This window comes from Candidatus Nitrotoga arctica (assembly GCF_918378365.1).
Lineage (GTDB): Bacteria > Pseudomonadota > Gammaproteobacteria > Burkholderiales > Gallionellaceae > Nitrotoga > Nitrotoga arctica.
In genome coordinates, this window is sequence record NZ_OU912926.1 from 632,761 (window position 1) to 690,431 (window position 57,671).

The 57,671-nt window shown below is 50.9% G+C and carries 40 protein-coding genes, 1 pseudogene and 1 riboswitch (2 of these 42 only partly in view); of the genes and pseudogenes, 18 read left to right on the plus strand and 23 right to left on the minus strand.

Annotated features, from left to right (window positions below; all coding sequences use genetic code 11):
- From MKZ32_RS03010 to MKZ32_RS03025, 4 genes are all read left to right on the plus strand, one after another.
- A protein-coding gene (locus tag MKZ32_RS03010; protein ID WP_239795911.1) for a glycosyltransferase family 2 protein crosses the window boundary here: on the plus strand, nucleotides 1-364 show its end. It extends 587 nt beyond the left edge of the window; the window shows 364 of its 951 coding nt (coding positions 588-951); the start codon falls outside the window, past its left edge; the stop codon is at nucleotides 362-364.
- A gap of 38 nt (nucleotides 365-402) precedes the next feature.
- On the plus strand, nucleotides 403-2,109 hold the full coding sequence (locus MKZ32_RS03015) for a hypothetical protein (protein WP_239795912.1): 1,707 nt from the start codon (nucleotides 403-405) through the stop codon (nucleotides 2,107-2,109).
- A gap of 66 nt (nucleotides 2,110-2,175) precedes the next feature.
- Entirely contained in the window at nucleotides 2,176-4,557 is a 2,382-nt protein-coding gene (locus MKZ32_RS03020; RefSeq protein WP_239795913.1) for a hypothetical protein, read from the plus strand.
- Nucleotides 4,558-4,718: 161 nt separating this feature from the next.
- Nucleotides 4,719-5,816, plus strand: a complete 1,098-nt coding sequence (locus tag MKZ32_RS03025; RefSeq protein ID WP_239795914.1) for an acyltransferase family protein — start codon at nucleotides 4,719-4,721, stop codon at nucleotides 5,814-5,816.
- A 386-nt stretch (nucleotides 5,817-6,202) separates the two neighbouring features.
- Here MKZ32_RS03025 and MKZ32_RS03030 read toward each other — a convergent pair whose 3' ends face one another.
- From MKZ32_RS03030 to MKZ32_RS03050, 5 genes are all read right to left on the minus strand, one after another.
- Nucleotides 6,203-7,600: an FAD-binding oxidoreductase gene (locus MKZ32_RS03030; protein WP_239795915.1), complete on the minus strand. Its 1,398-nt coding sequence runs from the start codon at nucleotides 7,598-7,600 to the stop codon at nucleotides 6,203-6,205.
- A gap of 47 nt (nucleotides 7,601-7,647) precedes the next feature.
- Nucleotides 7,648-9,825, minus strand: a complete 2,178-nt coding sequence (locus MKZ32_RS03035) for a primosomal protein N' (RefSeq protein WP_239795916.1) — start codon at nucleotides 9,823-9,825, stop codon at nucleotides 7,648-7,650.
- A 291-nt stretch (nucleotides 9,826-10,116) separates the two neighbouring features.
- Complete coding sequence (gene hemE / locus MKZ32_RS03040; protein ID WP_239795917.1) at nucleotides 10,117-11,181, minus strand: uroporphyrinogen decarboxylase; 1,065 nt, start codon at nucleotides 11,179-11,181, stop codon at nucleotides 10,117-10,119.
- 405 nt (nucleotides 11,182-11,586) lie between these two features.
- Nucleotides 11,587-13,014 (minus strand): glutamate synthase subunit beta, encoded by a 1,428-nt coding sequence (locus MKZ32_RS03045; RefSeq protein ID WP_239795918.1) that lies wholly within the window; start codon nucleotides 13,012-13,014, stop codon nucleotides 11,587-11,589.
- Complete coding sequence (locus MKZ32_RS03050; protein WP_275584244.1) at nucleotides 13,015-17,688, minus strand: glutamate synthase-related protein; 4,674 nt, start codon at nucleotides 17,686-17,688, stop codon at nucleotides 13,015-13,017.
- A 476-nt stretch (nucleotides 17,689-18,164) separates the two neighbouring features.
- On the opposite strand from MKZ32_RS03050, the gene MKZ32_RS03055 reads away from it, so the two are divergent.
- The 9 genes from MKZ32_RS03055 to MKZ32_RS03095 all read left to right on the plus strand — a co-directional run bounded on the left by MKZ32_RS03055 (nucleotide 18,165) and on the right by MKZ32_RS03095 (nucleotide 26,401).
- Nucleotides 18,165-19,118 (plus strand): HipA domain-containing protein, encoded by a 954-nt coding sequence (locus tag MKZ32_RS03055; RefSeq protein WP_239795919.1) that lies wholly within the window; start codon nucleotides 18,165-18,167, stop codon nucleotides 19,116-19,118.
- A complete protein-coding gene (locus MKZ32_RS03060) occupies nucleotides 19,115-19,819 on the plus strand; it encodes an HIRAN domain-containing protein (RefSeq protein ID WP_239795920.1) in 705 nt (234 codons plus the stop codon). Before MKZ32_RS03055 ends, MKZ32_RS03060 begins: the two co-directional genes overlap by 4 nt.
- Before the next feature lie 260 nt (nucleotides 19,820-20,079).
- A complete protein-coding gene (gmk, locus tag MKZ32_RS03065; RefSeq protein WP_239795921.1) occupies nucleotides 20,080-20,715 on the plus strand; it encodes a guanylate kinase in 636 nt (211 codons plus the stop codon).
- On the plus strand, nucleotides 20,703-20,909 hold the full coding sequence (gene rpoZ, locus MKZ32_RS03070) for a DNA-directed RNA polymerase subunit omega (protein WP_239795922.1): 207 nt from the start codon (nucleotides 20,703-20,705) through the stop codon (nucleotides 20,907-20,909). Before gmk ends, rpoZ begins: the two co-directional genes overlap by 13 nt.
- A gap of 324 nt (nucleotides 20,910-21,233) precedes the next feature.
- The gene (gene pabB, locus MKZ32_RS03075) at nucleotides 21,234-22,607 is read left to right on the plus strand and encodes an aminodeoxychorismate synthase component I (protein WP_239795923.1); all 1,374 of its coding nucleotides are present in this window, start codon (nucleotides 21,234-21,236) and stop codon (nucleotides 22,605-22,607) included.
- Between the two features lie 152 nt (nucleotides 22,608-22,759).
- Nucleotides 22,760-23,443 (plus strand): ribulose-phosphate 3-epimerase, encoded by a 684-nt coding sequence (gene rpe, locus MKZ32_RS03080; RefSeq protein ID WP_239795924.1) that lies wholly within the window; start codon nucleotides 22,760-22,762, stop codon nucleotides 23,441-23,443.
- Entirely contained in the window at nucleotides 23,443-24,129 is a 687-nt protein-coding gene (locus tag MKZ32_RS03085) for a phosphoglycolate phosphatase (RefSeq protein WP_239795925.1), read from the plus strand. Before rpe ends, MKZ32_RS03085 begins: the two co-directional genes overlap by 1 nt.
- A 131-nt stretch (nucleotides 24,130-24,260) precedes the next feature.
- Nucleotides 24,261-25,760, plus strand: a complete 1,500-nt coding sequence (gene trpE / locus MKZ32_RS03090) for an anthranilate synthase component I (protein WP_239795926.1) — start codon at nucleotides 24,261-24,263, stop codon at nucleotides 25,758-25,760.
- Between the two features lie 107 nt (nucleotides 25,761-25,867).
- Nucleotides 25,868-26,401 carry a hypothetical protein gene (locus MKZ32_RS03095; protein WP_239795927.1) on the plus strand — a complete coding sequence of 178 codons (534 nt, stop codon included), beginning with the start codon at nucleotides 25,868-25,870 and terminating at the stop codon, nucleotides 26,399-26,401.
- A 63-nt stretch (nucleotides 26,402-26,464) separates the two neighbouring features.
- Here MKZ32_RS03095 and xth read toward each other — a convergent pair whose 3' ends face one another.
- The 18 genes from xth to ahcY all read right to left on the minus strand — a co-directional run bounded on the left by xth (nucleotide 26,465) and on the right by ahcY (nucleotide 50,387).
- Nucleotides 26,465-27,229: an exodeoxyribonuclease III gene (gene xth, locus MKZ32_RS03100; RefSeq protein ID WP_239795928.1), complete on the minus strand. Its 765-nt coding sequence runs from the start codon at nucleotides 27,227-27,229 to the stop codon at nucleotides 26,465-26,467.
- A gap of 111 nt (nucleotides 27,230-27,340) precedes the next feature.
- Nucleotides 27,341-28,822, minus strand: coding sequence for a class I SAM-dependent DNA methyltransferase (locus MKZ32_RS03105; protein WP_239795929.1), 1,482 nt, complete (start codon nucleotides 28,820-28,822; stop codon nucleotides 27,341-27,343).
- 199 nt (nucleotides 28,823-29,021) lie between these two features.
- Nucleotides 29,022-30,977: an RNA-binding domain-containing protein gene (locus MKZ32_RS03110; protein WP_239795930.1), complete on the minus strand. Its 1,956-nt coding sequence runs from the start codon at nucleotides 30,975-30,977 to the stop codon at nucleotides 29,022-29,024.
- A complete protein-coding gene (locus MKZ32_RS03115) occupies nucleotides 30,974-32,512 on the minus strand; it encodes a restriction endonuclease subunit S (protein ID WP_239795931.1) in 1,539 nt (512 codons plus the stop codon). Before MKZ32_RS03115 ends, MKZ32_RS03110 begins: the two co-directional genes overlap by 4 nt.
- The gene (locus tag MKZ32_RS03120; protein ID WP_239795932.1) at nucleotides 32,512-35,313 is read right to left on the minus strand and encodes a type I restriction endonuclease subunit R; all 2,802 of its coding nucleotides are present in this window, start codon (nucleotides 35,311-35,313) and stop codon (nucleotides 32,512-32,514) included. The genes MKZ32_RS03115 and MKZ32_RS03120 overlap by 1 nt, the downstream gene beginning before the upstream one ends.
- A 240-nt stretch (nucleotides 35,314-35,553) precedes the next feature.
- Nucleotides 35,554-35,799: a hypothetical protein gene (locus MKZ32_RS03125; protein ID WP_239795933.1), complete on the minus strand. Its 246-nt coding sequence runs from the start codon at nucleotides 35,797-35,799 to the stop codon at nucleotides 35,554-35,556.
- 16 nt (nucleotides 35,800-35,815) lie between these two features.
- Nucleotides 35,816-36,349 carry a glutaredoxin family protein gene (locus MKZ32_RS03130; protein WP_239795934.1) on the minus strand — a complete coding sequence of 178 codons (534 nt, stop codon included), beginning with the start codon at nucleotides 36,347-36,349 and terminating at the stop codon, nucleotides 35,816-35,818.
- 26 nt (nucleotides 36,350-36,375) lie between these two features.
- Nucleotides 36,376-38,436: a M3 family metallopeptidase gene (locus MKZ32_RS03135; protein ID WP_239795935.1), complete on the minus strand. Its 2,061-nt coding sequence runs from the start codon at nucleotides 38,434-38,436 to the stop codon at nucleotides 36,376-36,378.
- A gap of 105 nt (nucleotides 38,437-38,541) precedes the next feature.
- Entirely contained in the window at nucleotides 38,542-40,869 is a 2,328-nt protein-coding gene (locus MKZ32_RS03140; protein ID WP_239795936.1) for an EAL domain-containing response regulator, read from the minus strand.
- A complete protein-coding gene (locus tag MKZ32_RS03145) occupies nucleotides 40,866-41,285 on the minus strand; it encodes a response regulator (RefSeq protein ID WP_239795937.1) in 420 nt (139 codons plus the stop codon). The genes MKZ32_RS03140 and MKZ32_RS03145 overlap by 4 nt, the downstream gene beginning before the upstream one ends.
- A gap of 1 nt (nucleotide 41,286) precedes the next feature.
- A complete protein-coding gene (locus MKZ32_RS03150; protein ID WP_239795938.1) occupies nucleotides 41,287-44,118 on the minus strand; it encodes a Tar ligand binding domain-containing protein in 2,832 nt (943 codons plus the stop codon).
- Nucleotides 44,119-44,361: 243 nt separating this feature from the next.
- Entirely contained in the window at nucleotides 44,362-45,648 is a 1,287-nt protein-coding gene (locus tag MKZ32_RS03155; RefSeq protein ID WP_239795939.1) for a dihydroorotase, read from the minus strand.
- Nucleotides 45,648-46,601 (minus strand): aspartate carbamoyltransferase catalytic subunit, encoded by a 954-nt coding sequence (locus tag MKZ32_RS03160; RefSeq protein WP_239795940.1) that lies wholly within the window; start codon nucleotides 46,599-46,601, stop codon nucleotides 45,648-45,650. Before MKZ32_RS03160 ends, MKZ32_RS03155 begins: the two co-directional genes overlap by 1 nt.
- Nucleotides 46,598-47,083 carry a Holliday junction resolvase RuvX gene (gene ruvX, locus MKZ32_RS03165; protein ID WP_239795941.1) on the minus strand — a complete coding sequence of 162 codons (486 nt, stop codon included), beginning with the start codon at nucleotides 47,081-47,083 and terminating at the stop codon, nucleotides 46,598-46,600. Before ruvX ends, MKZ32_RS03160 begins: the two co-directional genes overlap by 4 nt.
- Nucleotides 47,049-47,609 (minus strand): YqgE/AlgH family protein, encoded by a 561-nt coding sequence (locus MKZ32_RS03170; RefSeq protein WP_239795942.1) that lies wholly within the window; start codon nucleotides 47,607-47,609, stop codon nucleotides 47,049-47,051. Before MKZ32_RS03170 ends, ruvX begins: the two co-directional genes overlap by 35 nt.
- Before the next feature lie 87 nt (nucleotides 47,610-47,696).
- Nucleotides 47,697-48,530, minus strand: a complete 834-nt coding sequence (gene metF, locus MKZ32_RS03175; RefSeq protein WP_239795943.1) for a methylenetetrahydrofolate reductase [NAD(P)H] — start codon at nucleotides 48,528-48,530, stop codon at nucleotides 47,697-47,699.
- A gap of 21 nt (nucleotides 48,531-48,551) precedes the next feature.
- Nucleotides 48,552-48,899 (minus strand): phage holin family protein, encoded by a 348-nt coding sequence (locus tag MKZ32_RS03180; protein ID WP_239795944.1) that lies wholly within the window; start codon nucleotides 48,897-48,899, stop codon nucleotides 48,552-48,554.
- Nucleotides 48,900-48,944: 45 nt separating this feature from the next.
- Nucleotides 48,945-50,387: an adenosylhomocysteinase gene (gene ahcY / locus MKZ32_RS03185; protein WP_239795945.1), complete on the minus strand. Its 1,443-nt coding sequence runs from the start codon at nucleotides 50,385-50,387 to the stop codon at nucleotides 48,945-48,947.
- Between the two features lie 19 nt (nucleotides 50,388-50,406).
- A riboswitch (S-adenosyl-L-homocysteine riboswitch) is annotated at nucleotides 50,407-50,492 on the minus strand.
- A 180-nt stretch (nucleotides 50,493-50,672) separates the two neighbouring features.
- On the opposite strand from ahcY, the gene MKZ32_RS03190 reads away from it, so the two are divergent.
- From MKZ32_RS03190 to MKZ32_RS03210, 5 genes and pseudogenes are all read left to right on the plus strand, one after another.
- Entirely contained in the window at nucleotides 50,673-50,873 is a 201-nt protein-coding gene (locus MKZ32_RS03190) for a hypothetical protein (RefSeq protein ID WP_239795946.1), read from the plus strand.
- Nucleotides 50,874-50,950: 77 nt separating this feature from the next.
- Nucleotides 50,951-54,214, plus strand: a complete 3,264-nt coding sequence (locus MKZ32_RS03195; RefSeq protein ID WP_239795947.1) for an ATP-binding protein — start codon at nucleotides 50,951-50,953, stop codon at nucleotides 54,212-54,214.
- A 38-nt stretch (nucleotides 54,215-54,252) separates the two neighbouring features.
- Entirely contained in the window at nucleotides 54,253-55,479 is a 1,227-nt protein-coding gene (locus MKZ32_RS03200; protein ID WP_239795948.1) for an EAL domain-containing response regulator, read from the plus strand.
- Nucleotides 55,480-55,759: 280 nt separating this feature from the next.
- Nucleotides 55,760-56,735: pseudogene (locus MKZ32_RS03205) on the plus strand (IS5 family transposase).
- A 524-nt stretch (nucleotides 56,736-57,259) separates the two neighbouring features.
- A protein-coding gene (locus MKZ32_RS03210) for a molybdopterin-dependent oxidoreductase (protein ID WP_239795541.1) crosses the window boundary here: on the plus strand, nucleotides 57,260-57,671 show its start. The gene runs 3,098 nt beyond the window's last position; 412 of the gene's 3,510 nt are visible here — the first part of the coding sequence; its start codon is at nucleotides 57,260-57,262; the stop codon falls past the right edge of the window.

The following is a 57,671-nucleotide window of genomic DNA, read 5'->3' on the forward strand; positions in this document are numbered from 1 at the left end:
TGAGTATGAGCTAGTTGAATATGATGTCGCCCCGCGTGCTCATGGACGGACATCTTTCAACAAGTGGAAGTCGTTGAATTTTGCCCTTGAAGGCATCACCGGTTTCAGCACAGTGCCTCTGCGTGTATGGACCTATGCGGGATTGCTGGTCACGGCGGTTGGCTTCTTCTATGCGTGCTGGGTCATCTTGCGCGCCATTTTTCTTGGTATAGATACTCCCGGTTATGTGACGCTATTGACCACTGTTGTTTTCTTCGGAGGACTTCAGTTAATTGGTATCGGCGTGCTGGGTGAATATATAGGTCGTATCTACATCGAGACCAAGAATCGGCCCATATATCTCGTCAAGAAGATCATTAAATGACTACTACCTCGGATGACATTACCCGTGAAAAGCTAAAGTTGAATGAACTTCACATCCAACCCGTAATTGATAGTGAAAACAAGAGAGCAGGCAGCGATTTCTCCGCTTTCAATGTTGTGCTTGGTTTATTGCTGGCAGCAATCATCGCCAACCATCTCCTGTGGGTTTGGCATTACGCAATCCCAGTACCCTCTGGGGATGACTACGTTATCATCCTCAATCGGCTCATCATATTTCACGACCTTCCTCCTGACCTTTCTTTTAGCGAGAAACTTGGATTTTTCATTGGCTTCTCAGGCGGTCAGCATCGATTAGTGTTCTTGAATTCCGTCATTGTCGTGCTCTACAAGATCGTTGGAAATATTGACTTCCACACTCTGGTTCTCATCGGCAGCAGTTCCTTGATAGCACTCCTCTGGGGGCTATGGAAATACGCTGGTTCGGTTTTGCCCATCTCAAGAAATCGCATTGCTTATTTTCTGCCGGTAGCATTGCTGATACTGTCGCCCGCATATTTCGAAGCCTCGCTTTGGACAACAGGGGTTCTGCAGAATCTGCCTGTACTGGCATTTGCTTTTTTTGCAATTGCTTATGCATCACAGCGATCAGGCTTCTTCTTTCTTGTTGCCCTGTTTGCCGCGCTGCTCGCAACCTGCACGGCGGCCAGTGGCATGGCCGTTTTTCTGGCTTGTGCGGCGGTGCTCGTTGCGCAGCGACGTTTTGCACACGCATTCATAATGGTGTTGCTATTTATTGCAGTTGCATGGGTTTATACACGAGGCTTTCCAAACGATCCCTCGATTCCCGTAACCACATCACCAAGCGAATTGATCCGCTTTTTTTTGGCGCTGTGCGGCGCATTAGTCTGGGGAAAGAACGGGGCAATTTTCCTCGGTGTATTGCTTGTGGCTGGCTTCGGGGTGCTCACATGGCAAGGCCTTCCAAAGCGCAATCCTGTTTTGTGGGGACTCGGCCTCTTTGTCCTGCTTTCGATGGCAATGATGTCCTTAGGGCGAGCCGGTTTTGGTGTCGAGGCAGCGCTATTAAGCCGCTATAAACCTTATTCCGGTCTGATGTTGGTGGTCATTTACCTGGGGTCAGTTATTCATGTGCCATCGCTTACCTGGAAAAAGTTCCTCGGATTTTTTGGCCTTCTTATTTCGAGTGCCGTATTTGTTTCCTCTCTGATCCACTACAATGCGGCGATTACTGATTTAGGATTCCTGCCGAAGTTGAGGATGGCTTATCGCGCCATCGAAGGGAAGGTGCATGTGTTATCCGGATTTCCCGGCACGGATTTTTCAAATCATGTAATTGATACCGCCGAACGATATGGGATGTACCGACCTCCATCCTTTTCAGAACTTGTGGCAATCCCTGTGCCGCCCTCCAAAGGAGTTCTTCCCTCCACTCTGAAACAACAAAAAGCAGGATACGATCACCTTATATATCAGTTTATTGACGGCGAAAAGGCAGCGCTTATTTATGGAGGTTCTGATAAGAAATGCACCCTTGAGCCATTGCGGCTTGTACTGAAAAGCGGTGCGCAAACTCTGTATTTTGAAATGCAACCACCTGACTGGGGCTGGTTGAATATTTATCATGACCACTCAAAGCACGGCTTTTTTGGCGGCATAGTGGACAAACGATCCCTTCCGGCGGGTTTATATCAATTGGGTATGACTTGTGGCGACGCCCCCCCCACGTTTTGGGGTAATGGTTACCGGGTGTCCAAAAATCCATGACGTTCTTTTCTGAGTGTCAGTGCCTTGATAACCGTATTTACAAAATAGCTTGATAGGTTGAAAAACATGACTGTTTTTTCCAGAAATCGCCGCTGGTTAATTGCCTTGTTGTTAGTGGCTGTTGTTTCTATCATGGGCGGCGTTGGTTACAAATTTATCAAGAGTCATCGTCCACAATGGCTTAAGTTTACGCAAGCAGCACCACAACCGCCAGCCGCAATCGGATACCTCGACAAGTTGGCAGAGGATCCAGCCAACAGCACACAAATCAAGGTAGTCGGCTGGGCCTTGGCTGAAGACGGCGTAAGCGGTGTAGAGCTGGTGTTGAATGGCCAATTCCGTATCCCTTTGCAAACTGCCCTCATCCGAACGGATGTCGCGCAGGCTTACCCAGCTTACCCGGATGCGGCCAAGGCCGGTTTTGAGGGAGTCGTCGATACCTCAATATGGGTCGCGAACTGGAGCGCAATGGAAGTGGTCGTCACCGACAGGAAAGGCAGGTCTTCGGTCATCGGGCGTCGCACCCAACCTGCAATTGGTGCCATGGATACGTGGACCGACCTTCTAAATGGTCGCGATGCCAAGCGTGATGACATTTTTTACTTCATTATGGCCACGAGTAATGTGGCCGGTGGAGGCGGAAGGGAAATCGACACGGTATTTCGCCCCTATGAAAGCAAGACGGTAAAAGTTGGAATTCGGGTTCCCATTCTCTATTTGCGAACAACCAAAGGTAATGCTGGGGATTATGGTTTTGACCAGGATTTTCAGCTCAGTAAGAAGTGTGGCGACAGGGTAATTGCCGATGACAATCTGCATGGTGTTACGCAATATGCCATAGATCACAAGCTGCCAGTACTTTTTACTCTAAACGGCGGCATTTGGGCTGATGCTGCGTGTGATGTGCCGGAATGGGATATCAACGACAAGCTCGAACAGGATAAAAATAATTGTCAGTGGAACGAAAAGAATGAGGTGATGCCGGACGACACCCTGAAGAAGCTTTCTGGCTCGATGGAATCACCGGAACTTGGTCGCACCCTTACATTTAATGTCTATGCAGCCAAGAACCGCCTCTACAAGAAACGGAATTTGCAGCAAGCGGCCGCTATCATTCGCGAATTTGCAGCACAACACCCTGATCTTTTAATTGGGGTGAACATGGATCCTGATCTGTACCTCAATCCTTTCTTTGTTCCAAAAGAGTGGTTCGACTATAACCCCGGCACCTTGCGGCAGTTCCGCGAGTGGTTGCAAGGAACGGGGCCATATGCCGGACATCCCACAGCGGGGGTGCCTGATCTTTCTCGTTATCGCAAAGAAAAGCCATTGACTCTGACTGAGGTTAACGCATTGAGTGGGCGCCAGTTCAAAAGTTGGGTAGATGTTGATCCTCCCCGTTCATTTCCTCATATTCTTGGCAAGCCTTTTTGGGAGGATGCATGGGTGCGCGAATGGGAACACTTTCGCCGCCATCTCGTTGATTTACACTACGATGAGCTTTCGCAGTGGTTAGTTGAGGCTGGTCTTGACAAGGATTTTATCTATTCATCCCAAGGATTTATGGCACCTGGAGAGGGCAGCATGCCCTTTGCAATAAATATCAACAGCCCTGTAAAAAACTTTGATTCTGGAGGTATGTCGATCGAAGGTTCTGTTCCCGAGCATGGGCATTTAGGTGCAATTCTCTACGGGCCCAGTGCTACCAACCAGATCAGGATGGAAGAAGATCGTACCCTATTTTCTGTTTTCCGAAAATTTGATCCTGGCTGGGCCGTTATCGAGCATAATACTGCTGATTTACGCAACCCGTCTCGCCTCCCCAACTTCGCTGAAGCTTACAAATCACTGCGGGAAATTTACAATTACGGAGCGCACTTTATTTCACCGATGGCATGGAACGGTAGCCGAGGTAGCTTTGTGGGACAGCCCGGATTCGTCGCCTACACGGCGCTACGTGACACGCCACTTGAGGACGCCACCAAGAATTTCATGATAAGTCACGCCAATTTGCCACGCCGAGCAAGACTGTGGACCTTTGGTGGTGACGGGCACGCCGACGACGATGGCTGGGTGCCGATATTGGGAACGAGAGGTGTTGTCACCCCTGGAATGTTCACTTTGCATGGCAACGCTGACGGTCAGGTTTCATTGGAATCACCTGATGATTTGGCTTTCAAACTGGCGGATTACAGCGCGATCATTTTTAAGGTCGCTACGCCAAAAATGTTATCCACCGTAAGCGTTGAAGGGCAAACAGCTGACGGAAAATGGATACCCCTGTTTCCGGAAACATCCTTGGCCAATCTGCGGTTGGTAAAAGCAGGTTCATTGCTGCCGCTGATGGCCGAGCGCGATAATGCGGAATTTAGACGTATTCGGCTGAACTGGAAAACTAACGATAAAAGCCCATTAGTTCTAGAGCGAATCGCATTTTATATCCGTTGACCGCAGTCTCAAATCGCCTACGAGCATCTTACGATCAATACGGAAGACGGCTGGCACCGGCCCTTAACTTCAGCTCAATTTTCACACCCAGACGAGCACTTTGATTCAATACGAAAAAACAATCTATTTTTATATGTTTTTCATACTAGCCACATTGAAATATGACCACGATCCACTTGCGCGCCCCAATTTCTGAGAAATTGGCAAGCCGCGAAAATAATTTAAACGCCTTACGCCTGATCGCTGCGGTATTGGTATTTTTTTCTCACTCTTACGCATTGAGCGGAAATATCCAACTAGAGCCAATTGGTCGCCTTCTTCGTATATTTGATGGCGGTTCCTTGGCCGTGATAGCTTTTTTCTTTTTGAGCGGCTATCTTATTTCGTCAAGTTGGGCCTCCACGCCACACTTTCCTTCGTTCATGGCAAAAAGAGCGCTGAGAATTTTGCCTGGCTTAGCTGTTGTTGTGGCGATCAGCGCACTTTTGCTTGGTCCCATAGCAAGTTCTCTGGATATCAATCACTATTTTTCATCCGGCCAGGCATTTAGATATATCCGCGACAACGTTAATGTCTTAAGCTTGAAAACCAACACGCTACCTGGCATTTTTGAAGACCTGCCAATACCTCGCGCCGTTAATGGTTCTCTATGGACCTTAAAGGTTGAATTCCTGGTTTACATCGCGACTGGAGTGATCGGTGCGACCTGTCTGCTGCCAACCGAAGGAAGAGGCTGGCGCAGTATTTTATTTTCTACAGTGATGCTCTACTTAGCTGCTCGAATGATCACCGTTACCAAAGCCGAATTCGATAGTTGGAATACTGGCCTCGACTTATTTTCGTGCCAATTGATTGCGGTCTTTATACTCGGAGCTATTGGGTACACTGTACGCCACTGGATCCCTCGTTCCGGGTTACTAGTGACGGGACTCATTGGCCTTACATATTTATTTCGAGAAACCAGTCTATTTCTGCTTTTTATATATTTGTCGTATGGATATTTTTTGCTATTCGTAGCTACTTCATCATTCCATCTATTAGGAAAAAGAACACGAATCCATGATTATTCTTTTGGCGTTTACATCTATGCCTTTCCAATTCAACAAACCATTGTCACGCTGGCACCCGGCATTTCGCCAATTTCCCTGTTCCTGTTCTCGTTCCCCATTGTGACGCTATTTGCAATTGCCTCATGGCATTTTATTGAGAAACCCTGTCTTGGGCTTAAGGTTTTTTATGGTCTTGAATCCGCCAAATGAAGTGGCTACCATTACCGTAACTTATCATTCAGACTTTGGTAAAATCTGCGGATGGTGGGTGTAAGAATTTTTGTGTACGGCCATATGGCGGGAAACTGCTGTATTGCAAGGAGCTATGGTGACCGTACTGAAAGCGTTATCCCTAAATTGATTGATGGCCTGTTGGCCGACTACAAAAAATCCGAAGATCTAGTGGTGTGCTTGTGAATTAATGGAGTCATATTTATTCGCTTTCGTCGTAGCTCTTTACTTTGAGGAAAGTGAGAGATGAAAGCTTCCGAGCTACGAGGCGAGCTCGGTAGGCTGCCTATATGAAAATCCATATTCTGATTCAAAATGGCGCATATAACCGGCGACCACCCATAGAATATCTCAACGAGCACTCACTACATTACCTTCCCTGGATTCATTAAATTGTTTGGGTCGAGTGTGTGCTTGATGCTGCGCATCAGCTCCAATTCCAGCGCACTTTTGTAATGATGTATCTCATTACGCTTGAGTTGCCCTAGCCCATGCTCGGCGCTGATACTGCCGTTTAATCCATGCACGATGTCGTACACGATGCTGTTGACCTGTTGGCTTTGCGCGATGAAGGTCGGGTTTTTTGCAGAATCCAGCATTGAGACGTTGTAATGGATGTTGCCATCGCCGATATGACCAAAGGCAACAATGCGCAGGCCGTTGTATGTGGCACGCAGGGCGGTATTCGCTTGGGCGATGAATTCTGCCACGTGACTGATTGGCACAGCGACGTCATGCTTGATGCTAATGCCCTCGCGTTTCTGCGCTTCGCTGATATTTTTGCGCAAATTCCACCAGCTTACGGCGTTATTTTTCGAATCGATGGCGAATTCGAGGATACCCGTACCAAACGCTTGCAGCGCATTGAGTAAAGGTGCATCGAGGGGAGCTTGCAGCACATCCGACAGTTCGATCAGCACGATCCATTCATAACGCGTAACAAATGGCTCAACCGTATCGGGAATATGCGCTAAAACGAGATCCAGGCAGGACCTCGAAATGATCTCGAAGGCACTTATTTTGTCGCCGCAATTAGCACGTAAATGAGCGAGCAGTTTTACTGCCACCGCCGGATCGCTTACTGCCACACACGCGGTTACCACCGATTGTGGATGGGGAAACAGCTTCAGCACGGCAGCAGTGATAATACCCAGCGTGCCTTCTGCGCCGATGAATAAGTGCTTCAAATCATAGCCGGTGTTGTCCTTGCGCAAACTGCGTAATCCATCCCAGACGCGGCCATCTGGTAAGACAACTTCCAATCCAAGCACGAGGTCGCGCATGTTGCCATAGCGCAGCACGCCGATGCCGCCGGCATTAGTGGAAATGTTGCCGCCAATTTCGCATTGGCCTGCGATGGCGGTGAGGCCAAGAGGGAACAGACGATTGACCTGCTCTGCCGCCTCTCGCACCTTGGCCAGGGTGCAGCCTGCTTCTACGGTTAATGTATAGTTGGTGGTGTCCAGCGCAAGAATTTTGTTCATGCGTGACAGGTTAATCACAATCTGTTGGCCTTGCGGCAAGGGTACTGCCCCCCCGCTTAAACTGGTGTTGCCGCCTTGCGGGACGATGGCGATGCGGTGCTCGGCACATAACGCGACCACCGCAGCAACTTGTTGCGTATCGCCAGGCAGCACGACAGCCAGCGCCTTGCCGCTGTAACGCCCGCGCCAGTCGGTACAATAAGGCGCGGCTGTTTCGCCGCTCAGCACGTGGTCGGTGCCGACTGCGTTTCTTAGTAAATTCATCAAATCTGGAAGCATAAAAAAATTCCTTAAAATGCCTTATTTCACAAATTGATCTGTACGATCTAGAAATCCATCGGGTCAATGTCCAGCGACCAGCGTAGTTTTTGGGCTGGTAGCGCATCCAGCAAGGGTCGCCACTCGCGCAGGAATTGCTGCAAGGGTTTTCGCGCTTCACTTTGCACCAGCAATTGCGCTAAAAAATGATTAGCGCGACGCGGCATGGCCGCAGGAACCACACCGTAAATGTCAACTGGCATGGCGAGTTCAATTGCAGCATCGCGCGCTTGTTGCAGGAAAGTATACATGTGGGCTTCATCCTTGGCTTCAGCACGCAGCAACACTTGATACATGAATGGCGGGAAACCGGCGGATTGGCGTTCCGCGAGTAGGATTTTTGCCCACGTATCGTAATCATGTTCTCGCAACGCGCGGAATAATGGATGATCAGGAAATGCGGTCTGAATCAGCACCTCGCCCAGCTTGTCGGCCCGGCCCGCGCGCCCTGCTACCTGGACGAGTTGGGCAAACAGCTTTTCCGATGCTCGAAAATCACTACTGTATAACGCACCGTCCGGGTTAAGTACACCCACCAGTGTCAGGTTGGGGAAGTCATGTCCCTTGGCCAGCATTTGCGTACCAACCAGAATGTCCACCGCGTCTTCGTGAATCTGCTGACGCATGGCTTGCCACGTTCCTTTATTACGCGTGCTGTCACGGTCCACGCGCAGAATGCGCGCCTTGGGGAAATGCTCCTGCAACGCACTCTCTACCCGTTGCGTGCCGATGCCAATCGGTTGCAGGTCGGCGTTGCCGCACGACGGACAGGCATGCGGCACACGCTCCTGATGGCCACAATGATGACAGCGCAGGCGGCGATCTTTAAGATGTAGCACCAGCTTGCCCGCGCAATTTGAACAACCAGACAGCCAGCCGCAAGCGCCACACATCAACACGGGTGCATACCCACGCCGATTAATGAATATCAGGCTCTGTTCACCGCGCTGTAGCCGCTCGGCCAGGGCCTTTAGAAGCGGCTCACTGAGACCGTGCTGCATAACTATATTGCTGGTGTTAATGCAGCTCACCGTCGGCAACTGCGCCTGCGTCGCTGCGCGCTGGGTCAGGCGCAACATTTGATAGCGTCCGCTCTGTGCGTTGTAATAGCTTTCAAGTGAAGGGGTAGCGGATCCTAATACAATCGGTATGCCCCGCTGGCTAGCACGAAAGATTGCCACATCTCGTGCCGAGTAACGTAAGCCATCCTGCTGTTTGAACGAAACGTCATGTTCTTCATCCACAATCAACAGTGCCAGTTGGGGCAGCGGCGTGAACACTGCCAGACGGGTGCCCAGTATGATGCGCGCGTGGCCGGACTGCGCACGCAGCCAGTTCTGCATGCGTTCGCCATCACTCAAGCCACTGTGCAGACTGACCAGCTCAACATCCGGCAAGCGGCTGCGAAAATAATTTTCCAGCTGAGGTGTAAGATTGATTTCCGGCACCAACAGTAACACTTGCCCTCCCTGCTGCAATATCCGGTTCATTAGATGCACATAAATCTCGGTTTTACCGCTACCGGTGATACCGTGCAGCAGGAAGCAGCCAAAGCATGATGCTTTAGTAATGGCGTCCACTGCTTGCTGCTGCTCCAAGGTCAACGTATGAGTATTGTTGAATGTAAATTTGCTGGAAACCGCAGGCACTGCGCACGTCTCGACCCATCCCGCTTGTGACAATGCTTTAAGTGCAGATGCTGCGCTTGGTGATAACGCGCGCACTTGCGCGACACTTAATGAATCCAACTTCAAGGCTGCGAGGATGCGATGCTGCACCACCTTGCGCTTAGACAGCAGGCTCAAGTCGAGCGCACGGCCACTAACGCTTAGTCTGTATTGCATCGCTTCCTTGAGCGTGACAAGCTGGCTGGTACGCAAACGTACTGGCAAGGCGGACAGCACAGTAACACCAAGGGGATAGTGGTAATAGTCGCTGCAGAAGCGCAGCAAAACAAGCAGTTCATCGGACAGTGGAGGAATATCCCGCAGCACCTGCAAAACGGGCTTGATACGTTCTGGAGAAAGGACGGAATCCATTGCGCATTCCATCACCACTCCTGCCATTTTTTTGCGTCTAAATGAAACCAATACGCGCTGTCCCGGAATGATCGCGATGCTATTGCCTAGCGAATAATCAAATAGTGTTGACAATGGCACATCTAGCGCGACGCGAACAATTGTCATTTAATAAAATTTGCTCCAGCAATTTCTATCATACTGAGCTAAGCCAACTGACTTAATTGAGTATTTTTTATTGTCCACATAAGCTGTGGATAACAATGTGGATAATTCCAATATAAGTAGGCTAACTACTGATGCTGTATACGGTTTTGTCCAGCCGCTCATTTCATAGGCACAATTTATTAACAATAAAAACAATAACTTAAATTTTAAACTTTAATGCCAGGATAAAAAATTTCCTCATGGTGGATCGCTGCGCGATTTGTGTATAACCAGAAGAAATGTCAAGCATTTTTAATGGTATTTGCGACTTAGATCATGAACTGCCTGTACTAACACCGCAGCATTGTCAGGGTTGGTGAATTGTGAAATGCCATGCCCCAGATTAAATACATGACCACTGCCATAGCCATAACTAGCCAGCACGCGTTCCGTTTCGGCACAGATAACTTCCGGCGTGGCAAACAGCACGGCTGGATCCAAGTTACCTTGCAGCGCAACCTTATGGCCCACTTTTTGTCGCGCTACACCAATGTCCATGGTCCAGTCCAACCCGACCGCATCGCAGCCAATATCGGCGATGCTATCCAGCCACAACCCCCCACCCTTGGTAAATACAATTACTGGAACTTTCATGCCATCATATTCGCGCTTCAGCCCCTGCACGATTTGCTGCAAGTAAGGCAGTGAAAATTCGTAGTAGGCAGCATGCGAAAGTACGCCACCCCAGGAATCAAAAATCATCACCGTCTGCGCCCCTGCTTCAATCTGGGCGTTAAGATACTGCGTTACCGCTTGTGCAGTGACTTCCAAAATGTGGTGCATCAGCTTGGGTTCTTTATACATCAACGTTTTTACACGTGCATAATCGTCGCTGCCACCGCCTTCCACCATGTAACAAGATAACGTCCATGGGCTGCCAGAAAAACCAATTAATGGCACGCTACCATTTAGTGCCTTGCGAATTTGCGACAGGGCATCGGTGACGTAACGCAGATCTTTGTTGATGTCTGGCACCCTTAACGCTTTGATAGCAGCCTCGTCGCGCAAGGGCCGCTCAAATTTGGGCCCTTCTCCCTCGGAGAAATACAATCCAAGTCCCATGGCATCTGGTATGGTGAGAATGTCGGAAAATAGAATCGCAGCATCCAGAGGAAATCGATCCAGCGGTTGCAATGTAACTTCCGTAGCCATATCAGGGCTTTTGCATAAATCGAGAAAACTGCCGGCACGCTTACGCGTGGCACAGTATTCCGGCAGATATCGTCCGGCCTGGCGCATCATCCACACGGGGGTATAAGCAGTCGGCTGACGCAGTAAGGCACGCAGGAAGGTGTCATTTTTTAACTTGAAATTCATGTTGTTCTCTTTTAATTTATATTGACTAAATTTAAACAGCTTTACCCCTGACCTCCCAAACTTCCCTTATCAGAGAGATTAGCTAGGTAATTTGGTTATGCACAGGGTCTGCATTATTGGTGAAGCAGATAAATGCAAAAAACCAGGAAGATAATATCGTCTTCAAGTATCAATATCTTGAAATGAAGGGATGCCCTGCGGTATTTTGTTGTGCATCATCTGCCATAGATGAGAAGGGTTTTTGGGTGCCCAGGCGCGAGTGCAGTGAAGGCAATCCATATGTTCCATAGCACCGATTACTCTGAGCGTACCGGGTAGAACCCCCGGAATAGCTGCTATTAAGAGAAGTCAGCGCAGCTTGCTGATTGCAACCCGTCATTCAGCGCCTGATAGGGACAACTCAATTTAGAGCGGTAAACTGGAACTACCCATCAAATACTCATCCACTGCACGTGCAGCTTGGCGGCCTTCGCGTATTGCCCACACCACTAGCGACTGGCCGCGACGCATATCGCCAGCAGCGAAAACCTTATCCACCGATGTCTGATAATAGCCCGCTCCATCAGTGACAGCCTTGGCATTGCCGCGGCCATCTTTTTCAACGCCAAACGCTTCCAGGATTTGCGGCACCGGGCTGACGAAGCCCATAGCCAAAAGCACGAGATCGGCTTTCATCTCAATTTCGCTGCCCGGCACTTCCTGCATTTTTCCATCTTTCCATTCGACGCGCACGGCATGCAATTTTTCGACCTTGCCATTGTTGCCGGTTAATTCCTTGGTCGCCACAGCCCAATCACGGTGACAGCCTTCATCATGAGAGCTGGAAGTGCGTAGTTTCATTGGCCAGTAAGGCCAGATCAGCGGCTTATTCTCCTGCTCGGGCGGGCGCGGCATGACCTCAAACTGGGTCACCGAAGCTGCGCCTTGGCGGTTGGACGTACCTACACAGTCGGAACCAGTGTCGCCGCCGCCGATTACCACCACATGTTTGCCAGTCGCTTTAATCTGATCGGGCACCACGTCCCCCGCCACGACTCTGTTCTGTTGCGGCAGAAATTCCATTGCGAAGTGTACTCCTTGCAACTCGCGCCCTGGCACTGGCAAGTCGCGTGGCTGCTCAGCCCCACCCGTTAATACCACGGCGTCGAACTCGTCCTTCAATTTTTGTGCCGACACCTGCACGCCGATATGCTGCTCGACGCGGAATTCCACACCTTCGGCGCGCATCTGTTCTATGCGACGGTCAATGTGCGATTTTTCAAGTTTGAAGTCGGGAATGCCATAACGTAAAAGGCCACCAATTCGATCATTTTTCTCGAATACCACCACGTCATGCCCCACACGTGCTAATTGTTGCGCACAAGCTAAGCCAGCGGGGCCAGAGCCAACCACGGCAATCCTTTTGCCGGACTTGGTCTGTGCTGGTTGCGGCGTCACCCAGCCTTCTTCCCAGCCTTTATCGATAATGGCATGCTCGATTGATTTTATGCCTACCGCATCGTCATTAATGGTCAATGTGCAGGCCGCCTCACACGGTGCAGGACAAATACGTCCGGTGAATTCTGGAAAGTTGTTAGTAGAATGCAGCACGTCCAGCGCCTGCTTCCAGTTGCCGCGATAAACCAAATCATTCCAGTCCGGGATGATGTTATTAACCGGGCAACCTGTAGTACAAAATGGAATGCCACAGTCCATACAGCGCGAACCCTGCACGGAAGTCTGCTGGTCGCTCAGACGCGGTATGAATTCCTGATAATTTTTCAGGCGTTCCGCGACCGGCAAGCTGTGCTCGCTTAAGCGGCGAAATTCCATGAACCCGGTAATCTTACCCATTTATACAGCCTCCAATTGCTTGGTTTGTTCCGCCGCGACTTCCTGTAAGGCGCGGCGGTATTCAGTCGGCATGACCTTGACAAATTTCGGCAAGTAGCGCGCCCAATTATTTAGAATATCCTGAGCGCGGACACTGCTGGTATAGCGCAGGTGCGCACTCACCATGTCGTGCAAAACCTGTTCATCAGCCTTGCCGAGGTGGTTAAAATGCACCCGGCCATGTGTCTCGACTTCACCCAATTCGCTCGCAGCAGCCTCATCTGGCACCGGTTCCAGTTGCACCATCGCCAGATTGCAACGATGTTCGAAGCCGCCATCCTCATCCAGTACATAAGCAATGCCGCCGGACATGCCTGCTGCAAAATTGCGTCCGGTTTGACCGAGCACAACCACTATACCGCCGGTCATGTATTCGCAACCGTGATCGCCCAAGCCTTCCACTACTGCAATAGCGCCGGAATTGCGCACTGCGAAACGCTCGCCAGCCACCCCTCGGAAATAGCATTCGCCACTGGTCGCACCGTACAGCACGGTATTGCCCACGATGATATTTTCCTCGGCCACGATGTTGCATTCCTTGGGCGGTAGCACCACGATGCGCCCACCACATAACCCCTTGCCGACATAGTCATTGCCCTCTCCAGACAGCTCGAAGGTAATGCCATGCGCGAGAAAAGCGCCGAAGCTCTGCCCGGCCGTGCCTTGTAGTTTCACCGTAATAGTATCGTTCGGCAATCCCGCTTGACCATAACGTTTTGCCACTTCATGCGACAACATTGCACCGACGGTGCGGTTAACATTGCGAATGCGGCCTTCTATTGTTACCGGCAACTTGCTTTCCAACGCAGGCATGGCTTCGGCAATAAGCCGATGATCCAACGCCTGAGTCAGTCCATGATCCTGTTCTTCGGCATGGCGGCGCGCTACGCTAACTGGTACATCAGGCTGATGGAAAATTTTGGAGAAGTCCAGACCCTTGGCTTTCCAATGTTCAATGACATGTTTTGCGTCAAGCAATTCGCTACGACCGATCAGATCATCGAACTTGCGAATACCGATCTGCGCCATGTATTCGCGCACTTCTTCGGCCACAAAGAAAAAATAATTCACCACGTGCTCAGGCTGACCGGTGAATTTCTTGCGTAGTTTGGGGTCTTGCGTAGCCACGCCCACCGGGCAGGTGTTGAGATGGCATTTGCGCATCATGATGCAGCCCTCCACTACCAGTGGCGCTGTGGCAAAACCGAACTCATCCGCGCCGAGTAAGGCACCAATTAACACATCGCGCCCGGTCTTCAACTGGCCATCCACCTGCAAAACAATACGACCACGCAACCGGTTTAATACCAGCGTTTGCTGAGCTTCCGCCAGCCCCAGTTCCCACGGGGTGCCGGCATGCTTGATGGAAGACAAGGGCGAGGCGCCAGTGCCACCATCATGGCCAGCAACAGTTATATGATCCGCCTTGGCCTTGGCCACACCGGCCGCCACCGTACCAACGCCCACTTCCGATACCAGCTTGACCGAAATGGAGGCGCGCGGATTGGCGTTCTTCAGATCATGAATGAGCTGCGCCAGGTCTTCGATGGAATATATATCGTGATGCGGCGGCGGTGAAATCAACCCCACACCAGGTATGGCGAAACGCAGTTTAGCGATGTACTCTGACACCTTGTGACCGGGCAACTGACCGCCTTCACCGGGCTTTGCGCCCTGCGCCATCTTGATTTGAATTTGATCGGCGCTCGTCAAATATTCCGCTGTTACACCAAAGCGACCCGAGGCCACTTGTTTTATTTTGGAGCGCAATGAATCGCCTGGCAACAAAGTCAGATCAGCTTCAATGCGTCCCTTTCCTATAATTTCAGATAATTTTTCACCGCCTTTAATCGACTTGAAACGCATCGGGTCTTCACCGCCTTCGCCCGTGTTAGATTTCCCCCCGATACGGTTCATTGCAATGGCCAAAGCGGTGTGCGCCTCGGTGGAAATAGATCCAAGCGACATTGCTCCCGTAGCAAAACGTTTAACGATTTCTTTTGCCGGTTCGACCTCTGCCAGCGGCACGGGCGCGCCGGCGGGCTTGATCTCAAATAAGCCGCGCAATGTCTTCATGTGCTGAGTCTGATCGTTAATCAGCTTTGCGTATTCTTTGTATGTCTGCCCATTGTTGGAACGCGTGGCATGTTGCAGCTTGGCGACGACATCCGGCGTCCACATATGCTCTTCACCCCGCACACGATAGGCATATTCTCCTCCCGCTTCCAGCGCATTGGACAGCACCGGATCGTTGCCGAAAGCGGCTTGATGAATGCGCATTGCTTCCTCGGCTACTTCATGTAAGCCAATGCCTTCGATCTGGGTCGCCGTGCCGGTGAAATACTGCGATATAAAATCAGCGTTCAGGCCGATTGCCTCGAAAATCTGCCCGCCGCAATAAGACTGATAAGTGGAGATGCCCATTTTGGACATTACCTTGAGCAGCCCTTTGTTTATCGCCTTAATGAAACGCTTATTCGCATCCTTGTTCGATAGACCCGCAGGTAAATAATCGCTCATGGCAGCAATAGTTTCATAGGCCAGCCACGGGCATATCGCCTCAGCGCCATAACCGGCAAGTAGTGCGAAGTGATGGGTTTCACGCACAGAACCGGAGTCCACCACCAGTCCGGTGCTGGTGCGCAGCCCTTCGCGTACCAGATGATGGTGCACTCCTGCACAAGCCAGCAAAGCCGGAATCGCCACGCGTATACTTGAAATCGCACGGTCGGACAAAATCAGCACGTTGTAACCATCCGCCACCGCCTGATCGGCTGCGGCACTCAGCGCTTTGATCGCGCCCTCGCAACCCGCCGCGCCCTGTACCGCAGGATAAGTGATATCCAGCACCAGCGCTTTGTAACGTCCTTGTGTCAATGTGCTGATGTCGCGCAGCTTGGCTAAATCTTTATTGGACAGCACAGGCTGATGCACCTCAAGGCGCAGCGGCGGATCGGTCTCGTCGATACCGAGCAGATTGGGCTTTGGGCCAATAAACGAAGTAAGCGACATGACGATCTCTTCACGGATCGGATCGATAGGCGGGTTAGTCACCTGAGCGAAAAGCTGCTTGAAATAGCTGTACAGAACTTTGTTCTTATCTGACAACACAGGCAAAGTGGCATCATTACCCATAGAGCCAGTTGCTTCTTCCCCTGCGGCAGCCATGGGCGCAAGAATGAATTTGATGTCTTCCTGCGAATAGCCGAATGCCTGCTGAGTATCCAGCAGACTGGTGTCTAACAAGCTTTGCTTTATATCTACACTGGGCAGGTCGCCGAGGAAATAACGTGACTTCTCAATCCACTCGCGATACGGTTTTGCGGTAGCGAGCTGCTGCTTCAATTCGGTGTCATCTATAATACGGCCGGCTTCCAAATCGATGAGGAACATCTTGCCCGGTTGTAGCCGCCACTTTTTCACAATCTTGCTTTGCGGGATATCCAGCACACCCATTTCAGATGCCATCAACACCAAGTCATCATCTGTAATCAGATAGCGCGCTGGGCGCAGGCCGTTGCGATCCAGCGTCGCGCCGATCATGCGACCATCCGTGAAAGCCACGGCAGCGGGCCCATCCCACGGCTCCATCAACGCAGCATGGTATTCATAAAAAGCGCGGCGCTCTTCATCCATCAATGGGTTGCCTGCCCAGGCTTCAGGAATCAGCAGCATCATTGCGTGCGGCAGCGAATAACCGCCTGCCACCAGCAGTTCCAGTGCATTATCAAAACAGGCAGAATCAGATTGACCTTCTACAATTAACGGCCACAACTTTTCCAGATCTGCGCCCAGCAGCCTGGATGACATCGCTGCATGACGCGCTGTCATCCAGTTCACGTTACCGCGCAAGGTATTGATCTCGCCGTTGTGCGCAATCATGCGGAATGGATGCGCCAGATCCCAGGAGGGGAAAGTATTGGTGGAAAAACGTTGATGTACCAGCGCCAATGCGCTGACCATACTTTCATCTTGCAGATCGAGGTAATATTTGCCAACCTGATCGGCCAGCAACATACCCTTGTATACGATAGTACGCGCAGAAAACGAAGGTATGTAGAAACCCCGCCCTTGCTCATTGGACAGGCCGCGCACAGCGTGTTCTGCGGTCTTGCGAATGACAAACAACTTACGCTCGAAGCTGTCGACATCCGCGCAATTCGCACCGCACCCAATGAATACTTGACGTACCACTGGCTCAACCGCCTTAACACTCTCACCCAAGCTACTATTGTCCACTGGCACATCACGCCAGCCCAACAAAATTTGTCCTTCCGCAACAATTTTGTCGGCAATCACCTGCTCGCAGGCGGCACGTGCCGCCGTATCGCGCGGCAGGAACAACATACCCACCCCGTATTTGCCCGCCGCCGGCAGGGACATACCCTGTGCAGCGCATGCTTTACGCAAAAATGCATCTGGAATCTGGATCAGAATACCCGCACCATCTCCCGCCAAGGGGTCAGCGCCCACCGCGCCGCGATGAGTAAGATTTTTGAGTATCTGCAGGCCTTGACATATCATGTCATGGCTCTGCTTACCCTTAATATGCGCCACAAAGCCCACTCCGCAAGCATCGTGCTCATGGCGCGGGTCATACAAACCCTGCTGGACCGGCAACGAAGAATGACTCACACGTTGTTCCTCATTAAAAATCACTAACCCCAAAAAAAGTGGCGACACAAATCGCCACAGCGCTATCAATACAATCTATGTCTACAAAAAAATACAAGGCGAAAGGGCGGAAATATTACCTTGTCTCGGGACGAACAGCAACCTAGAACCTGTTCGAATATGAAATTCAGGCTAAACAGCGGTGTAATTCCACCAAGGACAAGACCAAGATACAGCTCCCTGAGTCATGTGTTTCGCTAACCATTACACTTCCTTTACACCCTGCAACATTATTATTAGGGATCTATAAAATCCGTATCTAACAACGTCTGTTGCGCAGCGGTTTTTGCCAATTTTTTGGATTCGCATATTCAGACATAATAAAAAGCTATCTGCATTAGGTGGCTTTTTTTTTATCTTTTTTGGTATGCTGTGCCCATAAATTGACCCATGCACTGAGCCACATATATTTAATTTTCAGACCTGTTAATTTTTAGATGCGTATTCAGCCATTGATTCAATCTTCGCTGTTTGATGTTGCCGATTGGCAGGTGGACTCCGAATTTGCTATCTTCCCCCAGGGCGCCCGTGCGAAAGAGGCAGTATTTGCGCCTAAGGCCCCTGCTGATCCAGTGATCGTCGGGGACAAACGATATTTATTTAAACGCTCAAAAAGATGTTACCCCGATCAATTTTGGGGAGAGGTCGTTGCTTATCGTATTGGGTGCTTGCTTGGAGTAGAAGTACCACCTGCTTTCGTTGCCTATAATTCGAGGACCGGCCATTGCGCCGCCTTAATTGAGTGGTTTTACACTGATGGGGTTGAATCGCTCATTATGGGGGGCGAGTTCCTCCAGCAAATTTTTCCAGATTTTGATCGTAAACACGGAACACACCATAATGTGATTGAAAACACTTGGCTTATGCGTTCCTTATCGCAGCAAAGTCTTGTAACCGATTGGATTCAGTGGTGGGTGCACGCACTGTTGTTTGATGCTTTAATTGGTAATACTGACCGTCATCAGGATAACTGGGGTTTGATCTTTAGTTTTTTTAATAACAAAGTAAAATGCAAGCTCACTCCATTATTTGACAATGGTACAAGTCTTGGTCACGAACGATTTCCAAATAAAGTAAAAAATTGGGAGGATATTGATATTGGGCAATATATTAATAATACTAAAGCATGCCATCATGTTAAATGGTCTAGGGAAATAAATGGACCTGTAATAAAAGGACATTTTGAATTATTAGAACGTGCTTTAGAGGAATGGCCTGAAATGCGAGAGGAAATTCGTACCAAACTGAATTTTTCTCTGGACGATATGTCCGAGGTAGTGAATAGCTTAAGTCAGATCAATGCTCCTGAGCCCTTCTCGCGTGATAGAATAACATTTGTGTTGCGCTTGCTGGCACACAGGTATAAACGATTAAAATCTCTGCTTTTATGAAGACGCTGAATCATATTATCGAGCCAGCACGCTTACTGCTTACATGGCAACCATTGGACGAGCAGTCCACATCGCGCACCCGCAGGATAGTTGGCGAGGTACGTAAGGCTTCAGATGACAATGTAACTTTCCATTACCTAAGGGATACCCCAGATTTTGAGGAGGCACGGAAGGCTGGCTTCGTAGGCTACCCATCTTTCAGTACTGGGCAGGACGAATTTAGGCAAGGGGTTATTCAATCACTGATGCGCCGTATTCCATCACGCCAGCGCGAAGATTTTTCAGAGTATCTTGCACAACACCGCTTACCCGCGCCGTTTGATTATTCTGATATGGCGTTGCTTGGATATACTGGCGCTCGTCTTCCCAGTGATGGTTTTGCTTTAATACCAGTTTTCCCCGCGGATAAAATACCTTGTGATTTTTTGATGGAGGTAGCTGGATTACGTTACGTTTACTTTCAAAGTATTAATAATATTCAGGTTGGAGATTTGGTTAGCTTTGAAATTGAGCCAGGAAATCCAGTTGATCCTGATGCCCTGGTCGTTATGCATAAAGGTCACCGTATTGGTTATGTCAATCGAGCCATGAAAAACAATTTCCATGGCTGGCTGCGAGACCATCATATTACAGCTACAGTCGAAAGAATTAATGGTAAGCCGGAGCGTCCACTTGTCTATGTTAGGGTAAGCGTTACTTAATTACACCAACCCCATACTTCCTAAAAATTAATTTTTAGGATTCATCTAAATGTTCAGCATTTGCATAACAGATCAATGATAGCCGGCGTTATTAGTATGTCAGACGTATACGTCGCAGCGAATTTGTTTGCATAACTTGAATTTTGGAAAGCACTGAATTTCAGAAGCTCCTGCCAGTTGATGATAAAATTAGATTGCGGTTTGCAGTGGAGTTTTGTGTTGAAATTGCTGATCAATGTTTAAAGATGCCTATACATAATATGCCAGGAAATCTCTTTGTCGTCAGTGCACCATCGGGTGCAGGAAAAACCAGCCTAGTCCGCTCGCTGCTAGCTAGCAACCAACAGGTTGATATATCTGTTTCCTACACTACGCGAGCGCCACGCCCAAGCGAGACTGATGGGGAAGACTATCATTTCGTAAGCTATGAAACCTTTTTGAATATGGAAAAGCATGGCGATTTTGTGGAGAACGCCGAGGTATATGGCAATCTTTATGGCACTTCAAAATCCTGGATTGAAGCTGAAATTTTGAGCGGGCGCGACATACTATTGGAAATTGATTGGCAGGGTGCGGCACAAGTACGACGCACATTTTCGGATTGCATCAGCATCTTCATTCTGCCCCCCTCGTTGCAAGCGCTGGAGAATCGCCTGAATGCGCGCGGACAAGATGACGCCAAAGTGATCGTACAACGTCTGCACGCTGCGAAAGAAGACATCGCTCATGTCGTAGAGTTTGACTATGTTATTATTAACGATGAGCTGGATGTTGCTTTGCAACAGCTCAATGCCATCGTAGTTGCTGCAGGACTTCGCCGCGACAGACAACTCGCACGCCAGCAAACTTTAATCAATCAACTGCAAAAAGGAGAAACTACATCATGGCCCGCGTAACGATAGACGACTGTTTGGTAAACATCCCCAACCGATTTGAGCTCACCTTGGCTGCCGCCTACCGCGCACGCCAGTTGGCCAATGGCGCCAGCTATCTAGTGGCAGAATGTAAAGATAAGCCTACTGTAATCGCCCTGCGCGAAATCAGCGAAGGCAAGGTAGGGCTGGAAATTCTCACGCGCGGAATAGCCTAGGTCTCACCGTTCCCAAGCCATTCGCACTTGCAACTGCAATAAATCTCAACTGCAACAGATAAGCGACCTGAACAAAAAGGTAAGAATGAGGAGGATTAGGTCGCGAAAGTTGATTTAATCGCTCCGCAAACTGCTAGTAGTAAATATTATTACGGGTCAGTTTTAATCCCTTAATCCTCTATATATGCATCCTGTTATTACTCAAACTCACTATACCCACTATCGCCTAAATAAAAATGGCTAGCTTGATCCTGCAATACGGGACTTGAGTTGATCGAGTAGTACTGTGAAGCGGCACAAGCCTTCCTCCTACCCCCAACACCGATGCTTTATAGCGCCTCCCTTCCTTATGCTGCCAATGCTGCCGCCTGCTTCGCGGTCATCGCGGATTTGCCTTGGGCGGTATGGCTGGACAGCGGTGGACGGGGGCGTTACGACATTCTATGCGCACAACCCATCGCCACGCTGGTCACACATGGCACCTACACGGAAATTACAAATGCAACCGGTGTGCAGCGTTCAGTCAGTGATCCATTTGACCTCTTGCGCCAGCAATTGGGTGTACCCGTCGCAGCAATACCGGGCATTCCCTTTTTGGGCGGTGCATTAGGTTACTGGGGTTACGATCTGGCGCGCCGCCTGTTTGCTTTACCCACACAGGCACAGGAAACTGAACATCTGCCGGACATGATGATTGGCATCTATGACTGGGCGATTGTGCTGGACCATCAGGAAAAGACTACACATCTGGTATCACAGCAACGCGAACGAGGAACAGAGCAAGTGTTGCCGCAAATTCTTGCGCGATTGCAACAGAACAGCAACGCGCCTCAGGAAAAATTCAAGGTACACGGCCGCATTCAGTCGAATTTTACCCGCGCGGGGTATAAATCCGCATTTGATGTCATACAACGCTACTTGCACGCGGGTGATTGTTATCAAGTCAATTTGGCGCAACGCTATGCAGCACGCGCTTCCGGTGATTCGCTACAAGCATATCTCGAATTGCGCCGCCTGAGCCCGGCACCTTATTCCGCTTTTCTCAATTTTCCGCAGGTGCAAATTCTATGCGCCTCGCCGGAACGATTTTTGCAAGTACAGCAGGGGCGCGTCGAAACCAATCCGATCAAAGGCACGCGCCCACGTCTAAACAATCCGCACGAGGATACGAAGATGGCGCAAGAGCTGGGCCATAGCGACAAAGACCGCGCGGAGAATCTAATGATTGTTGATTTGCTGCGTAACGACCTGGGCAAGAGTTGTGTACCTGGTTCAGTGCAAGTACCTAAGCTGTTCGAACTGGAGAGCTTTGCCCAAGTACATCATCTGGTAAGCACCGTCACTGGTCAGCTTGCGCCGGGACGCGATGCGCTGGCGTTGTTACGCGATTGTTTCCCCGGTGGCTCTGTAACTGGCGCGCCTAAACAACGCGCTATGCAGATCATCGAACAATTGGAGCCGCATCGACGCGGGGTATATTGCGGTGTGATTGGTTACATCGGTTTTGATGGCAACATGGATAGCAACATCACTATCCGTACTTTGGTATTCGCCGATGGCGAAATCCGTTTTTGGGCGGGTGGCGGGATCGTAGCGGATTCCGACGCAGATGCAGAATACCAAGAGACGTTAGACAAAGCGGCAGCAATGCTGAATATTTTGCAACAGTATGGCGGTGAATATGAGCGAGAAGCATAGCGCTCAGCAATTTACTTTTATACTGAAGCATCATAGTAACAATAGTCGGATAACATGATAAAAGCAGTGAACTGACTACTGTTGGATTTATTCATCGGGAAAGTTTCGGGTAGAATGCGCGCTTCAAATTCAAACTTGTTAAAGGCGTCGCCATGTACAAAATTGCACCTAGCATTCTTTCCGCCAATTTCGCCAAGCTCGGTGAAGAAGTCATCAATGTCATTGCCTCCGGCGCGGATATTATCCACTTCGATGTGATGGACAACCATTACGTCCCCAACCTGACCATTGGTCCGTTAGTGTGCTCTGCCATTCGTCCGCTTACCCAAGCAGAAATCGATGTGCACCTGATGGTCAAACCGGTGGACCGTATCATCCCGGATTTTGCCAAAGCCGGCGCCAATATTATCTCGTTTCACCCGGAAGCGTCCGAGCACATCGACCGCACTCTCAGCCTGATCAAGGAAAACGGCTGTAAGGCCGGGCTAGTATTCAATCCTGGCACACCATTGAGCTATCTTGACCATGTCATGGACAAAATCGACCTGATCCTGATTATGTCAGTGAACCCCGGTTTTGGCGGCCAGAAATTTATCCCCGACGCGCTGAACAAGTTGCGCACCGCGCGACAAAAGATTAATGAAAGCGGACGCGACATCATGCTGGAAATCGACGGCGGTGTGAACACCAGCAATATTGCGGAAATTGCTGCTGCGGGTTGCGATACCTTCGTTGCCGGCTCCGCTGTGTATGGTGCAGGCAAGGACACGGATCCGCACCGCTATGATTCCATCATCGCCGCTTTGCGCGCCGAACTAGCCAAAGTAAGCAAATAATGGTGCGAGCACATTTTCCACTGAGCATCTCCGCTATCCTCATAGATCTGGATGGCACGTTACTCCACACTGCACCTGAACTGGTGGCCTCCGCTAATTGCATGTTGCGTGACCTGGGTCGTCCTGCCGTGTCACAAGATTTGTTGACAAGCTATATCGGTAATGGGGTCAGTTGGCTGGTGAAACGCGCGCTGACCGGTGACATGCATGCCGAGCCGGATGCAAATCTATATGAACAGGCGCTGCCGATTTTCGAACAGCACTACAATGAGCTGCTATTACAGAGTAAACCGTTTGAGGGAGTGATTGCCGGGCTGGACGCTATGCAGGCGGCCGGGTTCCGCCTAGGCTGCATTACCAACAAGGTAAAACGCTACACTGAGCCCCTGCTTGAGGGTTTAGGACTCGCACATTATTTTGAGATCGTGCTGTCCGGCGATAGCCTGCCGGAAAAAAAACCACATCCGCTGCCGCTACTGCATGCCGCGAAGTTTTTCGGCGTTCCGGTGGAGCAAGTGCTGCTGATCGGCGATTCACTCAATGACTCGGTTGCGGCGCGCGCCGCTGGTTGTCCCATAGTGTGTGTGCCCTACGGCTACAATCACGGCGAGCCGGTGGATACATTGGATCTGGACGCTGTGATTGACACGCTGCCAGATGTGATCAAGCTGATTCAAAAAGCATAACCTGATGACACACGAAAATTTCAAAATCTGGAGAGAAACTACTGCATGGCGATGGTGATCACCACTCCATTCGGTGTGGTTGCCCCGTTTTAGTGCTGCCGTCTTCCCATTTTTTGAGTTAGGAGCAATTTGTGTTGAATCCCATTTCTGAACAAGCTTTCGATCAACTTGCCGAGCAAGGATATAACCGCATTCCGCTGGTGGCAGAGACCTTTGCTGATCTGGATACGCCACTGTCGCTGTATCTTAAGCTCGCCAACAAACCTTATTCCTATCTGCTGGAATCAGTGCAGGGTGGTGAACGCTTCGGTCGGTATTCCTTTATCGGACTGCCCGCCGATACACGCATTACGGTGCGCGGTAAGCACATTACGCTAACCACTCCGACTGGCGAAACCGTCCAAAATGCAGACAATCCGCTGGATTTCATCAAGGACTACCAGTCGCGTTTCAAAGTCGCGCCGCTGTCCGGCCTGCCGCGTTTTACCGGCGGGCTGGCTGGTTATTTCGGCTATGACACCGTACGCTATATCGAGCCACGTCTGGCCAAAACGCAAAAACAGGATGTGCTCGGCACGCCAGATATACTGCTAATGCTCACCGAGCAGCTGGCGGTAGTGGACAATCTGTCCGGCAAGCTCTTTTTCATTGTACATGCCAATCCGGAACTGCCCAATGCGTATGTATTGGCACGGCAGCGCCTGCAAGAACTGGCCCAGTTGCTGCGCCAACCAGTTGAAATACCATGTGCCCCGCAATTCCCCCCCCAGGAGGCCATATCTGAGTTCGGTGAGGAAGCCTACAAACAGGCCGTAGATAAGGCCAAGCGCTATATTTTTGATGGCGATATCATGCAGGTTGTACCTTCGCAGCGCATGAGCCAGCCATTCCCTGCTTCACCGCTCAACCTTTACCGGGTGCTACGTTCCATCAATCCCTCACCCTACATGTTCTATTACGACATGGGCGACCATCATGTGGTTGGTGCTTCACCTGAAATTCTGGTGCGACTGGAAGGTGACAACGTGACCGTGCGCCCCATCGCCGGCACCCGTCCACGCGGTAAGACACCGCAACAGGATATCCAATTGGCGCAAGAGCTGCTGGCCGATCCGAAGGAGCTGGCGGAACACCTGATGCTCATAGACCTCGGGCGTAATGACGTTGGCCGCGTCGCACAACAGGGCACGGTGAAGCTCACCGAGAAAATGGTAATTGAGCGGTATTCGCACGTGATGCACATTGTGTCCAATGTTGAAGGCACGCTCAAACCGGGGCTGGCTGCGATTGAGGTATTAAAAGCCACCTTCCCGGCTGGCACGGTGAGCGGCGCACCCAAAGTACGCGCGATGGAAATCATCGACGAACTAGAGCCTTTCAAGCGTGGCATCTATGCGGGCGCGGTCGGTTATCTGGGCTTCAATGGCGACATGGATCTTGCCATTGCCATCCGCACTGCCGTGATTAAAGCAGGTATTCTTTATGTCCAATCCGGGGGAGGCTTAGTAGCCGACTCAGTACCGGCTAGCGAATGGACAGAAACACAGAATAAAGCACGTGCAGTGCTGCGTGCTGCCGAGATGGTTCTAGCTGGACTGGATAATGCTGAAGAAACAGGAATTGGCTTATAGCTTGCGCGGCAGAAATTTACGTTTTTCAATAACAAGATTGGACTTGTGCTGCCCGGCTTCTAAATTACGTTGGGCACCATGTACCAGTTTCCAGACAATTTGAACTTATGGACGACAAGCTACTTAAAAAATTCCTTGAATACGCCAGCACCGACGAGGCCTTTGCAGTTCTCTTTGTGAAGAAGCATCTCGCTCAGGCAAAAGGGCACTGGGTAGATATTGTCGATTGCCAACGCTACGAGATGTCGTCGGATAATTTGCATTTCCGATTCGTCGTTGGCGGCCTGTATAAGAGAAAAATACAACCGCAGTATCCATCCCAAACCGCATTCACCATTGATGACGAATTTGATGAGCGCGCGTATTACTTGATGATACGAGCCATAACATGGGAAACAGCACACAAGGACATAGAGCAGCAGAAGTCAAAGAAAGTGGCGGCGTCAAAATTCAAGATAACAGGCGTGAGCTACGATAAAAATCGAGACAACAAGAATTATTTTCGAGATGATGCGCCACTGGAGATAAAGGCTCTTGCAAATAACCTTTACGACCGTACAAACCCACTGTGGGGCAAGGCCATGCAATACGTCAGTGAGCCGGAGTTTTTTTATAAGATCAAACAGGTATCCATCATCTAGCATGGTGTCCAATCCATCATTCCACCGGACGCTGCGCGATAAAGCCGCGCATCACCGGTGAATTCAGACGATATCCGCCACTACCGGCACATGATCTGATGGACGCTCCAACTTTCGTAGCGAGCGGTCTATTGAACAGGCAGTGCAATTCGGTACTAGCGCCTCACTCACCAAAATGTGGTCAATGCGCAATCCCATATTGCGGCGGAAGGCCATCATGCGGTAATCCCACCAGGTATAGGATTTCTCCGGCTGCTCGAACAGGCGGAAACTATCGCGCAGCCCAAGTTGTTCGAGCGCTCTGAATGCCGCGCGCTCAGGCTCGCTCACCAGCACATTGCCTACCCATGCCTGAGGATCATGCACATCACGGTCTTCGGGTGCGATGTTGTAATCGCCAAGGAGCACAAGTTTAGGGTAACGAACCAACTCGTCTTTTAACCAATTCTGCAAAGCGGTCAGCCACGCCAATTTGTATTGATATTTGTCTGAATCAATACTCTGACCATTCGGCACATAAACGCATACCACACGCACGCCGTTGAGCGTGGCAGCAATCACGCGCCTTTGCTCATCCGGAAAATTCGGCAGGCCATACATTACATCTTCAGGCACAGTCTTGCTGATAATGGCTACCCCGTTATAGGTCTTCTGTCCGCTAAATACAGCTTGATAGCCAGCCTGTTGTAACTCTGCCAGGGGAAATTTACTATCCTCTTGCTTGGTTTCCTGCAAACACAGCGCATCCGGCTGATTAACAGCTAGCCAGTCCAATGTATGAGGCAGACGCACCTTAAGGGAGTTCACATTCCAGGTCGCAATTTTCATACAGTTTTAAATATATTGATTAAGTTGAAATTAATTTTCACACGCATATTGTATGGGATTTTATGTGGGATATTGTCACGTGCATTGCAACACCTTGGTGCAATTTGCTCACTATAACGCCGCCGCAATTTCTCTGAAACTGTTCAACCCCGCCTCCAGGTTGTCGATGATCTCTAATGCCAGTTCATCCGGCTCGGGCAAGTTGTCCAGATCGGCAAGGCTCTTATCCTTTAACCAGAAAATATCCAGACTGGTTTTGTCGCGCGCGAGGATTTGCTCGTAGCTGAATTTTCGCCAGCGGCCTTCTAGATTGTTCTGCTCATTCCAGCTTTCCTTGCGTTCATGGCGGTTTGGCGGGTTGTAGCAGGCAATGAACTCCTGCAAATCCTCGAAGCGTAGTGGCTTCTTTTTCAGCGTGTGGTGAATGTTGGTGCGATAGTCGTAGTACCACACCGTTTTCGTCCACGGCTCTTTACTCGCCGCACGGTTGTCGAAGAACAGCACATTCGCCTTCACACCGTTGGCGTAAAAAATACCGGTGGGTAGCCGCAATATGGTATGCAGCTCGGTGGTTTCCAGCAACTTCTTGCGCACCGTCTCACCCGCGCCGCCTTCGAACAACACATTGTCCGGAACGACTACTGCTGCGCGCCCGGTGGTTTTCAGCATGGTGCGGATGTGTTGCACAAAATTGAGCTGCTTGTTGGAAGTCGTCGCCCAGAAATCCTGCCGGTTGTAAGTTAGGTCATCTTTCTCTTGCTCGCCTTCATCATTCGTAAAGCTCATCGAGCTCTTTTTTCCGAATGGCGGATTCGCCAGCACGTAGTCGTAACGTTTGCCACTGTCAGCTACTAATGCATCGTTCGGCGACACCATGCTCTCTCCGTCGATTTCGCCGATGTTGTGCAAGAACATGTTCATCAAGGCCAGACGGCGTGTGCCCGCTACAATCTCATTGCCATTGAAAGTATCTTGTTTGAGAAACTTCTTTTGCGTCTTGTCGAGCTGATAGTTTTTCGGGGTGGTAAGAAAATCATAGGCCGCCAGAAAAAATCCGCCCGTGCCGCAGGCCGGATCGGCGATGGTCTTGTTCGGCTCAGGCCGCACGCATTCCACCATCGCTTTGATCAACGCACGCGGCGTGAAGTATTGCCCCGCGCCGGATTTGGTATCTTCCGCGTTGCGTTCCAGCAAGCCCTCGTAGATGTCGCCCTTCACATCCGCGCCCATCGTCACCCATTCCGTTTCGTCCACCATCGCAATCAGGCGAAACAGTTTGGCGGGGTCTTGAATCTTGTTCTGTGCCTTGGTGAAAATCGTCCCCAGCATCCCCGACTTGTTGCCCAGCTCACGCAACAGCGTCACGTAATGCACCTCCAGTTCCGCACCACGCTTGGCCTTCAGACTCTGCCAGTTGAATTCAGCGGGAATGCCCACCTTGCGGTTGTATGGCGGCTGGCTGTATTCGTCCGCCATTTTTAGAAAGATCAGATAAGTAAGCTGCTCCAGATAATCGCCATAGCCCACCCCGTCGTCGCGCAACGTGGTGCAAAAACTCCAGACCTTGGAAACGATGGATGCGGTTGCGTTCATGCTTTAGCCCTGAATCAAGTTTTGTTTATGTGCGGGGTTCTTAACGATCTAAACCCGAGTGTGATGTCTCCGACATTCAAGTCGGAGACATCAGGCAACTGAATGTTTTATAGAGGCTTTGCCCACAATCAATTGGGCAGCAGTCCGCTCCCTAATTCGACATTTGTTATTACCCTCTCTATTGCTCTTTCTTTTTCCATCACATTGCCTGCTTCGATGATGAACTGACAGCCATATAAGCTTGCTTTGGATTGCTGCTTGAAGCAAAGGCAGGAATTAACAATTTGGCTGCTACCATCGGGGTCAGTGTCCGCTTGAGCAAGTCATCCGCGTTTCGTTCCAGCAAGCATGCCAACACCCGCCTACCAAGATAACGCCTATCACACAAGGCAAGAATGGTCTGCTTCAAAAGCTCTGGAGGAACGCGGGGTTTAGCCCTGATCGGTTCTGCCAGCGCCAACAACTCCGATTGAAGTTCTGGCGGCAGATCATTCCATTCCAGGTACTGAGGTGGAAGCTCTGGAGGTATAGCTCCGAGCTCTGGAGGTATGGTGTTTAGCTCTGGAGGTACCGAGCCAAGCTCTGGAGGTATGGTGCGGCTCCCTGCTATACCCGCCACCCCCATCCTCAGGTCAAAAAGTGCATCTTCGCGTTGCTTCTGCCACGGCAAGAAGTAGACCATCCCCCTGCCTGTTCCATCCGAAGCAAGAAGGTTGTCCCGCACCAAGTGCGCCAGAATCTTCGAAAGGTCTGCGGGGTGCTCAATACATATTTCCCGTAGCCGGGCATGACTTACCACGCCTTCCGTACTGGCCGTAATCAAAGCAAGCCGCTCGGGCTCGGAAAGCGCATGGAATTTTTCACCAAGATAAGCTTCCAGCTCGGCAATCGCCTCTTCAGGCACCAGGCTGCTCATTCGCAATTCCATCAAAGTTTGTTCAGGATCACGAACCTCATAGAGAACCGGGCGCCGCCAGTGTCGATTCGCCCAGTTGTTATATATTTTTGGAATGCCCGATCCTGCATGGTCGCCGTAACCCACCAGCTGGAACATGGTTTGCAGCCGACGATTACGGCAATCGCTATTGCCACCATGAATCGCTAACTCGGGTGATATACGCATTAGCCCCGGATTACGAAAGCCGAACATGTCTGGTCGCTTCACCACAAGCACAGATACACGACCTGTAAAATCAGCATGAATCAAGGTATTGACCAAGGCTTCACGCAAAGCTTCATGCACGGGCGTATCCTCAACCCGCTGACCATTCTGAAGCTGGAAGGGCACTTTCAGATCAGAGGTCAACTTTTGATACACCTTACGGAAAAAATCGTAGATATTCCCGGACCAACCGCCATCAGGCACTAACCGATCAACCCAGCGTTTTTCCGCCTTGGCTTCTGGACGCTCCTGATAATCGACCATGTAACGCGGTAAAGCATCACGAATAACTTCGGCCCGGCCAAACATCAACAATCCCGCCAAACGTATACCCGAATAGCCTTCTTCGCGATTTTTACCGTATGCGCCAATCTTCTCCAAAAATTCTGTTACAGGCAAATCAGCCCAGACGTGGCCGGGCTTGACCGCCGCAAAACGGTTCCGATAAGCGGCCACCGTTTCCATATCAAGGTCGGAAAAATCGAATCCTTTCAGAATTCGCTCGTCACGTGAATCTTCCACACGCTCGGCAAGCATGCGGCGTACCGTTTCATCATCGGCCAGATAATCCCCCTCGTAGCGGCGCAAATAGGTACCGCCCAGGGGATTGCTGCCGATATACACCGGCTTCGATTGACGCGAAGCACGTGGTACCTGAATGCGCAGTACCGTTTTTCCGTCGATCTCGACGGACTGAATATCTTCCTCGTCCAATAAATTGACGCTGACCTGTTTCCGGTTATGCAGGTTATCCCATAAAGCCTTGCGCACACGTTCAATCTCGGCCAGCCCCAGTGCCTGGAAACTGCCCTGAGGTTTTTCCTGAACGCCAAGCAAAATGATGCCACCATCGGCATTCGCCATCGCGCTGTAGCTTTTCCAGAAATCCTCAGGTAGTTCTCCGCGCCCGTCACGACCTTGCGCTGCCTTGCATTCCAGATCGTAAGCTTCGGCAAGGCCAGGCAAGTCAAGACTGTTTAATTTTTCGTTCATAGGCGGATTTTAACGCGTGAGGGTTTTGCCGTCTCTTTGCTCGCAGCCCGTTCCGCCCTGATGCTCGCCAACAACACCGATGCTGGTTCCTCGTGCGGGTCTTGCGGCACCAGTTGGCCGGAGAAGGCTTTTTTCAGGATGGACTGGCGCAGGGCTTCGGCTTGCTGCAAAGAGGTGATGATGGTTAGTTCGAGTTGGTCAACTTCGGACAAGCGGGCTTCGATTTCAGCAATGATAACTCGTTGTTCTGCGTCACTGCACACAGGAATAACAACGTTCTTTAGTTGCGTTGTGTTAATGCGCGGCCTGCCTACGCCATGAATTAGAGATTCAAGTTGTTTGTATACATGCCTCGTTGACAAGAACAGCACAACAAAGACATTGCCCAATGTCTCGCCAGAGAAGCGCACGCAAAAACAATCTGCTTTATTGATTGCCTTTGTAATGCTTGGTGGCACCAAAGCAACGCGAACATTCTCAATGATGAATGACGAGAAAACGATATCTCCTGATGTCACTGTATGCCGTTTGAGCAACTCGTACTTTTCCTCTGTAATGTATGACTCTTTTTCTTCGATAAACTTAAGAGCACCAATATTTTCAAGGCGAATAACTCGCACACCGCTATCAACATAATCACTGCTTTTAAGGTTTGAACCAAACGGGCCATCTGATACGTCTACATTCGTATTTCCAAGACGAGTCCACCCCCACCCATCCGGCAGTTCGGGCAATTCGGCCAATTCTTCGGCGGTGAGCGGTGGCAGGGGTTTCGGGACTTTTGGTTTGCTGCCTTGCCTGCCGGAGGCTTCCCAGTTGGCGAGTTGTTGCTGGTGGCGTTGCGCGCGCTCTCGCTGGATGCGCTTCTGCAAGACATCGGCGGCTTCCAGTTTGTGCTGATTCTCCGCGCGCCACTGCGCTGTGAGCTTGCCCTCGAAGGCGTGTTTCAGCAGGGCTTGGCGATACACCTTGAGCTGCGCGCGGCCGGTCTTCAGGTTTTCGATGCCCTTGTCCAGCTCGGAAAACAGCTCCTCGATTTTGGCGACGATGCGGCGTTGTTCCTTTGTTGGTGGTAGCGGCACTGGCAACATGCTAAAAGATGTACCAGAGATTTCCTTAAACGTTGTACCCGTAGCTTTTGATTCAGCTAACTGCTTTGCGCTTTTAAAGTAGTAATAGATGTACTCATTGAGAATACCTTGAGCCGGAACAAGGCTCTTGAAGCCTTGATTCGTAGTCATATCACAGGAGCTTATTACGGTATAACCAATTGGTGCTCTCGACGAAAAATGAACACTACCCGCTGGCATGATGGTGGCGGAACTCTTTTTCAAACCCTCCTGAGTGATGGACTTCGCACCTTTAGAGATGCATTTATTGCTATACCTGGTGAGGTCTGAAGGTGAAATCCAACTAATATTCCCACCCCAATAGGAATTCTCTTTTGTGGATGGCGTGCCTCCAGAAACAATCTTGCCAAGATCAGCAATAGTTACCTGCACCCAATTTTTGGGCAGATTCGATACATCACTCATTACGCCACCAGCACTTCATTCAATTCATCCAGCAGCGACTCCATCTTCGCACCAAACAACTGATACATTTTGCCCAGCCCACCCTGTCCGTCGAACGGCGACATTTCCAGATCGTCGCGCTCAATGTGGAAGGAGTTGGCGACGTGGTTGCGGATCATGCGTAGCCAGTCCATTTGTTCTTCGTTGAATTTTTCACTGCCGCCGGAGTGGTGTTTCATCACCCAGTTCTGGAAGTTGCGGCGCACGGTGTCGTCGAAGGTGGCGAGCCTGGCATCCATGCCGCACACGCGGCGGATCAGCGCGACCAATGCTGTCAGCTCGCTGATGGGTTGCGCGCCTTTGTAGTCGTCCAACTGGCGGTAGGCTTGCCACACGCGCAACGGGGCGAGTTTGGGATTGTCGGATTTGAGTTTGTCCAGCACCTGGCGGATCAGGTCGAAACTGAGTTCGCGCCTTCTGTGGGGCTGGCTGAAGAAAATGGTGAGTGCGGCGATGTTGTCCTGATTCGATTTCAGGTAATCGGCGAATTCATCGGTGAGGGCTTGCGCGTTATTGGCGGCGTCTTTGTCCCATTCGGCTCGCATCAGGCTGTCGAGATTGTCATGGTCTATGGTTTGTTCCTTGTCGCGGCGGATGGTGTCGATGAGTTCAACCAGTTCGCCATTCAACACTTTTGCGGCTTCGCTCACCAATTGCTGTTGCGCCTGTGATCGCTTGTCGTCGCCGGGGTCGGTGCCAATAGGCTGTCCGGCCAGCTTCAGCGCGCGGGCTTCGATGTTGTCGGCATCAATCGCGCCAAACAGCTTGCCGACGAGATGGCTGAGCTCCAGGCCTCCGGCAGTCTCGCGGATGCGGCGCTGGTCATCGACATCCAGTTGCTTGTTGAGCCGCGCCAAGCGTCCGGCGAGCGAACTCACCGTGTCTTCATCGGTCGCGCCCATCATCACCTGCATCGCCAAATCCTTGAGCGGCACGGTGGGTTTGGTGATAAGCGGCTGGCTGGCGGTCTTGAGTGATTTGGTTACGCCGATTGCATCGACGATGACATAGTGGGTCTTGGCGCTGACAGCGGAGGGGGTGACTTTTTTCAGGTCGTCCATGTCCAGTGTGCGCGTGCCCCGGCCTTTCATTTGCTCGAAGTAGTTGCGACTTTTTACGTCGCGCATGAATAGCAAACATTCCAGCGGCTTCACATCCGTGCCGGTGGCGATCATGTCCACGGTGACGGCGATGCGCGGGTAATAGGCGTTGCGAAAATCCGCCAGTACCGACTTGGGGTCTTCCTCGATCTTGTAGGTGAGCTTTTTGCAGAAGGCGTTGCCCTCGCCGAACTCTTCGCGCACGGCCTGGATAATGTCGTCCGCGTGGCTGTCGGTCTTGGCAAAGATCAGCGTCTTGGGCACTTCGGTGCGGCCCGGAAAAATTTCCGGCAGCTTATCGCGGAAGGTGCGGATGACGGTGCGGATTTGGTCCGGGTTGACGATGTTGCGGTCGAGCTGGGTGGCGGAATAGGCTTCGTCTTCGTCCTGCTGTTCCCAGCGTTTTTTGCGCGTGAGTTTTTCGCGGCGTTGCACCTGCACCTGCGCGGGGATGACGCCGCCCTGCTGGCTGATCTGCGTTTCGATCACATACACTTCATTGCCGACGTTGACGCCATCGGCTACGGCTTTTTCGTGGCTGTAGTCGCTGACCACGTTCTTCTTGAAGAAGCCGTAGGTGCGGTTGTCCGGCGTGGCGGTGAGGCCGATCAGGCTGGCATCGAAATAGTCGATCACTTGCAGCCACAGGTTGTAGATGGAGCGGTGGCATTCGTCAATAAAGATGAAGTCGAAAAACTCCGGCGGGATTTTTTCGTTGTAGACCACGGGTAAAGGCTCTTTGCCCAGCTTTAGTTCGGCGGGATTGATCTCTTCGGTGGCCTCGTCCAGCTCTTTATCCTTGAGGATGGCATATAGGCGCTGGATAGTGCTGATGCACACCTGGCCATCCTTGGCGACGAAGGAATTTTTCAGCCGTTGCACGTTGTACAGCTCGGTGAACTTGCGGTTGTCGTCGATGGGCACGTAGGACATCATTTCCTGCTCAGTCTGTTCGCCGAGGTTTTTGGTGTCCACCAGAAACAGGATGCGTTTACCCTGAGCGTGCTTGAGCAGGCGATACATCGAGGTGATCGCGGTGTAGGTCTTGCCCGCACCGGTTGCCATTTGAATCAAGGCACGCGGACGGTCGGCCTTGAACGATTCTTCCAGATTGGTGATGGCGGTTTCCTGGCAATCGCGCAGGCGCAGCTCCTTAGCGGGAAGCTGGTTTGGGTTGAGCGTTGGAATGTGCTGTAAACGTTCACGCAATGAATCACCTTGTGACAGCCATTCCTTGAGTGTTTCTGGACGGTGAAAACTGAACACCTCGCGCGAACGCGGCTTGGGATCGCGACCATCGGTGAAGCGGGTGATGATGCCAGTGCTCTCGTAGAGGAAGGGCAATGGCTTCTTGTTATTGACCCACTTCAGCTTGGCCGTTGCGTATCCTTCGGTTTGGGTTTCATGGGCAGTAAGTCGCTGGCCTTCTTCTTCACGTTTGGCTTCAATTACACCCACTGCTTTTTTGTTCACGAATAACACATAGTCCGCTGGTCCCATATCGGTCTGATATTCGCGCACTGCCTGGCCCAATCCAACGTTCAGGTCGATCTTCTTGGCGTGCTGAACAATCCACCCCGCTTGCTTGAGCAGCGCATCGATGGTGTCGCGGGCTTTTTGTTCGGGGTTTTGGTTTTCGGTCATTGCAAAAATAACTTTCACCGATTGAGGCAACGTTATGAGGAATTTTGTTCATCCTGAGGATAGAAGTCAGCTATATCAGCTACGCGCGGCTTCCTTACCTGTATTGTAAAACCATTAAGATAGTTTTATTACAGCGCCTATAGCTGCCAAGTCACTTGTGACGCCAATTTGAAGGGTTTATGGATCCGATCGCTGGCTTCGTCGCGCAAATTATTTTGCGCGACGAAAAAAATGGTCGCCGTTCAAACCGTTATCGCTTTACTTGGTTTGTTGCTCCACATTCTGCTTTAAATTCTCAGCGTTTTTTATCCCGGTCTGTCCTACTTTTTTGGCTTGTTCAAGCTCTGTATGTTGCTGCTGGAACAATTTGGCGGGCTCGGTCTTAGGTAGGGGTGACTTTGAAGGTTTTTCGCCACACGCGGTGATGGTTAGAGTTGCGGCGCCTAAAGTGCAGACCAGTGTCAGGCTTCTAATTTTCTTAACTGTGTTCACGATTGATCCCATGACATCTCCGTTTTTACTAATGTTGAATTTCAGTTTTCGCTGGCTTGGTTGTTATTGGTTGAGCAGGTGGTTGCAGTTGAGGGGATGGCGTTTGAGCATAACCTGCCGTATCCAGTCCGCCGCCCCACTGCTCAGCTTGAAAACCCTTGAACCAGGTTTTTCCGACGGCGAGTGTCGGTACGCCGTCACTACCAGATAACTTATTGAAAGCATCGAACTCTTCTTTGGTACGCAAGATATTTTCGGTAAATGGAATACCGCGCTTATTCAAAAATAAGCGCGCCTGTTTGCATAGATCGCTACAATTTTCGGCTACATACAGAGTGACGGGAAAATTTTGTTTGGCACGACGGGTTGCATAAGGTAAATCATTCGCATCAACTGTTGGGGCAGCGCCAAATTTCTTTTGTTCAATTTTTGCCGCATCCGCCGCCGGGGCATCGCCGTAATGTACCTTGCCGGATTTATCCACCCAACGGTACAGCCCGTCTGCCTGCGCACTGCCGCAAATGAGCGCTATCAACCCAGCCAATACGAAATGCATTTTCATATTGCCCCCATAAAAACTGAACACAATTAATTTGCCGCTATCAAACCGCTGTGCCGCAACAGCGCATCAATTGACGGCTCGCGACCTCGGAATGCCACAAAGGATTGCATTGCATCGCGGCTACCCCCCACCGCTAGTATCTCTTCGCGGAAGCGAAGACCCGCTGCCAAGTTGAGCACGCCACTTTCCTCGAACAGGCTATATGCATCAGCGGATAATACTTCCGCCCATTTGTAGCTGTAATAACCAGCCGCATAGCCACCGGCAAAAATATGCGAAAAACTGTTAGGGAACCGGTTGAATGCGGGGGGGATAAGTACCGCCACCTTGCTACGCACGTCGTCCAGCAATTGCTGGATAGTCAGCGCACCCTGTGGATCGAAGTCGCCATGCAGTCGCATGTCGAACAAAGAAAATTCTATCTGGCGCAAGGTCTGCAAGCCATTCTGAAAATTTTTCGCCGCCTGCATTTTGTCGAATAATGCGCGCGGTAATTTTTGCCCTGTATCTACATGCCTAGTCAAGTCTTGCAGTACATTCCACTCCCAACAGAAGTTTTCCATAAACTGGCTGGGCAATTCTACTGCGTCCCATTCCACACCGTTGATGCCGGACACACCGAGATCTTCCACTTGGGTAAGCAAATGGTGCAGGCCATGACCGAATTCGTGAAACAGGGTAATGACTTCATCATGTGTGAAGAGCGCGCGTCTGTCTCCTACCGGTGCAGCAAAATTGCAATTGAGGTAGGCGACTGGTGTTTGGATGCCAGCCGCAATGCGGCGGCGCGTGATGGCATCATCCATCCACGCGCCGCCGCGTTTGCTGCTGCGCGCATACAAATCGAGATAAAACTGACCTACTAAACTGCCATCACCGTCCAGAATGTCGTAGAAACTTACTGTTAAATGCCACAGTGGTGCTGGCGCAGAGCGGACGGTTAGGCCATATAACGTTTCCACCAACTTGAACATGCCATCCAGCACTCTATCTTCCGGGAAATATTGCTTCACTTCCTGCTCAGAAAAAGCATAGCGCTGTTGGCGTAAATGTTCACTGGCGTAGCTGACATCCCATGCCTGCATATCTGTTATATGGAGTTGCGTGCGGGCAAATTCACGCAACTCTGTCAGATCTTGTTCGGCGAAAGGTCGTGCGCGTTGCGCCAATTCACCCAAGAAGTTTTGCACCTGTTGCGGCGTGCTCGCCATCTTAGTTGCCAGCGACAACTCTGCAAAATTGGAAAATCCCAGCAGATGCGCCTCTTCGCCGCGCAGTTTTAGAATCTGCTTCATCAACGGCGTGTTATCCCATTCCGGCTTGGCTTGATCTGCGGCTGAAGCGTTCGACGAAAGCTCGCTGGCGCGGGTGCTGTTTGCAGTGTACATACGCTCGCGCAACGCACGGTTATCTGCGTATTGCATAAGCGGGCCATAAGAAGGGGCTTTCAGGGTGAACAACCAACCCGTTTTGCCTTCCTCTTGCGCCGCTTCGGCAGCAACCTGACGTTCGTCTGCTGGAATACCGGACAACTCTGCTTCGTCTTCAACCAGCCATGTGTAAGCGTTAGTAGCATCCAAAATATTATCGGAAAAACGTGAACACAAGGTGGAAAGCTCCTCCTGAATGGCAAGAAAGCGTACTTTTTGCGCTTCCGGTAATTCGGCCCCGCCGAGGCGAAAATCACGCAATTGATTCTTAATGATTTTCTGACGTGCCGCATTCAAAGTCGTAAATTCTCCACTGGCGTGTACGGCCTTCACTTTTTGAAATAGTGCTAGATTTTGCGCCAATTCACCGTAATACTGCGTAATCTTGGGTAAATTGGCATTGTATACTTCGCGTAGTGGGGCCGAGTTCATCACTGCATTCAAGTGTGAAACCTGCCCCCATGATCGTGATAAACGCTCGTTGGCATCCGCTAACGGCTGTATGAAATTGTCCCAAGTTGGGGCAGAGACATCGGCCAATAGTCGCTCGCATAGCTCACGATTTTCAGTTAAAAGTTGATCAAGCGCCGGCGCAACGTGTTTAGAGCGGATTTCCTCAAAACGCGGCAAACCGGAAAAATAAAGTAATGGATTCATATCTTAAAAACAACCTTTCATGGATGATTCATAATGGCCTGCTAACTGGCAGATTCAAGTACGGATCGTAGCAGATCCGTCATGAAGAAAGGCAATTGCGCCAGCTCAAAGTAATCGCGGTTTTGTCATCGACATGCAGCATCTCTCCCTGAGCAGAATTTCGAATTCCTCGGCTGGGATCGGCATACTGAAAAAGTAGCCCTGCATTTCGTCACAATGATGCAAACTCAGGAAAGATTTCTGCCCATCGGTTTCGACCCCCTCGGCGATTACTTTGAGTCCCAGATCATGTGCCATGGAAATGATGATCTTGGCGATTATCGCGTCATCCCGGTTGGTGGTGATGTCGCGCACGAATGACTGGTCTATTTTAAGAAAACTTATTGGAAAATGCTTGAGGTAATTTAGGCTTGAATAGCCGATGCCGAAATCGTCAATCGCGAGTTTCACCCCGATTGCCTGGAATTGAGAGAGTGTAGCTATGGCCGCCTCTACATTCTGCATGACCATGCTCTCGGTCAGTTCCAGCTCAAGATAGGAGGGATCCAGTTCAGTTTCTTTTAACATACGGGTAACTATTTCAACCAGATCCTGCTGCTTGAATTGGCGTGCCGAAAGGTTGACTGCGATGCTTACTGGCTTGAGTCCGGCACGCTGCCATGCCTTATTCTGTTCGCAGGCGGTGCGCAACACCCATTCTCCGAGCGGCACTATCAGGCCAGATTCCTCCGCCACTGGGATGAACTTGGTCGGGTAAAGTAAGCCTTGGACGGGATGTTGCCAGCGTACCAAAGCTTCCATGCCGGTGATTTCGCCGCTAATTAGATCAACTCGCGGCTGATAATGCAGTAGAAATTCCTGGCGATTAATTGCTTGTCGCAGGTCGTTTTCCAGCGTTAGCCGTTCTAGTGCCTTGGCGTTCATTTCGGCGGTGCAGAACTGGGCATTGTTGCGACCTTTGTTCTTGGCCAGGTACAAAGCGCCATCGGCACTCTGAAGCAAGGCCTTGGCGTCCTCGCCGTCTTTGGGGTAGAGCGCGATGCCGATACTGCATGTGACGAGTAGCTCGTGGCCTTCAATAGTGAGTGGCTTAGTCATAAGCTTGAGGATTTTCTGCGATACCATCCAAGCATCGTCTTCCGATGTCATGCTGTCCAGAATTACCACGAACTCATCCCCGCCCAGGCGCGCCACAGTATCGCCCTCTCGCATACAGACGGAAAACATGGCGGCAACCTGTTTCAGCAACATATCGCCGGCATGATGGCCCAGGCTGTCGTTTACGTTCTTGAAATTATCCAGGTCAATGAACAGAACTCCCAACCTATCCCTGTGACGATGTGCGTTGGTCAGCGCCTGGACGAGTCGATCATGGAACAGGGTGCGACTGGGAAGTCCGGTCAGGACATCGTTATAGGCCAAGTAATTGAGCTTCTCTTCCTTTTTGATATATTCGAGTGCATATGAAATATTTGCGGTCACCTCGGTGAGCAGTTTTATTTCTTCCATATCGAAGAAATTTAGCTCTGAAGCATAGAGGACGAATAAGCCAACCGGCTGGTCGTCTCCCATCAGGGGGAATACGCCCATGGAACGGTAGTCACGCTGCCTCGCATCTATATGCCAGTGCGCCAGCTTGGGATCGGAATCGATGTCGTTGCAGACAACGGGTTTTTTTTCCTGTAGCGCCCGCATTGCCAGTACTAAAGTATCCGCCTCATTGTTCCTGATGGCCAAGGTGATTTTGTCAAGATATCCTTCATCAAAGCCCGACCAGGCCAAGGGTGACAGGCCCGTCCCTTTGGAGTCCACCGATCCTATCCAGGCCATCCTGAAATGGCCGTGCTCCACTGCGATACGGCAAGCTTCAGTATATAACTCTTGCCGGTTCCGAATACGAACAATGGCCGCATTGATGTCGCTCAAGATTGCATAGAGGCGGTTGAGTCGAATGATTTGAGTCTCTGCGCGTTTGCGCTCCGTGATCTCCTCGTTTCGCCCGCGCACAGCCTGCTCGAGGAGCTGGTTATGCTGAGCGAGAAAGTCGCTGTATTCTTTCAAGCGTAATAGATTGCGCACGCGCACCCACAACTCGGCACGATCTATCGGTTTAGTAAGAAAGTCTTCTGCTCCGGCGCTTAGCCCGGCCAGCTTGGAACCGCGGTCATCCAACGCAGAGAGCATAATGATGGGAAGGTTGCGGGTGGCAGGATTGGTCTTGAGCTTGGCCGCTACATCATAGCCATCCATGCCGGGCATCATGACATCGAGTAGAATCAAGTCTGGGGGGTTCTCCTCCACCATTGCCAATGCTTCTTCACCGCTGTTAGCAGTAACGGTAAGGTAGCCTTCCGGCTTAAGTAAAACTTCCAGCAAGCTCCTGTTTTTGGGCTCATCATCCACAATCAGGATTGTTGCTATAGGGGAAGTCATGGTGGGCTTTCTTCTTTACTCGGTTCCATTGAAGAATATAACGAATAATTACGCTTCGCCAACTGTGCCTTGATCTCCGCCAACAGTTTCTGATAGCGCAACGGTTTGGCGATATATCCATCACAACCGGCGCTACGGCAGCGTTCCTCATCACCTTTCATCGCTAAGGCGGTAAGTGCGATGACCGGAATGGTGCGCGTGGCAACGTTCCGCTTGAGCAGTGCTGTAGCGACCAAGCCGTCCATGCCGGGCAGCTGGATATCCATCAGGATTAAGTCGGGTTGCTCAGTTTGCGCTAATGTCAAGCCAACCTCCGCATCCATGGCGCTAAGCACGCTGTAACCTGCTTTTTGCAAGAGAAGTACTGCCAGTTTCATATTCGCGGGGTTATCCTCGACCACCAGTATTTTGGCCATATTAGTCTTCCTTCCGACGAGTCATCAGTGCCCACCGTACCTCGTTGAGGAAGTGGCCTTGGCTTAATACGGTCTTGTTCATGATTTTCATTACCTGAGGATCAAGCGCCGCACGGTCCTCGGCAGTGAGTTGTTTGGAGGTAACGATCAGAATCGGGATACGCGCAGTGTCAGGGTTGTTTTTAAGTGCCAGCACCACGTCAAAACCATTCACTTCCGGCATTACCAGGTCGAGCACGATCAGGTCAGGCAACAAACGGTACGCCGCCTCAATCGCCTCACGCCCACCATAGGCTTTAACTATCGTGTAGCCAGTATCCCGCAGATGGATGGCAATGATTTCCACTGCCTTGGGATCGTCATCCACTACTAATACTGTTAGCGGCTGTTTGGGTTGTACTGACGTATGCAGGCCAAGATCGGTCAGCGTATCATGCAAATCCGCACGGCTGATTGGCTTCTGGAGCACTGCCGATGCACCGAGGGATAAACCCATGCTGCGGTCTGCCATAATAGAAATAATCACCACCGGTATATGAGCCAGAGCAGGAATTTGTTTGATGCGAGTGAGGAATTCCCAACCAATCATGTTTGGCAACAAAATGTCCAACGTGATTAATGCCAGTGGCTGTTGCATGGCGAGGTTGAATGCAGCCTCAGCACTAATGGCGCGCACTGCCTTGATACCTAACAATTCTAGTTGGATGCGGATTAACTCGGCCGCCCGGTCGTCATCTTCCACCACCAAGGCGACCTGCTCTCCTGAATGGCGGAGCGCCCTCAATGGTGACGGAAGGACCGGATCGGCTGGTTCTTCGGTCAGTGCGGCAGCCGCTTCCTCCGTTGTCCATAGCGGCAGCCAGAGCGTGAAGCAGGTGCCTTGGCCCTCGGCGCTTTCCACCGTCACTGTGCCGCCATGCAGTTCAACGAGACTCTTTACTATCGCCAAACCTAATCCCGTCCCTTCGAATTTGCGCGCCAGGCTGCTATCAATCTGACTGAAAGGTTTGAACAGCCGTTCAAAATCTTCATTGGCGATGCCGATGCCGCTGTCGGTAACGCTGATTTCGATGAAATCCGTAATTTTGTTGTTACTCCAAGGGAAGCTCAGCCCCGCCCATCGACCGGTTAGTTGACCGACTTGGGCGCGCGACACGCGGCGGGCACGCAGGGCTACATCGCCGCCTTCGGGAGTAAACTTGACTGCGTTAGATAGCAGGTTATAAACGATTTGCTTGACCTTGCGTACGTCTGCCTGGATATCACCCAGCCCATCGGCGATATCCAAATTGAGGTGGATGTGCTGGGCAGCAGCTTTCTCCCTGACCATAGACAGGCTATTGGAGAATAGTAAGGGCAGATCGATCGGTTCCAGGTGGAGGATCATCTTGCCGGCTTCCACTTTTGATAGATCCAGGATATCGTTGATTAGAGATAGTTGATGCTGGCCGCTCTCTAAAATGTCACCTATGTAGCCACGTTGTTCATCAGTCAGATCGCCCATCAGGCCATCCTTGAGTACTTCAGAAAAACCGATAATGGCGTTAAGCGGTGTTCTTAGTTCGTGCGACATCGTAGAGAAAAATTCCGATTTCATTCGGCTAGCCGCTTCCAACTCAACATTCCTCTGTTGTACCTGCTCATGCTTTTTCTGTTCTGCCTCTGCGTGTTTGCTGGCGGTCAAATCCCTGGTCACCACAATATGAAGCTGCCCCATATTGAAGCGGATTTCACGCGTTTTGAATTCCAGCGGAAAATTTGTGCCGTTCTTGCGCACGCCCACCATTTCCCTGCTCACTCCAGGAGCCGTGGGTTTGTTCAACTGCTGATGCCATTCAAGAGAACCATTATGCTGATCTCGGCTTGGCTCCCGCGTCAGCAGGCTGGCATTTTTACCAATAATCTCGTTTCCTTTGTAGCCAAAAATCTGCTCCGCGGCCGGGTTGAAGATTTCGATCATACCGCCTTCGTTAATTGCAATGATGCCTTCATCTACGTTGTCCAGCACTGCACGGGTACGCGCTTCGCTGTCACGTATTTGGCCGATGACCTTCACCAGATTATCGTGTATTTCTTTCAGGGCTTTCATCAGCTGGCCAATTTCATTTGTTGAGCGGACTTCGATTTGCTGCGTTAAATTGCCTGCGGCAACACCCCGAGCAATCCTCACTACGTCTTCTAACGGCCGGGAAATGGCACGGACAAGCATAAAGCCAATCCATATAGCCAACCCCAGGCCAATGATTGCTGTAGCGATGATAATGTTGCGAATAATATCGTAGCGTCTCTGTACCTCTTCATATTCCTGCTTAGTCACACTTAATTGCAGCTTGCCAAGTGTCTTGATTCCTTGCCCAACTGGTTGGTAGAGGGGGCGCATATTTTCTACGATGATTCGGCTCGTTTTCTTTAAGTCGTTAGCCCGTAAAGCATTTGCTGCTGGATTTAGACTCTGGGTAACGAATTTTTTGTAGTCATCGGCAAATTTTGCCGCCAGTATCTTTTCTTCGGGCGTTAGATAGGTGGCCATGTAGGCTTCCCATATCTCGTCAATCTCCATTTCATTCTTTTCCAGCTTTGCAACATTAATGCCAATTTCATCGGGCGTCGACGCCACCAGGCTAGCCGTTATGGCGATGCGGTTTTGCAATATCAACGATTCAATGTCCGTCAACTGATCGAGTGCAATGATGCGGTCCTCATAAACAGTTTTCAGACTGTCTCTCGCTTTACTCATTCCAAACAGGGAAACCGACTCAATTCCTAGCAGGGTGACTGCAATGAAAAAAAAAGTAACGATCAAACGCGATTTAATGGTCAAATTTTTAATCATATTTTTTCAAGGATTAATGGTGTATGTAGCGGTGAGGCATCTGCGGTATGTCTTAACACACTGTTTATCAACATCAATCAATTTGTTACACAACCGTCTGAGCGAAATGTAGAACACTAATGATTCAGATATATAGCACTGTGAAATTTCTTCACGACTTACTTCTGGACGAACTTTAACTATTTAGAAAAGGGCCATTATTGAATGGCCAATCTAAATCTACAGATTGCCGCACAATCAAGGCTATTGACTAGCCTTTGATTGGTAAACAAGTTGCCCATCAACCAAGGTATAGCGCACGCGACCCTGCAACTCCATACCGAAGAATGGAGTATTTTTACCTTGGCTTTTCAATGCCGCAGGTTCAATCTTCCAGTACACTTCGGGATCGAACACGCACACATCGGCAGCGGCTCCGACAGACAGATGCCCAGCGTCCAGACCCAATATACGCGCAGGATGTAGTGTAATCTTGGCGAGCCCATCGGCGAGCGCACGACGGCCCTGTTTCGCCCATTTGAGCACCAAGGGTAGCAGTAATTCCAGTCCGGTAGCTCCTGCTTCGGCCTCGGCGAAAGGCAGTTGCTTGGCATCCTCGTCCACAGGCGTGTGATCGGAACAAATTGCGTCTATTGACCCATCGAGCAAACCGGCATGCAAAGCATCGCGATCGCGCTGACTGCGCAATGGTGGTACCAAGTAGCAGTTGGCATCAAAGAAACCGATATCCATTTCGGACAGGTGTACATGGTTGGCAGACACATCGCAGGTAAGCGTCAGCCCCTGTTGTTTGGCGGCACGCACCAGTGCCACCCCTTCTGCACTGGAGATGCGACAGATGTGCAGTCGCACACCGGTCTCACGCGCTAATTGCAACATGGTGGACAGCGCAATGGTCTCCGCACACACCGGAATGGCGGGTAAGCCCAGACGTGTCGCCACTTCACCATCATGCGCCACACCGTCGCGTGCAAGGAAGCTGTCCTGCGGGCGCAACCAAACACTGAAACCAAAGGTGGCGGCATATTGCATGGCGCGCATCAGCACACGAGTGTCAGTAAGCGCAGCATCGGCTTGACTGAAGGCGATACAACCGGCATCGGCGAGTTCAGCCATCTCGGTAAGTTCCGCACCTCTCAGCCCATAGGTCAGCGCACCTACCGGATAAACACGCGCTTTATTCAATTCACGAGCGCGATACTTGAGCATCTCTACCAGACCCGGTTCATCCAGTGGCGGATCGGTATCCGGTGGGCATGCCAGTGTCGTGATGCCGCCTGCTACTGCTGCATCCATCTCGGATTCAAGCGTGGCCTTGTATTCGTAACCCGGTTCGCGCAGACGTGCGGCAAGATCGATCAAGCCGGGAGCAACCACAAGACCTGTTGCATCAATCACCTGTTGTGCCACAAAACCTGCTGGCGCGCTGCCCACAGCAGCTACTTTACCAGCCACGATAAATAAATCGCAGAGGCCATCAATCTTATTTTTCGGATCAATTAAATGCCCGTTCTTAATTTGGATATTCATCACCCAACTCCCGCCAAGGTACTCATTACCGCCATGCGTACCGCAATGCCAAAAGTGACTTGTGGCAAGATTACCGATTGTGTTCCATCCGCAACGCTGGAATCGATCTCCACACCACGATTCATCGGCCCCGGGTGCATCACGATGGCATCCGTTTTGGCTAGTATCAATTTTTCCTGGGTGAGACCATAGTACTTGAAATATTCTTGTGCGCTGGGCAACACCGCGTCCTGCATACGCTCGTTCTGCAAGCGCAACATCATCACCACATCCACATCACGTAAGCCTTGCGCCATGTCGTGATACACCTGCACCCCGAGTTTATCGACGCAGCTTGGTAATAATGTCTTGGGGGCGATAACGCGAACTTCCGGCACCCCCAACGTGGTCAGTGCATGAATTTGTGAACGCGCCACGCGCGAATGCAATATATCGCCGACGATAGCCACCCGCAGGTTATGAAACTCTTTCTTGTAATGACGAATGGTGAACATGTCGAGCAGCGCTTGTGTTGGGTGCGCATGGCGCCCGTCACCGGCATTAATAACATGGATTTCCGGCGCAACGTGTTTGGCGATGAGGTGAGCTGCGCCACTCGCAGAGTGGCGCACTACGAACATGTCAGCGTGCATGGCACATAAATTATCAACCGTATCAAGCAAAGTTTCACCTTTACTGGCGGAGGAAGAACCAATGTTCAAGTTGACTACATCGGCCGAAAGACGCTTGGCAGCAATCTCGAAAGTAGTACGAGTGCGGGTGCTATTTTCGAAAAATATGTTGAATATTGATTTGCCGTGCAGTAATGGTAGTTTTTTAATGTCGCGACCTTCATCCAGACTCATAAAGGAAGCCGCTCTGTCTAAAATACCGCGCAGGATAGGTGCGGGCAATCCCTCAGTAGAGAGCAAGTGCTGTAGTTCGCCATGTTTATTGAGTTGTGGATTATTCATGGAATTTGTTCTATCGCGGGCTCATCAAAATAGGCTTGCAAAATTTGCTGCGCCGCGACTTGGTCGAGCAGCGGTTTTTGCTTGATACCCCGTACACCCATCTCGTTCAGCTGCGAACTTGCAGCAGTGGAAGTATATCGTTCGTCCACTAAAATGGTAGGCAAATCAAAGCGCCCCTTGAGGCGCTGAGCGAAACGGCGACATAAGCGGGTTAGTTCGTGTGGCGTGCCATCATCATGACTGGGTAACCCCACTACTAGTGCAGACGGCTCCCATTCACGGATAAGCTCACCGATGGCAGCAAAGCGCTGCCCATTATGTTCGCCATGCAAGGTTGTTAGTGGTCGTGCGGTGCAAGAAATTGAATTGCCCACCGCCACGCCGATGCGTTTAGTGCCAAAATCAAATCCCAGTAAAATACCGTGTACCGTGATAGCCATGCCCTCGTCAGGCATGTCCTGCATACTCTGAGAGTGATGCATAATCTACTCCCAGCAGCGCCATTGCAGCAAGCAAGCGTTCCTCTGAAGGCAGCTCGAATAAAATGTGTTCAGAAGCTGGCACAGTGAGCCAGGCGTTTTGTGTTAATTCATGCTCTAATTGCCCCTGCGCCCAGCCGGAATAGCCCAAGGTCAGCAGCAGGTTTTTGGGTTCTAATCCTGCACCTACCGCTAGCAGAATATCCCTGGAGGTTGTCAGACCAAGATTGTCGTTTATGGCCAGAGTAGATTGCCATTGACCCACCGGTTTATGTAATACAAAACCCCGGTCAGTCTGCACCGGCCCGCCAAAATACACCGGCATGCTACTTGATTCAAACTCACCCATCGGAATTTTAGTCTGCTCGAACAACTCGCTAAGTGTGAGATTGGTCGGGCGGTTCACTATAATGCCCAATGCACCTTGTTCATTGTGTTCACAAATGTAAACAAGTGTCTTGGCAAAAGAAGAATCTGCCATGGCTGGCATGGCAATGAGAAAATGATGTCTGAAATCAAGTTGTGACATGATTTCTATTGTAATCCATAAAGCAGTTTCTTAAGTCAAGAGAATTATTGTACCGAGCAAAGAAGGTAGCCAATTACCACATGGCCGTTAAAGGCCTAGGCGTTTCCATATTTCCAACGAAGGAGCAGATTGGTTAAGCGTATAAAAATGAAGGCCCGGCGCACCACCGGCGAGCAGGCGTTCGCATAGTTGCGTGACAACATCAAGGCCGAATGACTGTACAGATTCGGTGTCATCGCCATAGCTTTCCAATATTTTTCGTATCGAGCGCGGAATTTCTGCGCCGCATGCATCGGAGAAGCGCGCTAACTGTGAAAATTTCATAATGGGCATTATGCCGGGCACGATGGGAAGGGTGACGCCCATTTTGCGACACTCCTCAATAAAACGGAAGTAACCGTCGGCACTATAGAAATATTGGGTAATGGCGGAATTTGCTCCGGCCATTACTTTGCGCTTAAAGTTTAACAGATCATCGCGCGGCGATTTCGCTTGCGGATGGAATTCTGGATAGGCTGCCACCTCGATATGGAAGTGTTCGCCAGTCTCGGCGCGAGTGAACGATACCAACTCATTGGCATAGTGGAATTCGCCAGAAGTGGCCATCCCGGAGGGCAAGTCGCCACGCAGTGCTACGATGCGCTTGATCCCCATATTTTTGTAGGTGTGCAAAATCGCGCGGATGTTCTCACGTGTAGAGCCGACGCAAGACAAATGAGGCGCGGCTTCATAGCCATCGGCTTTAATCTGTTGTACCGCTTCCAAGGTGCGCTCACGCGTGGAGCCGCCCGCACCAAAGGTGACCGAGAAAAATGCGGGTTTGAGTACTGCTAATTGTTTGCGTGTGGCGGCGAGTTTGTTTGCACCTTCTTGTGTTTGTGGTGGAAAGAATTCAAAACTAAATGATTTAGAGTTTGTCATGATTGATAATTACCGCTCCTGCTAGGAAACTTTTTTTCGCAGGAACAGTGATAGTACAAAGGAGAAAGCACTATATAACAACGCACCCATCACACCTGCCCAAAAGCCATTGACTTCGAAACCTTTCAGCACCGAACCGGCAAACCAGAATAGCAAACCGTTTATGACAAGGATGAACAGCCCAAGTGATAGAACGGTGACTGGCAGGGTAAGCAGAATCAGTAGGGGCCGCAGAAGCGTATTAATGAGGCCCAGTAACACTGCAGCAATTAATGCGGAGATAAAACCATCCACATGAATACCTGGCAACAGGTAAGCAACCGCTAGCAGTGCTATTGCATTGAAAATCCAGATCAAGATGAGTCGCATAAGGTTGTCTTTGAGGTTGCTTTCGAGTGTGTCAGAACTTATATTTTAGTAGCGATAATGATCCGACTTGTAAGGCCCTTCCTTAGGCACCCCAATGTAAGTAGCTTGTTGGTCTGTGAGTGTACTCAGTTGCGCATTAAGTTTCTTCAATTGCAGTACCGCCACTTTTTCATCAAGATGTTTGGGCAAGGTATATACGCCGATCGGATATTTGCCGGTGCCCTTTTCTGCCTCGCTCCATAGCTCGATCTGGGCGATGGTCTGATTGGCAAATGAGGAGCTCATTACATAAGAAGGATGGCCCGTGCCGCAACCCAGATTCACCAAGCGGCCTTCGGCCAGCAGAATGATGCGTTTGCCGGGTTTGCCATCTATTGCGGGGAAAATGATGTGATCGACTTGTGGTTTGATGTTATCCCAAGTGTAAGACTTTAGCGAGGCAACATCGATTTCGTTGTCGAAATGGCCAATATTACACACGATGGCCTGATTCTTCATTCTCTTCATATGCTCATGAGTGATCACATGATAGTTACCGGTGCAGGTCACGAAAATGTCGCCATGTTCAGCAGCGTAATCCATGGTAACGACACGATAGCCTTCCATGGCAGCTTGCAACGCGCAAATCGGATCAATTTCCGTTACCCAAACTTGGGCAGACAGTGCGCGCATTGCTTGTGCCGAGCCTTTCCCCACATCTCCGTAACCCGCAATAACAGCAATCTTTCCCGCAATCATTACATCGGTTGCACGTTTAATGCCATCTACCAGCGATTCTCGGCAACCGTACAGGTTGTCAAACTTGGACTTGGTAACTGAATCGTTGACGTTAATACCAGGAAATTTCAGTTCGCCGCGCGCATGCATTTGGTACAGACGATGCACGCCGGTTGTAGTTTCTTCTGTCACCCCTTTAATTGCCGCCAAGCGTTTGGAATACCAGCCAGGCTGCGTAGCAAGGCGTTGTTTGATAGCCGCATATAGAAAAGTTTCTTCTTCCGAAGTGGGCTTGCTGATAAGCGACGTATCTATTTCGGCACGCGCGCCCAGATGCAACAATAAGGTCGCATCGCCACCATCGTCCAGAATCATGTTGGCGTGATTGTCGTTAGACCATTCGAAGATGCGATGGGTGTATTCCCAATACTCTTCAAGTGATTCGCCCTTGATTGCAAATACCGGTGTACCACCTACGGCTATGGCTGATGCCGCATGATCCTGGGTGGAGTATATATTGCAGGAAGCCCAGCGTACCTCTGCTCCCAAGGCTTTCAGGGTTTCAATCAGTACGGCAGTCTGGATGGTCATATGGAGCGAACCGGCAATGCGTGCACCGCGCAATGGTTGTGCACCTGCATATTCTTCGCGAATCGCCATCAAGCCCGGCATTTCAGTTTCGGCAATGGCAATTTCCTTGCGTCCCCAAGGAGCAAGATTGATGTCGGCAATTTTATAGTCGGTAAATCCAGCGTTGGTAACGGCGTTCATATTTCTCTCCATTCAAGTTAATGAATGAGCGCCGTTGCTACAGATACACTCCAGCGTCCCAAGCCTGGCCTCGCCTGATGCAAGGTCGCAGCGCCCCTCGGAACCGGAGAAGCTAAAAAAGTTTGTTATGACAACTCTAAAGATTTTAGCACAATCACAGCAGCTGTTTACAACCTGGGAAATCGAACCACTGGCAAGTTCCGCCCGTTGATACACCTTTAATAAATCAATCTGATTTTTCTGTGTACTATTTTTGCCATGTCTGGATGTGCATCACGACCCTCCTTGACTACCCGCCAAAAAACAGGGGGGGTGATTTACACCATCAGCGTGATGGAATCGGTGAACATGAATTTGGCGAATAAACCCATGGATCGTGGCTTGTTTCTGTCTGATGAGGCATTATTGAAACTCTTAATGCCAGGCGCTAACGAAACATTAGTACAAAATGGACGATGCCCACGCGGACTGGAAAGTTGCGCTTGATCGCTTGACTATCCAGCTTTAGGAACGGATACCGCTGCATTAACAAATTCTGTTTATATAAAATTCAGGACACACTTATGCGATCAGCAAACTTATCAGTAATTTCAACCGACTTGCGTCAACGATTAAAAAGACTTTGGGCAGCGTGCCTGCTCCCACTCTATAAGCACACTATTCTGGTGTTAAGCATTATCTTTTGTAGCGGTACGCTGCTCGCTTTGTGGTATCTATCTCACGCCACGACCACCCTGATGCAGTCCGCCGCACTGCAGGGCATTACTATGCATGCAGAGTCTCTAATGGAATTGCGCAACTTATACACATCTGAAGTTGTGGATCGCTTGAGCGACCACAACGTTGAAGTGACCCACGACTACTTGAATAAACCGGGCGCCATCCCCTTACCTGCCACCTTCAGTATGGAACTCGGCAGAAGGATTAGCTTGCTCGGTTCTGGCATGGTGGTGCGTTTATATAGCAATTACCCCTTTCCTTGGCGCAAGGACGGCGGTGCACATGATGATTTTGAACAGCAAGCTTTGACAGCGTTGCAGGCGCATCCGCAACAGCCGTACTACCGTTTTGAAGAATTTCAAGGACGCGCATCGCTACGCTATGCGACGGCGGATGTCATGCACGCGGAATGTATAAGCTGCCACAATACACGACCAGACAGCCCTAAGCATGACTGGAAAGTTGGCGATGTGCGCGGTGTGCTAGAGGTTATTCGACCATTGGACAGTGTAGTGGCGCAAAGTCACGCTGATCTGCGCGACGTCTTTATTCTCTTTGGCGCGCTACTGGCACTGGGGTTGGGGGCGCTCGCACTGGTAATCACACGCTTGCGTCGTGTGTCAGTGGAATTGGAACATCAAGTGGCGCAGCGTACCGCCGATCTGGAGCAGGCCAATGTAGCCATGGCGATTAAGGAAGAAGAAATTCGCTCTGTGGTCGAGCACTTGGTGGATTGCGTCATTACCATCGACGAAAAAGGCATCATCCGTTCCGCCAACCCGGTCGTGGAAAAGCTCTTCGGTTATACCCGCGATGAAGTAATCGGACAAAATGTTTCTATGCTTATGCCAGAACCTCACCGTAGCGGCCACGATGGTTATATGGAGAGATATTACCGAACCGGGCAGGCCCACATCATCGGTATTGGACGTGAACTTGAAGGCTTGCACAAGAATGGCGAACGCATTGCGGTATATCTTGCGGTTAGTGAATATTTTGTTGGGGAAAAACGTTATTTCACCGGCATTCTGCGCGATGTCCGTGAACGTGTGCGCATCATGAAAGACCTGGAGCAGGCCCGGTTTGAGGCCGAACAGGCCAATCAGGCCAAATCGGCTTTTCTTGCCGCCATGAGCCACGAGATCCGCACTCCCATGAACGGCGTGATCGGCATGGCCGATGTGCTGCAGCAAACCAGTCTCAGCGGCTACCAGGTGGAGATGGTCAATCTCATCCGAGAATCGGCTTTTGCTCTGCTGGACATCATCGAGGACATTCTCGATTTCTCCAAGATAGAAGCCGGCAGACTGGAGATCGAGCGCGTGCCCACGAATGTGGCGGACGTGGTTGTGAAGGCTTGCGATATGCTGGAACATCTGGCCACAAAGAAAGGCGTGGAGCTCACCCTGTTCATCGATCCGGCGATTCCCGAAGAAGTTCTGAGCGATGCTCTGCGCCTGCGTCAAGTGCTGGTCAACCTCGCCAATAACGCCATCAAGTTTTCCAGCGGACAACAGCAACCAGGCCGGGTATCGGTGCGCGCATTGTTGGCCAAGCATGGCCCAGATCAGATGACGGTGGAGTTTCAGATAACCGACAACGGTATCGGCATGGATGAGGAGACCCAGTCCAGGCTCTTCACCTCTTTTACCCAAGGCGACGCTTCCACCACCCGGCGCTTTGGCGGCACCGGACTGGGGCTGGCCATCTCCCACCATCTGGTGGAACTGATGGGCGGGGAGATCGCGGTACAGAGCGCGCCGGGCAAGGGTTCCACCTTCACCGTGCGATTGCCGTTTGCGCTGCCGCCGGCCAGATCCGCCGTCGGCAGCAAGACTGTTGACCTGACTGGGCTTTGCTGTCTGGTGCTAGGCGATGACAACGGGCTGGGCGACGACCTGGCCGTCTATCTGAGAGACAGCGGCGCGATCGTTGAGCGGGTGTCGGATCTGACCGCAGCCCGCAAACGAATCAACACGCTTCCGGCCGGCCTGTGGTTACTCATCATCGACGCCGGGCACGATGCACCACCGATCGAGGAATTGCGCGCTGCTTGCCGTGCCCGATCTGACTTGGATCTGCATTTCGTGGTGGTCGAGCACGGGCACCATCAGCCCGATATTGAGCCCCGCTTTGTCGTCATCAGGCGCGGGCACCGTCGTCGAGGGCGCGTCGAAACGGTGGATCTTGTCACCATGGACGGCGATGTCATGCATCCTCAATCCTTTCTCCGGGCAGTGGCTATCGCCGCAGGACGGGCGCATGAGGAAGAAGAATCGCCGCTCCCCGGCAAATTTGAGACAACGATTACTCCCCCCTCGCGGGCGATGGCTCTGCAGCAGGGCAGGTTGGTACTGGTGGCCGAAGACAACGAAATCAACCAGAAAGTGATCCAACAACAGCTCGCGCTGCTCGGATATGCCGCAGATATCGCCGGCGACGGTCGTGAAGCGTTGAAACGCTGGGAGAACGGTGACTACGCGTTGCTGCTAACCGACCTGCACATGCCGGAAATGGATGGCTATCAACTGACCGCGGCCATCCGCGCCAACGAGATCAGCAAGGCTGGCAAACGGCGTATTCCGATCGTCGCTCTGACCGCCAATGCACTTAAGGGAGAGGCCGAGCATTGCCGGGCCGTCGGCATGGACGACTATCTGAGCAAGCCGGTGCAACTTGCGGACTTGAAAGCCACGCTGGCAAAATGGCTGCCGGCCGCCGACGTCAGCCCGACCACACCCGCTCCGTTCGTCCCACCAGCCCCACCCGCCACGGCGGCAGGACCAGTGGACGTGAGCGTTCTCGAAGGGCTGGTAGGGAACGACCCGGCGGTGATCAGCGAATTCTTGCGGGATTTTCGTTCCAGTTCAGCCAGAATAGCGGCCGAGTTGCGCGCCGCCTTTCAGGTGGGACAGACGGCGGCCGTCGGCGCGGCAGCCCACAAGCTCAAATCATCGGCTCGTTCGGTCGGCGCGCTGGCGTTGGGCGAACTGTGCGCCGAAATGGAACAGGCGGGGAAGGCGGGCGACACCGAAGCGTTGGCGGTGCTGTTGCCTCGTTTCGAGGCGGAAATGGCCGTCGTGGATAAATATCTTGGTTCGTTGTAAACACAATTTGTGCCGTAAAAGATAAGGGAGTGAAGGTGATGATTGAAAGATCCATGGTAAAAATTCTGGTACTCGACGACGAGTCATTCATGCTTAAGCTGCTGGCCCGCATGCTGGCAAACCAGGGGTTCACTTCGGTCACACTCTGTGAGAGTGGGCGAGCCGCCCTAGATCGGGTAGATGGCGTGGATATACGGCCGAACTTGATTCTGCTGGATCTCAACATGCCGGAAATGGACGGAATTGAATTCGTACGCCACTTGGTGGAACGGAACTATACCGGCAGTCTGATCCTGATAAGCGGTGAAGATGAACGGATGTTGCAGACTGTCGAGAAACTGGTGCAGGCACATAAAATTACGGTGCTTGGACATATACACAAGCCGGTCAAACCAGAGGCGCTGTCCACATTGCTGGAAAAATGGGCACCTTCTGCACTGGATAGCCCTCGGACGGCGCAGAAAGTTTACGGCGCGGAAGAGGTGCGTGCTGCCATCAACAACGGTGAGCTGGTCAATTATTACCAACCTAAGGTGACGGTTGCCACCGGTAAGGTGGCGGGCGTGGAGACCCTGGTGCGGTGGCGTCATCCCGTTCATGGCATTGTGCCACCTGATCAGTTCATCGGCGTAGCTGAAGCGAACGGCCTGATCGACGACCTGACCCGAGTGGTGCTCACCAGCGCGCTGGCCCAGGCCAAAGCTTGGCAGGAAGCAGGGCTGACGTTGCGGGTGGCCGTCAATGTGTCCATGGACAGCCTGACGTCCCTGGATTTCCTGGATTTTGTTACCGGACTTACCGCCAAGATAGGCGTACCGCCCCAGGATATAGTACTGGAAGTGACTGAAAGCCAGCTGATGGGGGACGCGCGGATTCCGCTCGAAATACTGACCCGCCTGCGCCTGAAGCGTTTTCGCCTTTCAATCGACGATTTCGGTACGGGACACTCTTCCTTGGCCCAGTTACGCGACATTCCCTTCGATGAACTCAAGATCGACCAAGGCTTCGTGCACCGCGCCTGGACCGTTGAGACGTTGCGGGCGATGTACGATGCTAGCCTGGCTCTGGCAAGGCAATTGGGCATGGAGGTCGTGGCTGAAGGAGTCGAAGACCGAGATGATTGGGATCTCTTGCTCCGCACGGGATGCGATCTTGCTCAGGGGACTTTCATATCCCGGCCCATGCTGGCAGCGGATTTGCCCGGTTGGATGGAGGGCTGGCAGGAGCGGGTGCGCAACGGGTTCACCAATGACATCACCAGATGAAAATCATGTGCATTAAAAAAATGTTAAATTATTATAGTGCTGCTTCTAGGTATCATGATTTTTCTAAAAGTAGATATTTATCTATATGCTCGAATTCATCGAACAGACGCACTGTAGCCACGGCAGGCCCAAGTCATGAATCAAATCTACGCATCACCACGGCATATTGGAATGTATTAGCGTCTTGTTAGGGAAACACTGATTTATTCCCGCGCACTGATTGGAATAATTCGTCAATCTGAGAGAATGTCACTGAACTGATTTTCAGGAGAAGAAAGTGATGCAAACGAGTTTCTCTGAACTGGAATACGCTGCCAAGAAGAAGCAGGCTCGTCGGGATCGATTTTTGAGCGAAATTGAAGCAGTCACGCCGTGGGTTGAGTTGGAAAAAGCGATTGCGCCGTATTATCCGAGCAGCGGTGGACGGGGTCGATCCATTGGCTTTGGTTCTGATGCTGCGCATGTATGTCGCGCAGCAATGCTTTGGGTTGTCTGACTGAAGGGACAGAAGATGCGCTTTACGACAGTCAGGCCATCCGTCGCTTTGTCGGTGTTGATTTGAGTCGCGAAACAGCTCCGGATACCACCACACTTCTCAACTTCCGCCATTTGCTGGAAGCGCATCAACTGACTGAGTCGATCTTCAATACGATCAACGCCCATCTCGCCGAGAAGGGCCTGTTTCTGCGGGAAGGCACGATCGTTGATGCCACACTGATCGCAGCGGCACCGTCGACCAAGAACAAGGACGGGAAGCGGGACGGCGAGATGCACCAGACCAAGAAAGGTAACCAGTGGCATTTTGGAATGAAAGCGCACATTGGTGTCGATGCCCAGTCAGGACTCGTCCATACCGTCATCGGCACAGCGGCCAATGTTCATGACATCACCCAAGCCCAGGCGCTCCTGCACGGTGGCGAAACCGACGTCTTTGGCAATGCAGGTTATCAGGGCGTCGAGAAGCGGGAAGAGAACCTGGCGCTACCCGTGACCTGGCATGTCGCGATGCGACCGGGAAGGTATTGCCCAAAACAACAGAAGGTGAGCTACTGGAGAAGATCGAACATGTCAAAGCCAGCATTCGCGCCAAAGTCGAGCATCCCTTCCATGTGGTGAAGAACTTGTTTCGTCATCGCAAGGCGCGTTACAAAGGATTGGCTAAAAACACCGCCCAGTTGTTCCCGCTGTTCGGTTTTGCTAATTTGATGCTGGCTTGCCGGTGGTTGCTAAACGTATACACCCAAGGTGCGTCTTGAATACGGGAAATAAGAAAAATGCCTCGAGAATCGCCGCAATTCTTGCCAAAAACCAGCCAATTCTCAGACTAAAACCGCAAAACTCACCCCGGGGCCTCTGGCGGAATGAATTATTCAGCGTTTCCCTAGGCGAAAAAATGAAATTCGACTATTCGCTCTATAAATTTACATAGAGCTATTTTTTACATCAATTCTTCAAAGGTCAGTGAGGTGCATGTATTGTACGAATCTTGGGAGTGAATTAAGCCTGTCAAAAAAATAGCAGAAACTTGATCTAGATCAAATCGACTTTAATTTATCCGCGTAGATTCGCGATCATTCACTACCCGATTTTTGCTTCCATAAAAATCCGTATATTCAGGGTGTGACTGACTGTGGTATGTACTGAAAAATTAGTTTTTGCGGCATGAATTATTGTTGTTTTTTTGTTTCAAGTTAAAGTGGTGAATGAAAATTACTCGGATTGATGCCTTAACATAAAGCCGAGAAGATAATTTAATTTAAATTAACATAGGGGTGACTAAATGATGGAAATCAAGAACAACATAGGCAGGCGCAGCTTTTTAAAGCTGTCTGCCACCGCCGGACTCGCTGTAATGGCCAATAACGCCTTTGCAGCATCACCATTTCTGAAGCCGTATGTCGTTGACAACCCTCTGAAGTCCTACCCGAATAGAGACTGGGAGAAGGTTTACCGGGACATGTTCCATGTTGACAGCGAATTTATATTTCTGTGTGCGCCGAATGACACGCACAACTGCCTGCTTAAGGCCCACGTAAAGAATGACGTGGTCATCCGCATCTCGCCGTCCTACGGCTACGGAGATGCCGAAGATATGGATGGAAACCGTTCCAGTCACCGCTGGGAGCCGCGGATCTGTAACAAGGGCATGGTCATGAACAGAAAGGCCTATTCTGACAGACGGCCCAAAGGCG

Coding starts and splice junctions, on each gene's coding strand:
- MKZ32_RS03020 (WP_239795913.1), top strand. CDS start 2,176: ATGACTGTTTTTTCCAGAAATCGCCGCTGGTTAATTGCCTTGTTGTTA.
- MKZ32_RS03025 (WP_239795914.1), top strand. CDS start 4,719: ATGACCACGATCCACTTGCGCGCCCCAATTTCTGAGAAATTGGCAAGC.
- MKZ32_RS03030 (WP_239795915.1), bottom strand. CDS start 7,600: ATGCTTCCAGATTTGATGAATTTACTAAGAAACGCAGTCGGCACCGAC.
- MKZ32_RS03035 (WP_239795916.1), bottom strand. CDS start 9,825: ATGACAATTGTTCGCGTCGCGCTAGATGTGCCATTGTCAACACTATTT.
- hemE (WP_239795917.1), bottom strand. CDS start 11,181: ATGAATTTCAAGTTAAAAAATGACACCTTCCTGCGTGCCTTACTGCGT.
- MKZ32_RS03045 (WP_239795918.1), bottom strand. CDS start 13,014: ATGGGTAAGATTACCGGGTTCATGGAATTTCGCCGCTTAAGCGAGCAC.
- MKZ32_RS03055 (WP_239795919.1), top strand. CDS start 18,165: ATGCGTATTCAGCCATTGATTCAATCTTCGCTGTTTGATGTTGCCGAT.
- MKZ32_RS03060 (WP_239795920.1), top strand. CDS start 19,115: ATGAAGACGCTGAATCATATTATCGAGCCAGCACGCTTACTGCTTACA.
- gmk (WP_239795921.1), top strand. CDS start 20,080: ATGCCAGGAAATCTCTTTGTCGTCAGTGCACCATCGGGTGCAGGAAAA.
- rpoZ (WP_239795922.1), top strand. CDS start 20,703: ATGGCCCGCGTAACGATAGACGACTGTTTGGTAAACATCCCCAACCGA.
- pabB (WP_239795923.1), top strand. CDS start 21,234: ATGCTTTATAGCGCCTCCCTTCCTTATGCTGCCAATGCTGCCGCCTGC.
- rpe (WP_239795924.1), top strand. CDS start 22,760: ATGTACAAAATTGCACCTAGCATTCTTTCCGCCAATTTCGCCAAGCTC.
- MKZ32_RS03085 (WP_239795925.1), top strand. CDS start 23,443: ATGGTGCGAGCACATTTTCCACTGAGCATCTCCGCTATCCTCATAGAT.
- MKZ32_RS03095 (WP_239795927.1), top strand. CDS start 25,868: ATGGACGACAAGCTACTTAAAAAATTCCTTGAATACGCCAGCACCGAC.
- xth (WP_239795928.1), bottom strand. CDS start 27,229: ATGAAAATTGCGACCTGGAATGTGAACTCCCTTAAGGTGCGTCTGCCT.
- MKZ32_RS03105 (WP_239795929.1), bottom strand. CDS start 28,822: ATGAACGCAACCGCATCCATCGTTTCCAAGGTCTGGAGTTTTTGCACC.
- MKZ32_RS03110 (WP_239795930.1), bottom strand. CDS start 30,977: ATGAACGAAAAATTAAACAGTCTTGACTTGCCTGGCCTTGCCGAAGCT.
- MKZ32_RS03115 (WP_239795931.1), bottom strand. CDS start 32,512: ATGAGTGATGTATCGAATCTGCCCAAAAATTGGGTGCAGGTAACTATT.
- MKZ32_RS03125 (WP_239795933.1), bottom strand. CDS start 35,799: ATGGGATCAATCGTGAACACAGTTAAGAAAATTAGAAGCCTGACACTG.
- MKZ32_RS03130 (WP_239795934.1), bottom strand. CDS start 36,349: ATGAAAATGCATTTCGTATTGGCTGGGTTGATAGCGCTCATTTGCGGC.
- MKZ32_RS03135 (WP_239795935.1), bottom strand. CDS start 38,436: ATGAATCCATTACTTTATTTTTCCGGTTTGCCGCGTTTTGAGGAAATC.
- MKZ32_RS03140 (WP_239795936.1), bottom strand. CDS start 40,869: ATGACTTCCCCTATAGCAACAATCCTGATTGTGGATGATGAGCCCAAA.
- MKZ32_RS03145 (WP_239795937.1), bottom strand. CDS start 41,285: ATGGCCAAAATACTGGTGGTCGAGGATAACCCCGCGAATATGAAACTG.
- MKZ32_RS03150 (WP_239795938.1), bottom strand. CDS start 44,118: ATGATTAAAAATTTGACCATTAAATCGCGTTTGATCGTTACTTTTTTT.
- MKZ32_RS03155 (WP_239795939.1), bottom strand. CDS start 45,648: ATGAATATCCAAATTAAGAACGGGCATTTAATTGATCCGAAAAATAAG.
- MKZ32_RS03160 (WP_239795940.1), bottom strand. CDS start 46,601: ATGAATAATCCACAACTCAATAAACATGGCGAACTACAGCACTTGCTC.
- ruvX (WP_239795941.1), bottom strand. CDS start 47,083: ATGCATCACTCTCAGAGTATGCAGGACATGCCTGACGAGGGCATGGCT.
- MKZ32_RS03170 (WP_239795942.1), bottom strand. CDS start 47,609: ATGTCACAACTTGATTTCAGACATCATTTTCTCATTGCCATGCCAGCC.
- metF (WP_239795943.1), bottom strand. CDS start 48,530: ATGACAAACTCTAAATCATTTAGTTTTGAATTCTTTCCACCACAAACA.
- MKZ32_RS03180 (WP_239795944.1), bottom strand. CDS start 48,899: ATGCGACTCATCTTGATCTGGATTTTCAATGCAATAGCACTGCTAGCG.
- ahcY (WP_239795945.1), bottom strand. CDS start 50,387: ATGAACGCCGTTACCAACGCTGGATTTACCGACTATAAAATTGCCGAC.
- MKZ32_RS03195 (WP_239795947.1), top strand. CDS start 50,951: ATGCGATCAGCAAACTTATCAGTAATTTCAACCGACTTGCGTCAACGA.
- MKZ32_RS03200 (WP_239795948.1), top strand. CDS start 54,253: ATGATTGAAAGATCCATGGTAAAAATTCTGGTACTCGACGACGAGTCA.